General features: G+C 73.8%; 45 protein-coding genes, 1 tRNA gene and 1 pseudogene. 32 read left to right on the top strand and 15 right to left on the bottom strand.

The genetic code is table 11. The features are described 5' to 3' along the window. A pseudogene (locus ACIQTO_RS36360) lies at positions 1 to 883 on the top strand (hypothetical protein); the annotation flags it as partial. A 147-nt stretch (positions 884 to 1,030) separates the two neighbouring features. Continuing rightward, the gene (locus tag ACIQTO_RS36355) at positions 1,031 to 1,918 is read left to right on the top strand and encodes a hypothetical protein (RefSeq protein WP_402397554.1); all 888 of its coding nucleotides are present in this window, start codon (positions 1,031 to 1,033) and stop codon (positions 1,916 to 1,918) included. Positions 1,919 to 2,022: 104 nt separating this feature from the next. Here ACIQTO_RS36355 and ACIQTO_RS36350 read toward each other — a convergent pair whose 3' ends face one another. Continuing rightward, positions 2,023 to 3,393 (bottom strand): DUF1015 family protein, encoded by a 1,371-nt coding sequence (locus ACIQTO_RS36350; RefSeq protein ID WP_402397535.1) that lies wholly within the window; start codon positions 3,391 to 3,393, stop codon positions 2,023 to 2,025. 172 nt (positions 3,394 to 3,565) lie between these two features. Here ACIQTO_RS36350 and ACIQTO_RS36345 point away from each other — a divergent pair, with 172 nt between their 5' ends. Both ACIQTO_RS36345 and ACIQTO_RS36340 read left to right on the top strand, forming a co-directional pair. Then, positions 3,566 to 4,252, top strand: a complete 687-nt coding sequence (locus ACIQTO_RS36345) for a tetratricopeptide repeat protein (RefSeq protein WP_402397533.1) — start codon at positions 3,566 to 3,568, stop codon at positions 4,250 to 4,252. Positions 4,253 to 4,264: 12 nt separating this feature from the next. Then, on the top strand, positions 4,265 to 5,308 hold the full coding sequence (locus ACIQTO_RS36340; RefSeq protein ID WP_402397531.1) for an HAD-IIA family hydrolase: 1,044 nt from the start codon (positions 4,265 to 4,267) through the stop codon (positions 5,306 to 5,308). Between the two features lie 100 nt (positions 5,309 to 5,408). Here ACIQTO_RS36340 and ACIQTO_RS36335 read toward each other — a convergent pair whose 3' ends face one another. Continuing rightward, on the bottom strand, positions 5,409 to 5,756 hold the full coding sequence (locus tag ACIQTO_RS36335; protein WP_402397529.1) for a sterol-binding protein: 348 nt from the start codon (positions 5,754 to 5,756) through the stop codon (positions 5,409 to 5,411). A gap of 160 nt (positions 5,757 to 5,916) precedes the next feature. On the opposite strand from ACIQTO_RS36335, the gene ACIQTO_RS36330 reads away from it, so the two are divergent. From ACIQTO_RS36330 to ACIQTO_RS36315, 4 genes are all read left to right on the top strand, one after another. Further along, positions 5,917 to 6,813: a hypothetical protein gene (locus ACIQTO_RS36330; protein WP_402397527.1), complete on the top strand. Its 897-nt coding sequence runs from the start codon at positions 5,917 to 5,919 to the stop codon at positions 6,811 to 6,813. Beyond that, positions 6,806 to 7,075 (top strand): hypothetical protein, encoded by a 270-nt coding sequence (locus ACIQTO_RS36325; RefSeq protein WP_402397525.1) that lies wholly within the window; start codon positions 6,806 to 6,808, stop codon positions 7,073 to 7,075. The genes ACIQTO_RS36330 and ACIQTO_RS36325 overlap by 8 nt, the downstream gene beginning before the upstream one ends. A gap of 27 nt (positions 7,076 to 7,102) precedes the next feature. Beyond that, entirely contained in the window at positions 7,103 to 7,909 is an 807-nt protein-coding gene (locus tag ACIQTO_RS36320; RefSeq protein ID WP_402397522.1) for a TlyA family RNA methyltransferase, read from the top strand. Between the two features lie 233 nt (positions 7,910 to 8,142). Continuing rightward, positions 8,143 to 9,045, top strand: a complete 903-nt coding sequence (locus ACIQTO_RS36315) for an NAD kinase (protein ID WP_380581844.1) — start codon at positions 8,143 to 8,145, stop codon at positions 9,043 to 9,045. Positions 9,046 to 9,132: 87 nt separating this feature from the next. On the opposite strand, the gene ACIQTO_RS36310 is transcribed toward ACIQTO_RS36315, so the two are convergent. After that, positions 9,133 to 10,644, bottom strand: coding sequence for a PLP-dependent aminotransferase family protein (locus ACIQTO_RS36310; protein WP_402397520.1), 1,512 nt, complete (start codon positions 10,642 to 10,644; stop codon positions 9,133 to 9,135). Positions 10,645 to 10,780: 136 nt separating this feature from the next. On the opposite strand from ACIQTO_RS36310, the gene ACIQTO_RS36305 reads away from it, so the two are divergent. The 3 genes from ACIQTO_RS36305 (at position 10,781) to ACIQTO_RS36295 (ending at position 14,641) form a co-directional block, all read left to right on the top strand. Next, positions 10,781 to 11,476: a YitT family protein gene (locus ACIQTO_RS36305; RefSeq protein ID WP_402397517.1), complete on the top strand. Its 696-nt coding sequence runs from the start codon at positions 10,781 to 10,783 to the stop codon at positions 11,474 to 11,476. Between the two features lie 76 nt (positions 11,477 to 11,552). Then, positions 11,553 to 13,286 carry a DNA repair protein RecN gene (recN, locus tag ACIQTO_RS36300; RefSeq protein ID WP_402397551.1) on the top strand — a complete coding sequence of 578 codons (1,734 nt, stop codon included), beginning with the start codon at positions 11,553 to 11,555 and terminating at the stop codon, positions 13,284 to 13,286. Positions 13,287 to 13,459: 173 nt separating this feature from the next. Continuing rightward, on the top strand, positions 13,460 to 14,641 hold the full coding sequence (locus ACIQTO_RS36295; RefSeq protein WP_402397515.1) for a glycosyltransferase family 4 protein: 1,182 nt from the start codon (positions 13,460 to 13,462) through the stop codon (positions 14,639 to 14,641). An 82-nt stretch (positions 14,642 to 14,723) separates the two neighbouring features. On the opposite strand, the gene ACIQTO_RS36290 is transcribed toward ACIQTO_RS36295, so the two are convergent. After that, positions 14,724 to 16,718, bottom strand: coding sequence for a glycoside hydrolase family 15 protein (locus tag ACIQTO_RS36290; RefSeq protein ID WP_402397512.1), 1,995 nt, complete (start codon positions 16,716 to 16,718; stop codon positions 14,724 to 14,726). Positions 16,719 to 17,496: 778 nt separating this feature from the next. Between ACIQTO_RS36290 and ACIQTO_RS36285 the strand changes: the two genes are divergently transcribed. From ACIQTO_RS36285 to ACIQTO_RS36240, 10 genes are all read left to right on the top strand, one after another. Then, complete coding sequence (locus ACIQTO_RS36285; protein ID WP_402397510.1) at positions 17,497 to 19,131, top strand: CTP synthase; 1,635 nt, start codon at positions 17,497 to 17,499, stop codon at positions 19,129 to 19,131. Between the two features lie 109 nt (positions 19,132 to 19,240). Further along, positions 19,241 to 19,879, top strand: a complete 639-nt coding sequence (locus tag ACIQTO_RS36280; protein WP_402397507.1) for an NUDIX domain-containing protein — start codon at positions 19,241 to 19,243, stop codon at positions 19,877 to 19,879. 241 nt (positions 19,880 to 20,120) lie between these two features. After that, positions 20,121 to 22,487 (top strand): tetratricopeptide repeat protein, encoded by a 2,367-nt coding sequence (locus tag ACIQTO_RS36275; protein ID WP_402397505.1) that lies wholly within the window; start codon positions 20,121 to 20,123, stop codon positions 22,485 to 22,487. A gap of 264 nt (positions 22,488 to 22,751) precedes the next feature. Further along, positions 22,752 to 23,867, top strand: a complete 1,116-nt coding sequence (ald, locus tag ACIQTO_RS36270; RefSeq protein WP_402397502.1) for an alanine dehydrogenase — start codon at positions 22,752 to 22,754, stop codon at positions 23,865 to 23,867. 575 nt (positions 23,868 to 24,442) lie between these two features. Next, positions 24,443 to 25,510, top strand: a complete 1,068-nt coding sequence (locus ACIQTO_RS36265) for a ParA family protein (protein WP_380392235.1) — start codon at positions 24,443 to 24,445, stop codon at positions 25,508 to 25,510. Continuing rightward, positions 25,507 to 26,196 (top strand): hypothetical protein, encoded by a 690-nt coding sequence (locus ACIQTO_RS36260; protein ID WP_402397499.1) that lies wholly within the window; start codon positions 25,507 to 25,509, stop codon positions 26,194 to 26,196. Before ACIQTO_RS36265 ends, ACIQTO_RS36260 begins: the two co-directional genes overlap by 4 nt. Positions 26,197 to 26,424: 228 nt before the next feature. Beyond that, on the top strand, positions 26,425 to 27,393 hold the full coding sequence (locus ACIQTO_RS36255; RefSeq protein WP_402397496.1) for a segregation and condensation protein A: 969 nt from the start codon (positions 26,425 to 26,427) through the stop codon (positions 27,391 to 27,393). Positions 27,394 to 27,776: 383 nt separating this feature from the next. Next, positions 27,777 to 28,370, top strand: a complete 594-nt coding sequence (locus ACIQTO_RS36250) for an SMC-Scp complex subunit ScpB (RefSeq protein WP_402397548.1) — start codon at positions 27,777 to 27,779, stop codon at positions 28,368 to 28,370. Positions 28,371 to 28,432: 62 nt separating this feature from the next. Continuing rightward, positions 28,433 to 29,932, top strand: coding sequence for a pseudouridine synthase (locus ACIQTO_RS36245; RefSeq protein WP_402397494.1), 1,500 nt, complete (start codon positions 28,433 to 28,435; stop codon positions 29,930 to 29,932). Between the two features lie 385 nt (positions 29,933 to 30,317). Beyond that, complete coding sequence (locus ACIQTO_RS36240) at positions 30,318 to 31,301, top strand: helix-turn-helix domain-containing protein (protein ID WP_402397491.1); 984 nt, start codon at positions 30,318 to 30,320, stop codon at positions 31,299 to 31,301. A gap of 36 nt (positions 31,302 to 31,337) precedes the next feature. Here ACIQTO_RS36240 and ACIQTO_RS36235 read toward each other — a convergent pair whose 3' ends face one another. From ACIQTO_RS36235 to ACIQTO_RS36225, 3 genes are all read right to left on the bottom strand, one after another. Further along, positions 31,338 to 31,700: a DUF952 domain-containing protein gene (locus tag ACIQTO_RS36235; protein WP_402397489.1), complete on the bottom strand. Its 363-nt coding sequence runs from the start codon at positions 31,698 to 31,700 to the stop codon at positions 31,338 to 31,340. 64 nt (positions 31,701 to 31,764) lie between these two features. Further along, on the bottom strand, positions 31,765 to 33,393 hold the full coding sequence (locus ACIQTO_RS36230; protein WP_402397486.1) for a mucoidy inhibitor MuiA family protein: 1,629 nt from the start codon (positions 33,391 to 33,393) through the stop codon (positions 31,765 to 31,767). A gap of 3 nt (positions 33,394 to 33,396) precedes the next feature. Next, positions 33,397 to 35,628 (bottom strand): DUF4139 domain-containing protein, encoded by a 2,232-nt coding sequence (locus ACIQTO_RS36225; protein ID WP_402397483.1) that lies wholly within the window; start codon positions 35,626 to 35,628, stop codon positions 33,397 to 33,399. 366 nt (positions 35,629 to 35,994) lie between these two features. Here ACIQTO_RS36225 and ACIQTO_RS36220 point away from each other — a divergent pair, with 366 nt between their 5' ends. The 3 genes from ACIQTO_RS36220 (at position 35,995) to der (ending at position 39,825) form a co-directional block, all read left to right on the top strand. After that, positions 35,995 to 37,080 (top strand): prephenate dehydrogenase, encoded by a 1,086-nt coding sequence (locus ACIQTO_RS36220; RefSeq protein WP_402397480.1) that lies wholly within the window; start codon positions 35,995 to 35,997, stop codon positions 37,078 to 37,080. Between the two features lie 332 nt (positions 37,081 to 37,412). Next, positions 37,413 to 38,126, top strand: a complete 714-nt coding sequence (gene cmk, locus ACIQTO_RS36215; protein ID WP_402397477.1) for a (d)CMP kinase — start codon at positions 37,413 to 37,415, stop codon at positions 38,124 to 38,126. A gap of 247 nt (positions 38,127 to 38,373) precedes the next feature. Beyond that, positions 38,374 to 39,825 (top strand): ribosome biogenesis GTPase Der, encoded by a 1,452-nt coding sequence (der, locus tag ACIQTO_RS36210; protein WP_402397475.1) that lies wholly within the window; start codon positions 38,374 to 38,376, stop codon positions 39,823 to 39,825. Between the two features lie 184 nt (positions 39,826 to 40,009). Here the strand turns inward: der and ACIQTO_RS36205 are convergent, their stop codons facing one another. Further along, complete coding sequence (locus ACIQTO_RS36205) at positions 40,010 to 40,717, bottom strand: hypothetical protein (RefSeq protein WP_402397473.1); 708 nt, start codon at positions 40,715 to 40,717, stop codon at positions 40,010 to 40,012. 255 nt (positions 40,718 to 40,972) lie between these two features. Next, positions 40,973 to 41,815, bottom strand: coding sequence for a hypothetical protein (locus tag ACIQTO_RS36200; RefSeq protein ID WP_402397546.1), 843 nt, complete (start codon positions 41,813 to 41,815; stop codon positions 40,973 to 40,975). 711 nt (positions 41,816 to 42,526) lie between these two features. Between ACIQTO_RS36200 and ACIQTO_RS36195 the strand changes: the two genes are divergently transcribed. The 7 genes from ACIQTO_RS36195 (at position 42,527) to ACIQTO_RS36165 (ending at position 48,791) form a co-directional block, all read left to right on the top strand. Further along, entirely contained in the window at positions 42,527 to 43,354 is an 828-nt protein-coding gene (locus ACIQTO_RS36195; RefSeq protein ID WP_402397472.1) for a transglycosylase family protein, read from the top strand. A 240-nt stretch (positions 43,355 to 43,594) separates the two neighbouring features. Next, on the top strand, positions 43,595 to 43,984 hold the full coding sequence (locus tag ACIQTO_RS36190; RefSeq protein ID WP_402397470.1) for a transglycosylase family protein: 390 nt from the start codon (positions 43,595 to 43,597) through the stop codon (positions 43,982 to 43,984). A 121-nt stretch (positions 43,985 to 44,105) separates the two neighbouring features. After that, positions 44,106 to 44,807, top strand: coding sequence for an alpha-ketoglutarate-dependent dioxygenase AlkB family protein (locus ACIQTO_RS36185; RefSeq protein WP_402397543.1), 702 nt, complete (start codon positions 44,106 to 44,108; stop codon positions 44,805 to 44,807). 340 nt (positions 44,808 to 45,147) lie between these two features. Further along, on the top strand, positions 45,148 to 46,008 hold the full coding sequence (locus ACIQTO_RS36180) for an acyl-CoA thioesterase (RefSeq protein WP_402397468.1): 861 nt from the start codon (positions 45,148 to 45,150) through the stop codon (positions 46,006 to 46,008). 239 nt (positions 46,009 to 46,247) lie between these two features. Next, on the top strand, positions 46,248 to 47,036 hold the full coding sequence (locus ACIQTO_RS36175) for a DUF1684 domain-containing protein (RefSeq protein ID WP_402397465.1): 789 nt from the start codon (positions 46,248 to 46,250) through the stop codon (positions 47,034 to 47,036). Positions 47,037 to 47,326: 290 nt separating this feature from the next. Continuing rightward, positions 47,327 to 48,577 carry an MFS transporter gene (locus ACIQTO_RS36170; RefSeq protein WP_402397463.1) on the top strand — a complete coding sequence of 417 codons (1,251 nt, stop codon included), beginning with the start codon at positions 47,327 to 47,329 and terminating at the stop codon, positions 48,575 to 48,577. A 137-nt stretch (positions 48,578 to 48,714) separates the two neighbouring features. Then, a tRNA-Pro gene (locus tag ACIQTO_RS36165) sits at positions 48,715 to 48,791 on the top strand. Positions 48,792 to 49,162: 371 nt separating this feature from the next. Here ACIQTO_RS36165 and ACIQTO_RS36160 read toward each other — a convergent pair. After that, positions 49,163 to 49,741 (bottom strand): tyrosine-type recombinase/integrase, encoded by a 579-nt coding sequence (locus tag ACIQTO_RS36160; protein ID WP_402397540.1) that lies wholly within the window; start codon positions 49,739 to 49,741, stop codon positions 49,163 to 49,165. Between ACIQTO_RS36160 and ACIQTO_RS36155 the strand changes: the two genes are divergently transcribed. Further along, positions 49,643 to 49,930, top strand: coding sequence for a hypothetical protein (locus tag ACIQTO_RS36155; RefSeq protein WP_402397460.1), 288 nt, complete (start codon positions 49,643 to 49,645; stop codon positions 49,928 to 49,930). The genes ACIQTO_RS36160 and ACIQTO_RS36155 overlap by 99 nt on opposite strands. Positions 49,931 to 50,601: 671 nt before the next feature. On the opposite strand, the gene ACIQTO_RS36150 is transcribed toward ACIQTO_RS36155, so the two are convergent. The 5 genes from ACIQTO_RS36150 to ACIQTO_RS36130 form a co-directional block, all read right to left on the bottom strand. Next, entirely contained in the window at positions 50,602 to 51,399 is a 798-nt protein-coding gene (locus ACIQTO_RS36150; protein ID WP_402397458.1) for a hypothetical protein, read from the bottom strand. 847 nt (positions 51,400 to 52,246) lie between these two features. Then, positions 52,247 to 52,450, bottom strand: coding sequence for a cold-shock protein (locus tag ACIQTO_RS36145; RefSeq protein WP_030918248.1), 204 nt, complete (start codon positions 52,448 to 52,450; stop codon positions 52,247 to 52,249). 437 nt (positions 52,451 to 52,887) lie between these two features. After that, positions 52,888 to 53,250, bottom strand: coding sequence for a hypothetical protein (locus tag ACIQTO_RS36140; RefSeq protein WP_402397455.1), 363 nt, complete (start codon positions 53,248 to 53,250; stop codon positions 52,888 to 52,890). A gap of 93 nt (positions 53,251 to 53,343) precedes the next feature. Further along, complete coding sequence (locus ACIQTO_RS36135) at positions 53,344 to 53,748, bottom strand: hypothetical protein (RefSeq protein WP_402397452.1); 405 nt, start codon at positions 53,746 to 53,748, stop codon at positions 53,344 to 53,346. A gap of 230 nt (positions 53,749 to 53,978) precedes the next feature. After that, positions 53,979 to 54,206 carry a hypothetical protein gene (locus ACIQTO_RS36130; protein ID WP_328954395.1) on the bottom strand — a complete coding sequence of 76 codons (228 nt, stop codon included), beginning with the start codon at positions 54,204 to 54,206 and terminating at the stop codon, positions 53,979 to 53,981. Between the last annotated feature and the right edge of the window lie 390 nt (positions 54,207 to 54,596).

Genomic DNA, 54,596 nt, shown 5'->3' with positions numbered 1-54,596 from the left:
CCGTCCCTCCGGTGGCGGCTTCAACCGCGACCGCGACGACCGTGGCCCGCGTCGCGACGACCGCCCCTCCGGCGGTGGGTTCCGTCGTGACGACCGCCCCTCGGGCGGCGGTTTCAACCGCGACCGTCCGTCCGGCGGCGGTTTCAACCGTGACGACCGTGGCCCGCGCCGCGACGACCGCCCCTCCGGTGGCGGCTTCAACCGCGACCGCGACGACCGTGGCCCGCGCCGCGACGACCGCCCCTCCGGCGGTGGGTTCCGTCGTGACGACCGCCCCTCGGGCGGCGGTTTCAACCGCGACCGTCCGTCCGGTGGCGGTTTCAACCGTGACGACCGTGGCCCGCGTCGCGACGACCGCCCCTCCGGTGGCGGCTTCAACCGCGACCGCGACGACCGCGGCGGCTTCCGTCGTGACGACCGCCCCTCCGGCGGTGGCTTCAACCGTGACCGTGACGACCGTCCGCGCCGCGACGACCGGCCCTCGGGTGGCGGTTTCAACCGCGACCGTCCGTCCGGTGGTGGCTTCAACCGCGACCGCGATGACCGCGGCGGCTTCCGTCGTGACGACCGCCCCTCGGGTGGTGGCTTCAACCGTGACGACCGTGGCCCGCGCCGTGACGACCGCCCCTCCGGTGGCGGTTTCAACCGCGACCGCGACGACCGCGGCGGCTTCCGCCGTGACGACCGCCCCTCCGGTGGCGGCTTCCGTCGCGACGACCGCCCGTCCGGCTTCAACCGTGACCGTGACGACCGCCCCTCCGGTGGTGGCTTCAACCGCGACCGCGACGACCGCCCCTCCGGTGGCGGCTTCCGTCGCGACGACCGCCCGTCCGGCTTCAACCGTGACCGTGACGACCGTGGCCCGCGTCGTGACGACCGCCCCTCCGGTGGTGGCTTCAACCGCGACCGTGACGACCGTGGCCCGCGCCGTGACGACCGCCCGTCCGGTGGCGGCTACAACCGTGACCGCGATGACCGCGGTGGTCGGGACTACGACGACCGTCGGGGCAACTTCGAGCCCGTCAAGCGGCTGCCGATCCCGGAGGACGTCACCGGCTTCGAGCTGGACGGCGATGTCCGCCAGGAGCTCAAGAGCCTGCCCAAGACGCTCGCCGACGATGTCGCTCGTAACCTGGTGATGGTCGCCCGACTGCTCGACAGCGAGCCGGAGGAGGCCTACCAGTACTCGCGCGTCGCGCTGCGGCTGGCGTCCCGCGTGGCCGCCGTCCGTGAGGCGGCCGGTTTCGCCTCGTACATGACGCAGCGCTACTCCGAGGCGCTCACCGAGTTCCGCGCCGCCCGTCGGATGACCGGCCGGGTGGACCTGTGGCCGGTGATGGCGGACTGCGAGCGCGGTCTGGGCCGTCCGGAGCGGGCGCTGGCGATGGCCGGCGAGCCCGAGGTGAAGCAGCTGGACAAGGCCGGCCAGGTCGAGATGCGTCTGGTCTCCGCAGGTGCCCGCAGTGACATGGAGCAGTTCGAGGCGGCCGTGGTCACCCTGCAGAGCCCCGAGCTGGCCTCCAGCGCCGTTCACCCGTGGACGGCCCGTCTGCGGTACGCGTACGCCGAGGCGCTGATCGCCGCCGACCGTGGCGACGAGGCCCGTGACTGGTTCGCCAAGGCCGCCGAGGCCGACACCGACGGCGCGACCAACGCGTCGGAGCGGCTGGCCGAGATCGACGGTCTGGAGTTCGTCGACGCGCTCGACCCGGAGATCGAGGACGAGGCCGCCGAGGCCGAGGCCGAGGACGAGACCCCGGCGCCGGCCCCGGCGAAGTCGCGCGGCGGCGTGCCGGACGAGCGGGAGATCTTCGAGGACGAGGAAGACGTCGAGGAGTTCTACGACGAGGACGACCTGGAGATCGACGAGGATTTCGACGGCGTGGTGCCGGAGCGGTCCACCGACGCCAAGGCCTGACACGGCACGGCGAGCAGGCACAGCGAGTAGATGAGTGAGGCCCTGCCGCACCCCGGGAAGTCCCGGGGTGCGGCAGGGCCTCACTGCTTTTCCGGCTCCGGCGCTCAGCCCAGTTCGAGGCTGCGCAGGACCAGGCCGGTGGCCGGCTTCGGGCCGAAGGACGTGGACTTGCGGGGCATGGTGACGCCCTGCTCGGCGAGCCGGCGGACCACGCTCTCGCGCACCGGGTGGAGCAGCACCGCGGTGCCGCCGGTGCGGGCGGCCTCGCGCTCGGCGGACACGGCGGTGTGCAGGTAGCCGATGTCGTCCGGGCCGTCGGGGACGCGCCAGGTGCGGTCCAGCAGGGCCGCGTGCAGCACGGTGGCGTCCAGGTGGCGCCATTCCTCGGGCCGGTCGTGCGGCACGGTCGCGTCGAGGAGGGCCTCGTCGGGCTCGCCGATCAGCCAGTACACGCCGTCACCGCCGGTCAGGACGAAGCCGTTGCCGCCGTGCCGCTTCTGATCGGCGAGGGTCTGGAGGGCGGCGGCCAGGGGGCCGGGCACCTCCTTGACCTGCCAGTGGTCACCCAGCTTCTCCAGCGCCTCGGCGATCGGCAGCCGGTACAGCACCCGGTGGATCGCCCGGACCCGCAGCGGGTAGCGGGCGGTGTCGACCAGCAGGACCAGGCCCCGGTCCCAGGGGCTGCGCGGCAGGTGGCGGTGCTCGCGCTGGAGCCGCAGGTACATCTCCCAGCGGTGGTGGCCGTCGGCGATCAGCGCCCGGCAGGTGGCCAGGTCGCGGCTGATCTCGGCGAGCTCGGCGGGGTCGGTCACGGCCCACAGCCGGTGGTGGGTGCCGTCGGTGGTGGTCGTGGTGAGCAGCGGCTCGTCCTCGACGGCGCGTTCGACCGCGCCGGCCGCGCCGCCGTTGCCCCGGTAGGTGAGCAGCAGCGGTTCGAGATTGGCGCGGGTGGTGCGCATCAGGCCGACCCGGTCCGCCACCGGCCTGGGCATCACGTCCTCGTGGGGCAGGACGACGCCGGCCTCGCTGCCGCTGACGGCGAGGGCACCGATCAGGCCGCGCTGGAGGAGCTCCGGGGAGTCTCCGGTGGCCGGTACGCGCTGCTCGTAGACGTACAGGGCGGGCTCGGGGTCGGCGGCCAGGACGCCTTCGCGCAGCCAGTCGCGCAGCAGCCGGGCGGCGTGCCGGTAGCGGGTGTCGCGGTCGGGGCGGTCGCCGGCGTCCTCGGGTTCCGGGCGCGGCAGGATCAGCCGGACCACGTTGTGCGGGTCGGCCGTCTCCAGGTCGAGCCGGCGTCCGGGGTCGACCACGTCGTACGGCGGTGAGGTCACCGAGGCCAGTGCGCCGACCCGGTCGGGGACGTAGCGGAGGCCGCGGAAGGGGGACAGGGACAGACCTGCGGTGGCGACATGACCGGGATTGCCGGGGCCGCCCTGCGGAGACTCCGCTCCGCTTTCTGCACTGGGTGTGCTCATTCTGGGCATCGTAATCGGGTACGCGTTGTTCAGAGATCGGAACACCCGTGCTGGTCCGGAGCGGGCGGGTGTCGTGACCGAGGGCGAGGTACGACGTGAGAGAGCGCAGGGAGCGGGCGACGGAGCGGTGCGCGTCCCGCGAGGCGGTCGGCGTGGGACGCGAGGTGGGCGCATGAGCGGTGGGCAGGAGCGGGTGGGCGGCAGCGGCGGAGCCGAGGGCTTCGCGGGCGGCTTCGCGAACGGGGCGTCCGGCAGCGGGAGTTCGGGCGCGGGGTCCGGCCGGGGCGGCCCGGAGCAGGGCCGGGCCGGTGAGCCGGTGGGGGATGTCTACGAGTGGTTCCGCCGGGGCGGGAAGCTGTTGGCCCAGGGGAATCCGGCGGCCGCCGAGCAGTTGCTGGCCCGCGCGGCGGCGGAGGAGCCGCATTCGCGCAGCATCCGGGAGGCGCTGGCGCGGGCGCAGTTCGACGCGGGCTCGTACGCGGCGGCGCTGGAGAACTTCCGGGCGGTGGCCCTGGCCGATCCGTCCGACGACTACGCTCAGTTCGGGTGGGGTGTCTCGGCTGCCCGGCTGGGCGACTTCGAGACGTCCGCCGAGCACTTGGCCCTGGCCGTCGCGATGCGGCCGGACACCGACCACTACCGGGCCGCGCTGCGGCAGACCCGGGCGACCCTGGCGGCCCGCGCCGGGGCGTTCGGCCCCCTGCTGCCGGGGGCCTCGGGGTACGCGGAGCCCCTGCGGGGGCCGGGCCGGCTGCCCGCCGCCGACCGGGACGACGGGGGCGGCGGCGGGCACGGCGCCACCGGGCGTGAGGGCACGGGGCGGAACGAGACGGATGACGGGAATCGACGCAGTGAATGAGGTAGCGAAGGCATGACCGAGACGGCCACCACCGAGCGACGGACCGCCCCCGGCGGCAGTGAGCACCCGCTCACCGAGGCGTACGACACGGCACTGCTGGACCTCGACGGCGTGGTCTACGCCGGACCGAACGCGATCGACCACGCGGCGGCTTCGCTGGCGGTGGCGCGGACGGCGGGGATGCGGCTGGCGTACGTGACCAACAACGCCTCCCGCCCGCCCCGGGTGGTGGCCGCCCATCTGACCGAGCTGGGCGTGCCGGCCGAGCCGGCCGACGTCATCAACTCGGCGCAGGCGGCCGCCCGGGTGGTCGCCGAGAAGGTGCCGGCCGGGTCGAAGGTGCTGGTCGTCGGCGGCCTGGGCCTGGAGGAGGCACTGGCCGAACGCGGCCTGGTGGCCGTCCGCACGCTGGCCGAGGAGCCGCTCGCGGTGGTGCAGGGCTTTGACGCCTCGGTGGGCTGGACGCAGCTGGCGGAGGCCTCGTACGCGGTGCGCAGCGGGCTGCCGTGGGTGGCCTCCAACACCGATCTGACGGTGCCGACCGCGCGCGGGATCGCGCCGGGCAACGGCACCCTGGTCGCGGCCGTGCGCGCGGCGTCGGGCGTGGAGCCCGAGGTGGCGGGCAAGCCGCTGCCGCCGATGCACCGGGAGACGGTGCTGCGGACCGGGGCGAAGCGGCCGCTGGTGGTCGGGGACCGGCTGGACACCGACATCGAGGGCGCGTTCAACGGCGGTGTCGACAGTCTGCTGGTGTTCACCGGGGTCACCACGGCGGCGGACCTGCTCGCGGCGCCGGTGGAGCACCGTCCGACCTACCTGGCGGAGGACCTGCGCGGGCTCCTGGTGCCGCACCCGGCGGTCACGGAGCAGCCGGGCGGCGGGTTCGGCTGCGGCGGCTGGGTCGTCGTGGCGCGGGACGGCGTCCTGGGGCTGGACGGCACCGGGGCGGACCGCTGGGACGGTCTGCGGGCGCTCTGCGCGGCGGCCTGGACGGCACTGGACACGGACGGCGTTCCTGTGGACGGGCGCAAGGCGCTGGCCGAGCTGGGGTTCTGAGGCGCGGGGGCCGGTCGTGCGATCCGCGCGGCGGGCCCCGGGTGCCGGTCCAGGTGGGACGGGCCGCGCGGCCCGGCACGGACCCGGCCGGACGATCGGGTCAGAGCAGTTTGCGCAGCCGCAGCAGGTCGCGGAAGCCGGCCTCCAGCCGGACCCGGCCGCCGGCCCAGGCGGCGGCGAAGTTGAGCCGGCCGCCGACCAGGGCGACCAGGTCGTCGCTGCTCATGGTGAGCCGGATCGCGGCCTTCTCGGCGGGTGGGCCGGGGGCCTCGGTGACGTCCTCGATCCGGCCGTCGCGCAGTTGGCCGGAGAAGGTCAGGTCCAGATCGGTGATCCGGCAGGTGAGGGAGCGGTCGAGGGCGGCCGCCTCGTGGACGTCGCCGGTGGACTTCGCCAGGTTCCGGCTGAGCTGCTCCAGTGCCGTGCGGCACTCCTCGGCGTTGGCCATGACGGCTGGTCCACTCCCTGTCCGACGGCGGCGGCGGTCACTGCGGGGCCACGGTACCGCAGGCGGGTTTTGGCGGTAGCGTCGTCCGTGGGGTGCCCGGAACCGGTCCGGGTGCCGACGGCGACGGAGCGATGCGCGCAGGCGCTAAGGAGGCACCCGGATGCTGCCGAAGACGGTGCGGGGAGCGGTGGAGGTCGCCGCCGGGCTGGTGGAGGAGGTCGGCAAGCGGGTCGTCGGAACGGCGGCCGGTCTGCTGGAGAAGGGCGGGGTCGACATCTCGGAGGTGGAGCGGCGGCTGGGCGGGCCGTTCCCGCCGTCCGCGAAGTCGCTCCAGACACTGGCGGAGGAGGCGGTGACCGCCGGGCGGGCCGGGGTCGACCTGGCGGTCGGCGTGGCGCGCGGTGAGGTGGAGAAGGCCTTCGAGAAGGTCGGCGACCAGGTGACCAAGGTCGGCGTGGTGCTCGCCTACCTGGAGAGCAAGCTGCGCGAGGTCGAGGAGGACGGCGGGCCGGCCGCCTCGCCGCAGGCCGAGCCCGGGACGGACGCCCCCGCGCCCCGCGCCGACGGCCTGTTCGGGCGCGGCTGGGAACTGGACGACGAGCCGGTGACAGCCGCGGGGCGGGTGGGCGGCGAGCCGATAGTGGCCGAGCGGGTCGAGGTCGACGAGCCGGTGGAGATCGACCCCCCGGTGCCGGCGACGCCGCGACCGGCGCGGTCGGGACGGGCGGCCGCGGCGAAGGAGCCGGTGAACGGCGACGCCGCCGGGGTGGCGCCGGCGAAGCCGGTGGCCGCTCCGAAGGCCGCGGGCGGGAAGGCGGCCGGGAAGAAGGCGGCGGCCGGCACCCCGGGTGCGCGGCCCGCCACCGCGAAGCAGGCGGGCGCCAAGCCGGCGGCCGCGAAGAAGGCCGCCGTCAAGAAGACCGCGGCGGCGACCACGAAGCGGACCGCGGCGAACAAGACGGCGCGGGCCGCCGGCCAGGAACCGCCCGCGAAGCGGACCGCGACCAGGAAGACCACTGTCCGCAAGAGCAGCAGCACGAAGAAGCCCGATGCCTGACCCCGCCACCGCCCCCGGCCTCGCCCCCGGCCCGTTTCCGGCGGATCCGGCCCCGGGCACCGGTGAGCCGCTCCCGCTGGGCGTCGAGCTGACCCCCACCGGCCACCCCGCCGTCGACGCCGCCCTGGCCCGGCTGGAGGCACTGGACGGGGTGCCGACCGAGGCACACGTCGCGGTGTACGAAGATGTTCACCAGCGGCTGACCGACGCGTTGGCCGCCCTCGACCAGGATCGACCCGCTCGGATCGACCGCCCGGCATGACCTGTAGGAGCTGAAACACCAGTGGCAGTGGCACGACGCCGTCTCGACGCGGAGCTGGTCCGCCGCAAGCTGGCCCGGTCGCGCGAGCACGCGTCCGAGCTGATCGCGGCCGGCCGGGTGACCGTCGGTGGCACCACCGCGACCAAACCGGCCACCCAGGTGGAGACCGCGGCGGCGGTCGTGGTGGCCAAGGACGAGGACGACCCCGACTACGTCTCGCGCGGCGGGCACAAGCTCGCCGGGGCGTTCGCGGCCTTCGTCCCGCAGGGCCTGGTGGTCGAGGGCCGCCGGGCGCTCGACGCGGGCGCCTCCACCGGCGGCTTCACCGACGTGCTGCTGCGCGCCGGGGCGGCCGGTGTGCTGGCGGTGGACGTCGGCTACGGCCAGCTCGCGTGGTCGCTGCAGAGCGACGAGCGGGTGACGGTGATGGACCGCACCAATGTGCGTGAGCTGACCGTCGAGCTGATCGGCGGCTCGCCGGTCGACCTGGTCGTCGGCGACCTCTCGTTCATCTCGCTGGGCCTGGTGCTGCCCGCGCTGGCCGGCTGCGCCGCCGAGGACGCGGACCTGGTGCTGATGGTCAAGCCGCAGTTCGAGATCGGCAAGGAGCGGTTGGGCAGCGGCGGCGTGGTGCGCAGCCCGCAGTTGCGCGCCGAGATGATCCGCCAGGTGGCCGGGAAGGCGTGGGAGCAGGGGCTGGGCGTGCGGGCGGTCACCGCGAGCCCCCTGCCGGGGCCGTCGGGGAACGTCGAGTACTTCCTCTGGCTGCGCCGGGACGCCCCGCTGCTGGACCCGGCGGAGGCGGACCGGGCTGTCGCCGAAGGCCCCCGATAGGGTGCTCTGCGGACGTCCGGTCCGTCATGCTGATGACGCGGCCGCACCGGGCCGAGGGCGACCCGGCCGACGTAGGGAGAGGGCAGCGGGCATGAGCGAGCGAACCGTGGGGGTATCCCCGGCCGAGATCCGGGGGAGAGCCGTCGAGGGGTGCGCGTCACCCGTGCCGACGGCCGGGCGACGGGGCACCTCAGCGCTGTCGGGACTGTCGGGACTGGCGGAGAGGGGCGCGCATGAGTGAGGGACGTACGGTCTTCCTGATCGCGCACACCGGCCGGGAGGCCGCGCTGCGCAGCGTCGAGGGCCTGGTGCACGGCCTGCTGAAGGCGGGGATCCGGATCAGACTGCTCGCGGCCGAGGCGGTGGACCTGGATCTGCCCGACGGGGTCGAGCGGGTGGCCGGCGGGCCGGGCGCGGCGGACGGCTGCGAGCTGATCCTGGTCGCGGGCGGGGACGGGACGCTGCTGCGCGGTGCGGAGCTGGCGCGCGAGCACGGGCTGCCGATGCTCGGGATCAACCTGGGCCGGGTGGGCTTCCTCGCGGAGGCCGAGCGGGACGATCTCGCGGTGGTGGTCGAGCGGGTCGTCGACGCCGACTACGAGGTCGAGGAGCGGATGACGCTCGACGTGATCGTCCGGACCAACGGCGACGTGGTGCACCAGGACTGGGCGTTGAACGAGGCCTCGATCGAGAAGGCGGCCCGGGAGCGGATGCTGGAGGTGGTGACCGAGGTGGACGGCCGGCCGGTCTCCAACTTCGGTTGCGACGGGGTGGTCTGCGCGACGCCGACCGGTTCGACGGCGTACGCGTTCTCCGGCGGCGGTCCGGTGGTCTGGCCCGAGGTGGAGGCGCTGCTGATGGTGCCGATCAGCGCGCACGCGCTGTTCGCCCGGCCGTTGGTGACCTCGCCCGACTCGGTGCTGGCGGTCGAGGTGCAGCCGAAGACCCCGCACGGCGTGCTCTGGTGCGACGGCCGGCGTTCGGTGGAGCTGCCGGCCGGGGCCCGGGTGGAGGTCCGCCGGGGCCAGACCCCGGTGCGGCTGGCGCGGTTGCACCGGGCGCCGTTCACCGACCGCCTGGTGGCCAAGTTCGCGCTGCCGGTGACGGGTTGGCGCGGCCGGTCGCAGACACCCTGACGGGTCGGCACGGCCGGTCGCGGACGCCCTGAACGCTCGACGCGGCGTGGCAGGGCGCGGCCCGTGCCGTGCCGCGCCGGCGGAGCGTCAGACCGCGAGCGGCTGGCTGTCGTCGGCGGCGCTCCAACGGCCGCCGACGGCCGCCCGGGCGGCGACGTCCGCGAGGCGCTCGGCGGCGGCGGGCACCGCCGCGGCGGGCACGGTGAGCGGGATCCGGATGTGGTGCTCGAAGGCGCCGTCCGAGCCGAAGCGGTTGCCCGCCGCGATCCGTACGCCGCCGTGCTCGCCGGCCAGGGCCAGCGCCGCGCCGGACAGGCCCCCGGTGGAGACCCAGAGCGACAGCCCACCGGGCGGGGAGGCGTAGCGCCACGTCGGCAGGTGCTCGCGCAGCGCGCCGGCGAAGGCCTCGGCGGTGGCCCGCAGCCGGTCCAGCTGATGGGCGCGGACGGCCGCCAGCGGCTCGCCCAGCAGCTCGGCGGCGATCAGCTGGTCCAGCACCGGGGCGCCGACATCGCTGTAGACCCGGGCGGTGGCCAGCCGGCGCACCAGGGCGGGGGCCGCCCGGACCCAGCCGATCCGCAGGCCGCCCCAGAGCAGCTTGCCCGCCGATCCGACGGTGACCACCTGGGCGGACCGGTCGAGCGCGGCCATCGGCCGGGGGAGTTCGGCGCCCGGCGCGAGGCCCCAGCCGAGTTCGGCGGTGGTCTCGTCGGCCAGCACGACCGTGCCGGCGGCCCGGGCGGCGGCCAGCAGCTCGCGGCGCTGCTCCTCGGGGACGAGGGCGCCGGTCGGGTTGTGGAAGTCGGGGATCACGTAGGCGGCCTTGGGCGTGGCGCCGCGCAGCACCCGGCGCCACTCGGCGAGGTCCCAGACCGGCTGCCGGGACGGCCCGCCCGGCCAGGCGTACGGGACGGGCACCAGGCGGGCGTCGCCCAGTCGCAGCGCCTGCAGGGTGTGCGCGTAGCTGGGCGCCTCGACGGCGACCCGGTCGCCGCGGCCGATCAGCGCCTGCCGCACCAGGTGCAGGCCGCCCATCGCGCCGATCGTGATCAGGATCTGGTCGGGGGTGGTCGGCAGGCCGCGTTCGGTGTAGCGGCGCGCCACCGCCTCCCGCAGCACCGGTACCCCGGTGGGGTAGTTGCCGTGCCCGGCGGCGTACGCGGGCAGCTGCTCGACCGCCCGGGCGGCCGCCGCGCCGAGGAAGGGCTGCGGGGCGGGCAGCGCGGCGACCCCGAGGTCCAGGGTGCTGCTCTGCTCGTCCGGCGGGACCGGGTGCAGCGCGTCGCTGGGCGGCGGGGCGCCCTCGGGCAGGGCGGTCCAGCTGCCGGAGCCGCGTCGGCTGCGCAGGTAGCCCTCGGCGCGCAGGGTCTCGTACGCGGTGGCCACGGTGGTGCGGCTGAGCCGCAGGGCGAGGGCCAGTTCGCGTTCGGCGGGGAGCCGGGCCCCGACCGGCAGCCGGCCCTCGGAGACCAGCAGCCGCACCTGCCCGGCCAGCGTCCGGTAGGCGGGGCGGCGGACGGTGGCCGGTTCGGGCAGCCGGGCGGCTTCGAGCAGCCGGGCGAGTGCGGCGGCGGTGACGGTGGTGTGCCAGTCGGCCATGCAGATCAGTCCACTTGCTCGGAATTGGCCCTGGAAGGGGTCGCTTTGGCCTGTCCATCATGGCAGGGCGGCCGTCGAGTCCGCCAGCGTCGCGGGCCCCGCCCGCACGGTGCAGCACCACCTGCGGGAGACCCCGATGGCCACCACGACCACCCGACCGACCACCCCCGCGCCCGCCACCGCGGCGGAGCGCCCCTCGCTCGCCGCCCGCCTGCTCGGCGACACCCACGCGCTGGGCCGCCGGCTCCCGCAGCTCCTGGTCGGGCTCACCCTCTACGGGACGAGCATGGGACTGATGCTGCGTTCCGGGCTCGGCCTCGACCCGTGGGACGTCTTCCACCAGGGCCTGCAACGCACCGCCGGCCTCTCGGTGGGCGCCTGGGTCACCATCTGCGGCGCCCTCGTCCTGCTGCTCTGGATCCCGCTGCGCCAGCGCCCGGGGCTCGGGACCGTCGCCAACGTGCTGATGATCGGCGCGGCGATGGACCTCACCCTGCGGGTGGTCGGCACGCCCGGACCGCTGCCGGCCCGGATCGCCCTGATGGTGGGGGCGATCGTGCTCAACGGCGTGGCCACCGGCCTCTACATCGGCGCCCGCTTCGGGCCGGGCCCGCGCGACGGCCTGATGACCGGCCTGCACCGGCGCACCGGCCGGTCGCTGCGGCTGATCCGGACCGGAATCGAACTGACCGTACTGGCCGCCGGCGTCCTGCTCGGTGGCACCGCGGGGGTCGGCACCGTCGCATACGCGCTGGCCATCGGCCCGCTCGCGCAGTTCTTCCTGCCCTGGTGCACCGTGCCCACCGCCGCTGAAACGTCCCGGAAGGGATGAACTTGGGGGGCGCGGAGTTGCCGCTCGTCGCGCGGCGGGGCCGGAACCTCGTAAGGTCGTCACCGTGTTGGACGAGATGCGGATACGGGATCTTGGGGTCATCGACGACGCGGTGGTCGAACTGGCTCCCGGCTTCACCGCCGTGACCGGTGAGACCGGTGCCGGAAAGACCATGGTGGTGACCAGCCTGGGCCTGCTGCTCGGCGGCCGCGCCGACCCGGGCCTGGTGCGCAACGGCGCCGGACGCGCGGTCGTCGAGGGCCGCCTCGAACTGCCCGCCGGCTCCCCGGCGGCCGCCCGCGCCCTGGAGGCCGGCGCCGAACTCGACGACGGCGCGCTGCTGATCAGCCGGACGGTCTCGGCCGAGGGCCGCTCCCGGGCGTTCGTCGGCGGCCGGTCCGTCCCGGTCGGGCTGCTCGCCGAACTCGGCGAGGACCTGATCGCGGTGCACGGCCAGACCGACCAGCAGCGGCTGCTCCGCCCGGCCCGCCAGCGCGGCGCCCTGGACCGGTACGCGGGCGAGGCGGTGGCCGAGCCGCTGGCCCGCTACCGCGAGGTCTACCGCCGGCTGCGGGAGGTCTCCAGCACCCTGGAGGAGCTGACCACCCGGGCCCGCGAGCGGGCCCAGGAGGCCGACCTGCTGCGCTTCGGCCTGGACGAGGTGGCCGCCGCCGAGCCCGTCGCCGACGAGGACGTCGAGCTGGGCGCCGAGGCCGAGCGGCTCGGCCACGCCGACGCGCTCTCCTCCGCCGCGACCCTGGCCCACGCCGCCCTGGCCGGCGACCCCACCGACCCGGAGGCGCTGGACGCCGGCACCCTGCTGGCCCAGTCCCGCCGCGCCCTGGACGCCGTCCGCCACCACGACGAGCGCCTCGCCGCCCTCGCCGACCGGCTGAACGAGGTCGGCTACCTGCTGGCCGACGTCGCCGGCGATCTGGCCGGCTACGCCGACGACCTGGACGCCGACCCCGTCCGGCTGGCCGCCGTCGAGGACCGCCGGGCCGTCCTGGCCCAGCTGCTGCGCAAGTACGGCGGCCCGGAGAACTCCCTCGCCGAGGTGCTCGCCTGGGCCGACTCCGGCGCCGTCCGGCTCTCCGAACTCGACGGCGACGACGAGCGGATCGACGAACTCGGCGCCCGGGAGACCGCGCTGCGCACCGAGTTGGCCGAGCTCGCGGCCGAGGTGTCGGCCGCCCGGCAGGCCGCCGCCGGCCGCTTCGCCGAGGCCGTCTCCGCCGAACTCGCCGAACTCGCCATGCCGCACGCCCGGGTGACCTTCGCGATCGGCCAGGTCGACGACCTGTCCGGCATCGAGGTCGACGGCCGCACCGTCGCCTACGGCCAGCACGGCGTGGACGAGGTCGAGGTGCTGCTCGCCCCGCACCCCGGGGCCCAGCCCCGCCCGATCGCCAAGGGCGCCTCCGGCGGTGAGCTCTCCCGGGTGATGCTCGCCGTCGAGGTGGTCTTCGCCGGCGCCGACCCCGTCCCCACCTACCTGTTCGACGAGGTGGACGCGGGTGTCGGCGGCAAGGCCGCGGTCGAGATCGGCCGCCGCCTGGCCAAGTTGGCCGAGTCCGCCCAGGTCGTGGTGGTCACCCACCTGCCGCAGGTCGCCGCGTTCGCCGACCGTCACCTGGTGGTGGTGAAGACCAACGACGGCACCGTGACCCGCAGCGGCGTCAAGGTGCTGAACGACGAGGAGCGGGTGCGCGAACTCTCCCGGATGCTGGCCGGTCTGGAGGACTCGGAGTTGGGCCGTGCCCACGCCGAGGAACTGCTGGCCGCCGCCCGGGCTCCGCGCCACCGGTAGCCGCCGTCGCCCGCCCGGCGGCCCTCGGACGGACCGCGACGCGCCCCCCGTGGCGCCGACTGTCCAAGAGGGCCGCCGACCTGGCATGGTGGCGGCTGGACACTGGCTTTCCAGTCCCGAGCGCCGTCGGCGGGCAATCCTCGCGACACGGCGCGCGAACCTGATCGAGTCGGATGCGAGACGACGTGGACCATTCCGCCGCCCGGGCCACCGCGGCCGCCCCTGAACCGGGTCAGCTGCACGTGGTGCTCGTCCTGGCCGCCAGTACCGGCGGCATCGGTGCGCACGTGCGCTCCCTGGCACAGGGCCTGGTCGCGCACGGAGTGACCGTCACGGTCTGCGCGCCCGCCGGTACGGACGCGTTGTTCGGCTTCTCCCGCAGCGGAGCCAGGTTCCACCTGGTCGACATCACCCCCACGGCGGGTGCCCGCAGCGATGCCACCGCCATCGGCGAGTTGCGCCGCGCCTTCACCGGCGCCGACGTGGTGCACGCCCACGGCCTGCGGGCCGGGCTCCTCGCCGACCTGGCGCTGCGTACCGCCGGCCGCTTCCCGGGCCTGCGCCCGGAGACCCCGCTGGTGGTCACCTCGCACCACGCGCTGCTGGCCACCGGGATGGAGCGGCGGCTCCAGCGGCTGATGGAGCGCCGGGTGGCCCGCGCCGCCGACCTGGTGCTCGGCGCCTCCTCCGACCTGGTGGCCCGGGCCCGCGAGCTGGGCGCCTCCGACGCCCGGCTCGGCCCGGTCGCCGCTCCGCCGATGCCCGAGGGCCGGCTGGAGCGGGCCGCGGCCCGGGCGGCACTGCTCGGCGACGGTCCGGACCGTCCGCTGGTACTGGCGGTCGGCCGGCTCGTCCCCCAGAAGGCCTTCGGGCTGCTGCTGGACGCCGCCCGCGAGCTGACCACGCTGGACCCGGAACCGCTGCTGCTGATCGCCGGCGACGGCCCCGAGGCCGCCGGGCTGCGCGAGCGGGTGGCCGCCGAGAAGGCGGCGGTCCGGCTGCTCGGCTACCGCACCGATGTGCCGGACCTGCTGGCCGCCGCCGATGTGCTGGTGGTCTCCAGCCGCTGGGAGGCCCGCTCGCTGGTGGTCCAGGAGGCGATGCGGGCCGGCGTGCCGGTGGTGGCCACCGCGGTGGGCGGCATCCCCGAGCTGGTCGGCGACGCCGCCGTGCTGGTCCCGTCCGGTGACGCGACCGCGCTCGGCCGGGCGGTGCGCGAGCTGCTGGCCGACCCGGACGGCCGGCGGCGGCTGGTGGCCGCGGGCCGTCAGCAGGCCGCGACCTGGCCGGACGAGGCCGCCACCGTGGCCCAGGTGCTCAGCACCTACGACGAGCTGGTGCAGCACACCCCGTAGCCCCCGCGCGCCCGCGCCACACCCCGCCCCGCCGGTCCTCGGTGACCGGCCCTGCCCGAGCCGTGGCCCGGGCAGGGACCCCTCAGACCGTGGCCTGCTCGGCCCGGTCGACGGCCGCGGCGTCCGGCTGGGCGGACAGGTAGGCCCCGCCGCAGGCAGTCAGCCGCAGCGCGGTGTCGATCAGCGGGACGTGGCTGAAGGCCTGCGGGAAGTTGCCGACCTGGCGCTTCTCCCGCGGGTCCCACTCCTCGGCGAGCAGACCGACGTCGTTGCGCAGCGACAGCAGCTTGTCGAACAGCTCCCGCGCCTCCTGCACCCGGCCGATCATGGCGAGGTCGTCGGCCAGCCAGAACGAGCAGGCCAGGAAGGCGCCCTCGTGGCCGGAGAGGCCGTCCACGTTGTTGCCGCCCTCGTCGTGTGTGGGGTAGCGCAGCACGAAGCCGTCCTCGGTGGACAGCTCGCGCTGGATCGCCTCGATGGTGCCGATCACCCGCTTGTCGTCCGGCGGGAGGAAGCCGACCTGGGGGATCAGCAGCAGCGAGGCGTCCAGCTCCTTGCCGCCGTAGTACTGGGTGAAGGTGTTGCGCTCCGGGTCGTAGCCCTTCTCGCAGACGTCGCGGTGGATGGTCGCCCGCAGCTCGTGCCAGCGCTCCAGTTGGCCGTCGGAGGGGGCGTCCTCCGGGTTCTGTTCCAGCAGCTTGATGGTGCGGTCGACCGCCACCCAGGCCATCACCTTGGAGTGGACGAAGTGCCGGCGCGGGCCGCGCACCTCCCAGATGCCCTCGTCCGGCTCCTGCCAGTGCTCCTCCAGGTACTCGATGAGCCGCAGCTGGAGGTGGTGGGCGTGGTCGTTGCGGACCAGGCCGGTCATGTGGGCCAGGTGCAGGGCCTCGACGACCTCGCCGTAGACGTCCAGCTGCAGCTGGCCGGCCGCGCCGTTGCCGACCCGCACCGGCAGCGAGCCCTCGTAGCCGGGCAGCCAGTCCAGCGAGGACTCGGTGAGCTCGCGCTCGCCGGCGATGCCGTACATGATCTGCAGGTTCTCCGGGTCCCCGGCGACGGCGCGCAGCAGCCACTCGCGCCAGGCGCGGGCCTCGTCGCGGTAGCCGGTGCGCAGCAGCGAGGAGAGGGTGATCGCCGCGTCGCGCAGCCAGGTGTAGCGGTAGTCCCAGTTCCGCTCACCGCCGATGTCCTCGGGCAGGGAGGTGGTCGGGGCGGCGACGATGCCGCCGGTCGGGGCGTAGGTGAGGCCCTTGAGGGTGATCAGGGAGCGGATCACCGCCTCCCGGTAGGGGCCCTGGTAGGTGCACTGGTCGGCCCACTCGTGCCAGAAGTCCGCGGTGGCGTCGAGCATCTCCTCGGGGTCCGGGGCCTTGGGCGCGTCCAGGTGGGAGGCCTGCCAGGTGAGCGCGAAGGCGATCCGCTCACCGGCCGTGACGGTGAAGTCCGCGTAGGTGGTGAGGTCGCGCCCGTAGGTGTCGGCCTCGCCGTCCAGCCAGACCGAGTCGGGGCCGGCCACGGCCACGGTCCGGTGGCCGCCGTCGGCCTGCTCGACCCGGTGCACCCAGGGGACGATCCGGCCGTAGCTGAAGCGCATCCGCACCGCGGAGCGCATCCGGACCGTGCCGGACAGGCCCTCGACGATCCGGATCATCTGCGGGACGGCGTCCCGGCCGGCCAGCGGGCGCGGCGGCATGAAGTCGATCACCCGGACGCTGCCGCCCCCGCAGTCCCACTCCTGCTCCAGGATCAGCGAGTCGCCCCGGTAGCGGCGCCGGTCGGCGGGGACGGCCGGCGCGGCCGCCGTGGGCGGGGGGACCCGCAGGTCGCCGGTGTCGGTGAGGCGGACCCGCGGGGTGTCCGGGGCCGGGGCGGGCACGGCCGGCAGCTCGGCGGCCATCACCTCGGCCGGGCCGATCCGCCAGAAGCCGTGTTCATCGGTGCCCAGCAGGCCGGCGAACACGGCCGGCGAGTCGAAGCGGGGCAGGCACAGCCAGTCGACCGCCCCGTCCCTGCTGACCAGGGCAGCGGTCTGCATGTCCCCGATGAGTGCGTAGTCCTCGATACGGCCGGCCACGTGGATCTCCAGTTCGCAATGTGGTCAGGACGCATCGGCGATCCGAGGAGAGCCAGCGGGTCTGCGGGGCCGGGGCCACCCCGGGACGTCCGGCCTGCCTGGGGGTGGTGGCAGGCCTTGCTGGAGTGTCCGCGCGAGGCTCGGTCGAGCCCCAGGGTGGGTGGGGAGGAGCTGGATAACGGGGAGGTCCGGTCGCGCATCGGGGACCGAGAGGTGTCCTGACCCTCCCACGCCCTCCGCGTGCTCATGCTGTCGGCGATGCGTCCGTGCAGCTTACGACGGACGAAAGGGGCGAAGCACGCGGACGCAGCCCCGTGGGGCGACACAATTCGGCGGAAATGCCGTGCATCGTGGGGGAGCCGTGCAGGATGGCTCGGAAGGATCACCTCCGGATGGTCCGTCGGGAGGGGCTGTGATGACCCGCCCGAGCGCCGTGGAGTGGCCCGCTCGGGCGGGTGGTGCGACCGGTGTGACGCGTGCGCCGTATGGTGCGCCGGTGGTGAGCCGGGAGTGCGCCGGGAGTGTGGTTCCCGGGCGTCACGAGCGGGCCGGAACGCGCCCCGGCCGGGGCACTGATACCCTGGTATCCCGTGGACCGGTGGGATCAAACGCCCCGGACCAGCCGAACCGACGACCCACCGAGTGCCGTGCACCGCACCGCACTCCCGTCGCGCAAGGCGAGCCGAGAGCTTCCCGCCCACGTCACCTTCGACACGCGACCCACGGGAGCCCCCTCTTGGCACAGCCCCATTCCGGCAAGGCATCGAACGGCCGCGCCGTGACGACCAAGCACCTCTTCGTCACCGGGGGTGTCGCCTCTTCTCTCGGCAAGGGCCTCACCGCCTCCAGCCTTGGCGCCCTGCTCAAGGCCCGCGGACTCCGCGTGACGATGCAGAAGCTCGACCCCTACCTCAACGTGGACCCGGGCACCATGAACCCGTTCCAGCACGGTGAGGTCTTCGTCACCGACGACGGCGCGGAGACCGACCTCGACGTCGGTCACTACGAGCGGTTCCTCGACACCAACCTGCACGGCTCGGCGAACGTCACCACCGGTCAGGTGTACTCGACGGTCATCGCCAAGGAGCGCCGCGGCGAGTACCTGGGCGACACCGTCCAGGTGATCCCGCACATCACCAACGAGATCAAGGCCCGGATCCGCCGGATGGCGACCGAGGACGTCGACGTGGTGATCACCGAGGTCGGCGGCACCGTCGGCGACATCGAGTCGCTGCCCTTCCTGGAGGCCGTCCGCCAGGTCCGCCACGAGGTCGGCCGGGACAACGTGTTCTTCGTGCACGTCTCCCTGCTGCCGTACATCGGCCCCTCGGGCGAGCTGAAGACCAAGCCCACCCAGCACTCGGTGGCCGCGCTGCGCAACATCGGCATCCAGCCGGACGCCATCGTGCTGCGCGCCGACCGCGAGGTCCCGCAGGCCATCAAGCGCAAGATCTCGCTGATGTGCGACGTGGACGAGGAGGCCGTGGTCGCGGCCATCGACGCCAAGTCGATCTACGACATCCCCAAGGTCCTGCACAGCGAGGGCCTGGACGCGTACGTGGTGCGCCGTCTGGACCTCCCGTTCCGTGACGTGGACTGGACCACCTGGGACGACCTGCTGCGCCGCGTCCACGAGCCGCAGCACATCGTCAAGGTCGCGCTGGTCGGCAAGTACATCGACCTGCCGGACGCCTACCTGTCGGTGACCGAGGCGCTGCGCGCCGGCGGCTTCGCCAACAACGCCCGGGTCGAGATCAAGTGGGTCACCTCGGACGACTGCGAGACGCCCGAGGGCGCGCAGGAGCACCTCGGCGACGTGGACGCGATCTGCGTCCCCGGCGGCTTCGGCGACCGCGGTGTGGACGGCAAGGTCGCCGCGATCACCTACGCCCGGGAGAACAAGGTCCCGCTGCTGGGCCTGTGCCTGGGCCTGCAGTGCGTGGTCATCGAGGCGGCCCGCAACCTGGCCGGCCTGCCCGAGGCGAACTCCACCGAGTTCGACGCGGCCGCCAAGTACCCGGTCATCTCGACCATGGCCGAGCAGCTGGCCATCGTCGACGGCAAGGGCGACCTGGGCGGCACCATGCGGCTCGGCCTCTACCCGGCCAAGCTCGCCGAGGGCTCCATCGTCCGTGAGGTCTACGGCGGCGAGCAGTACGTCGAGGAGCGCCACCGCCACCGCTACGAGGTCAACAACGCGTACCGCGCCGACCTGGAGAAGACCGGTCTGCAGTTCTCCGGCCTCTCCCCGAAGGGCGACCTCGTCGAGTACGTCGAGTACCCGCGCGAGGTGCACCCCTACCTGGTGGCCACCCAGGCCCACCCGGAGCTGAAGTCCCGCCCGACCCGCCCGCACCCGCTCTTCGCGGGCCTCGTCAAGGCGGCCATCGAGATCAAGACGGCCGGCCAGTAGTCAGGACCGACCAGTAGTCGTCGACATGTCACCGGACGGCGGCCCCGCGATTCCCGCGGGGCCGCCGTCCGGCGTTAGATTGTGTCGTACTGACGAAAAGGGGAGAGCGATGGACGACCAGAGCATCTTTGACGTGCCCGAGGAGTGGGAGACCCGGGGGACCGGGACACCGTTCCAGGGCAAGGTCACCGGGGTGTGCTCGGAAGAGGTCCGGATGCCCGACGGCAGCTGGGCCCGCCGCGACTACCAGACCCACCCCGGCTCGGTCTCCGTCCTGGCGCTGGACGACCGGCAGCGGGTGCTGGTCCTGCGCCAGTACCGCCACCCCGTCCGCCAGCGGCTCTGGGAGCTGCCGGCCGGCCTGCTCGACGTCCCCGGCGAGAACCCGCTGCACGCCGCCCAGCGCGAGCTGTACGAGGAGGCGCACTGCAAGGCCGGCACCTGGCGGGTGCTGGTCGACTTCTACACCTCGCCCGGCGGCACCGACGAGGCGCTGCGGCTCTTCCTCGCCACCGACCTCACCGAGGCCGACGGCGAGCGGTACGAGGCGCACGGCGAGGAACTGGAGATCGAGACCGCCCGGATGCCCGTCACCGAGCTGATCCGGCTGATCCACGCGGGCGAACTGCACAACCCCACCCTGATCACCGGCACGCTGGCCGCGCACGCCGCCCTCACCGGCCCCGGCGGCCTGGACGCGCTGCGCCCGGCCGACTCGCCGTGGCCGGCCCGGCCGTTCTCGGCCTGAGCCCGGGTGGCCTCCCCGGCGTGAGCTTCGTGGCGTGACCTTCGTGGCGTTGTCGTGGTGGGCCACGTGAGGTGACACCGGGTGGGTCGGCCTCTCGCGGTTGGTCCGCGGGGGTGACTTACCGGTTCGTACGACCGGATGTCACCTCGGCGGAGCCGGACGGTCGAACTACGCTTCGCAGACAGGGCGCCCGTCCCGGGCCGCCTCCGCTGAGCGCTGGGTGACGTCGGGAGTGGCACGGGTGGCGAGGAAGACGGTGACGATGGACGCGGGGCCCGGCGCGTCCGTCGAGGGTGTGCCCGGACTGGACCGGCTGCCCGCCGGTCCCGCGCTGCTCGTCGGCCGGCGGGCCGAGCTCGCCGCCCTGCGGGCCGCCGCCGCCCGGCCCGCCGAGGGCCGCAGCCGTGTCCTGGTGCTGGCCGGCCGGCCCGGCTCCGGACGGACCACGCTGGCCGTCCGCTTCGCCCTGACCGTCGCCGCCGACTATCCCGACGGCGTGCTGTTCGCCCGGCTCTCCGCCCCCGACGGCGGCCGGGTGCCCCCCGCCCGGGCCGCCCGGCGGCTGCTGGAGCAGCTCGGCGCGGACACCGCGGGCGTCCCGCTGCCCGGCGCCGTCGAGGACGGCCGGGACGAACCGGCCTGCGTCGCGCTGCGCGAAGCACTGACCGGGCGGAAGGTCCTGCTGGTGCTGGACGACGTACGGGACGCCGGGCAGCTCTGGCCGCTGCTCGCGGACGAGCCCGGCTGCCTCGTGCTGGCCACCACCGCCGGGCCGCTCACCGGCATCGAGGACATCGACCCGGTCATCCTCGGCGGGCTCGACCGGCTGGCCTCGGGCGAGCTGCTCGGGGACCTGGTCGGCGGGACGCGGATCAGCTGCGACCCGGTCGGCGGGGCGGACCTCGCCGAGGCCTGCGCCTCCCGGCCGGCCGCGCTGCGGCTGATGGCCGGATGGCTGCGGGGCAACCCGGAACTGGCGGTCACGGACGCCGCGAAGGAGCTGGCCCGGGCGGTCCGGGAGGCCGACGCGAAGCCGGCGGGCGGCGTGCGGGCGGCCGGGGACGCGGCCGGGGCGAAGGAGGTCCCGCCGGGTGGGGCCGGCGGGCCCGCGGGGCCGGGCGGGGCGGCTCCGGGTGGGGCCAAGGGCGCGCTCAACGGGGGGACGGCCGGAGCGGCCGGGCAGGCTTCGGGCGGGCAGGCTGCCAACGGGCAGGTTTCGGGTGGGGCCAAGGACGTTCCGGGGGGAGCGAAGGGCGACAAGCGTCCGGCGGGGGCCGCCCGGGGCGGGGCGAAGCGGGGAGAGCGGCGCGGCGGGCCGAGGAACGGGCAGCCGGCTCCCGAGCAGGGCGTCGAGGGCGTGGAGCAGCCCGGGCGGCGGGTGGTGGCGGGAGTCGCGCCGGGGGGCGGGCCGGGCCCGGCCGCGGGGCCGCTGTCGCCGCCCCCGGCCGCTACCGCGGCGGTCCTGTCGTCCGCCGCCGTGCCGGTGACCGACCCCGCCGCCTGGGTGAAGCCCGCGCCCGAGCCCGCCGAGCCCGTCCCGGTGCCCGACAACGATCCCCTGATCGGTGCGTTCACCCTGCTGTACGGCACGCTGTCGGCCGCCCAGGCGCGGATGCTGCGGGCCCTCACGCTCGCCCCGGGGCAGCTGGCCGACCTGCGGACCGCCTCGGCCCTGGTGGGCTGCCCGGCGCCGGAGGCCGCCACCACGCTGGCCACGCTCGCCGAGCGGGACCTGCTCGGCGAGGAGCCGCCCGCCGCCGACGGCACCCTCCGCTACCGGGTGCCCGGCCGGCTCTACCCCCGGCTGGTCCGGCTGCGCGAGCGGGAGGACCGGCCCGCCGAGGTCGAACTGGCCCGGGCCCGGCTGCTGGAGCGGCTGGTCCGGCTCACCGACTCCGCCCGCGCGTTGCTCGACCCGGCCGGCGGCCCCGGCCCGGACCCGCTGCCCGGCCCGCTGCGGCTGCGCTCCGGCGCCGAGGCCCGGCAGTGGCTGCTCGGCGAACGCGACGTCCTGCTCGGCGCGGTCGCCGACGCGATCGGCCAGGGCGATCTGGACGGTTCGGCCGGCCGGCTGGTCACCGCCCTGCTCCGGGCGCTGCCGCTGACCGGTGCCGCCGCCCCCGCCGACCTCTATCAGTTGCACGAGCAGGTGCTGACCGTGGCCGAACGGCACGGCAAGCCCCGCCGGGCCGCCGCCGCGCTGCTCAACCTGGGCGACCTCCAGGCCGCCGCCGGCCGCTGGGAGCAGGCCGCCACGCACTACCGGGCGGCCCTGGAGCACGCCCGGTCCGCCGACGACGAGGCGCTCTGCGCCCGGGCCCTGGAGGGCGCGGCCGGCTGCTACCGGGCGCTCGGCGAGGCGGTCCGCGCCGCCGACTGGTACGGGCGGGCGCTGGCCCTGCGGCAGTCGATGGGCGACCACGCCGCCGAGGCCCGGCTGCTCGCCCGGGTGGCCGAGGCGCACACCGCGCAGCGCCGGTTCGAAGAGGCCGAGCGGGAGTACCGGGCGTCGCTGTCGGTGCTGCGGCGCCTGGGCGACGAGCGGGGGCTGCAGGCGGTCGGCGTGGCCCTCGCGGAGCTGCGGGAACGTTCCGACGGCGGGTGGTAGGGGGCGGTTTCGGAGTATTGTCGGAGATGCCTGGTTGGCATTGCTTTGGCGGGAAGATCGCTGGGGAAGCCTACGAACCTGCCAATGTCTCCGGCAGATTTATTCACTTTGGAAGGCTGACACGCCGCCTGGGCTTCATTACACTCGAACTCAGTCGCGCAGCGATCCATGCCCCGGTGCCTTCCGGAGGCTTCCCCACGTGCGCGTCGCCCGCCGGTCTTCTCCGGTAGGGACCCCCATGGCACAAGAGGACGTGTTTAGCCCGTGAAGGTCGGCATCCCCCGCGAGGTCAAGAACCACGAGTACCGCGTGGCCATCACGCCCGCCGGCGTGCATGAGCTCGTCCGCAACGGACACGAGGTCTACATCGAGGACAACGCCGGTCTCGGCTCCTCGATCCCCAACGAGGAGTACGTGGCCGCCGGCGCCACCATCCTCCCCACCGCCGACGAGGTGTGGGCCACCGCCGACCTGCTGCTGAAGGTCAAGGAGCCCATCGCCCAGGAGTACCACCGTCTGCGCAAGGGCCAGACCCTCTTCACGTACCTGCACCTGGCGGCCGACCGCGCCGGCACCGACGCGCTGGTCGCGTCCGGCACCACCGCGATCGCGTACGAGACCGTGCAGCTCGCCAACGGTGCCCTGCCGCTGCTCGCGCCGATGTCCGAGGTCGCGGGCCGGCTGGCCCCGCAGGTCGGCTCGTACCACCTGATGCGCCCGGCCGGCGGCCGCGGCGTGCTGCCCGGTGGCGTGCCCGGCACCCACCCGGCCAAGGCCGTCGTCATCGGCGGTGGCGTCTCCGGCTGGCACGCGGCCACCATCGCCATCGGCATGGGCTACGAGGTGACCCTGCTCGACCGCGACATCAACAAGCTGCGCGAGGCCGACAAGGTCTTCGGCACCAAGATCAAGGCCATCGCCTCCAACGCCTTCGAGCTGGAGAAGGCCGTCCTGGAGGCCGACCTGGTGATCGGCGCCGTGCTGATCCCGGGCGCCAAGGCCCCGAAGCTCGTCACCAACGAGCTGGTCTCCCGCATGAAGCCGGGCTCCGTGCTCGTCGACATCGCCATCGACCAGGGCGGCTGCTTCGAGGACTCGCACGCGACCACGCACGCCGAGCCGACCTTCGAGGTCCACAACTCGGTCTTCTACTGCGTCGCCAACATGCCGGGCGCCGTCCCGAACACCTCCACCTACGCGCTGACCAACGCCACGCTGCCCTACATCGTGGAGCTGGCCAACCGTGGCTGGAAGGACGCGCTGCGTCGCGACCCGGCGCTGGCCAAGGGCCTGAACGTGCACGAGGGCCAGATCACCTTCGGCGCCGTCGCCGAGGCCTTCGGCCTGGAGTCCGTCTCCCTGGAGAGCGTGCTCGCCTGACCGGTCCCTGACGGAGCCCCGACCGGCGCCCACCCGGCGCCGTTCGGTGCCCTTTCCGGTGTCTTTCCGGTGTCTTTTCGGTCCGGGACGGTCCGCGCCAGGCCGGCGCGGACCCTCCCGGACCCGGCCGCTCCCCGCGGGGCGGCCCGCAGGCCCCCGATCCTCCCTCCCTTCCGCCCAGCGGTGGCGGGAAGGAGGATCGGGGGCTTCGGCATGCCTGTGAACGGGCGGTGACATGGGCGGGTCGCTCTGTCGTCAATTTCTGTGGGTCGCGTCACCCGACCGCAGAAACGTTAGGGTCAAGGGCCCGCGCATCCCTTGACAGAGGGTTGCCCGATAGTCGACACATCCTGCCCACTACCGTGGATTGTGTTGCTGCGAACGCCTTGAACGGCCTAGAGTCGCAAACCGTCGGCATGCTGCCACGCTGACGAATCGACATAGAGTCCTGGATGCCCAAGGAGGTAAGACGACTTGTGAATGAGTCGACATTTGCTCCCGGGGGTGGTCAGCCAGGACTGGCGGAGCACACCGCCGTCCAGCCGAGTGAGGAGTCCGGGGCCCGGCAGGCCACCGTGGGCTCGGCCGAGGTCGGCTCGGTCGCACTCCGTACGTTCGAAGCACGCCAGAACACAGCACAGGTGACCACGGTGACCGACTACGACGTCGACCTGCCGGCCCACGGCCTGGCTTACGGCGAGTTCGCCTACGGCGCCTACGACGACCCGGACGCCGAGTACGAGCCGGACCCGGAGTACGCCGCCACGCTGGCCCCCGACGCCGCGCGCCAGCGCCGCGAGCGGGTCGGCCCGACCGGCCGTCCGCTGCCGTACTTCCCGATCCCCGCGCCGGTGGCCGAGCACGGTCCCGCGCAGATCATCGCGATGTGCAACCAGAAGGGCGGCGTCGGCAAGACCACGTCGACCATCAACCTGGGTGCGGCGCTGGCCGAGTACGGCCGCCGTGTGCTGCTGGTGGACTTCGACCCGCAGGGCGCGCTCTCGGTGGGTCTCGGCGTCAATCCGATGGAACTCGACGTCACCGTCTACAACCTGCTCATGGAGCGGGGCCTGACGGCCGATGAGGTGCTGCTGAAGACCGCGGTGCCGGGCATGGACCTGCTGCCCTCCAACATCGACCTCTCCGCCGCCGAGGTGCAGCTGGTCAGCGAGGTGGCCCGGGAGTCCGCGCTGGCGCGCGCCCTGAAGCCGCTGCTGCCCGACTACGACTTCGTCATCATCGACTGCCAGCCCTCGCTGGGCCTGCTGACGGTCAATGCCCTGACCGCGGCTCACAGCGTCATCGTCCCGCTGGAGTGCGAGTTCTTCGCACTGCGCGGCGTCGCGCTGCTCACCGAGACGATCGAGAAGGTCTGCGAGCGGCTCAACCCCGAGCTGCGCCTGGACGGCATCCTGGCCACCATGTACGACTCGCGCACCGTGCACAGCCGCGAGGTGCTGGCCCGGGTCGTCGAGGCGTTCGGCGAGCACGTCTTCCACACCGTCATCGGGCGGACCGTGCGTTTCCCGGAGACCACCGTCGCCGGCGAGCCGATCACGACGTACGCGACCAATTCGGTCGGGGCCGCCGCCTACCGTCAGCTGGCCAGGGAGGTGCTCGACCGGTGCCGCCCCGCCGAGTGAGTCTCCCGGGTGCCGACGAGCTGTTCCGGACCACCGGCGGGATGGCGCTGTCGCCGTCCCTCGCGCCGCGTCCGGCCGCCGAGGCGCCCAGACCGGAGACCGCGCGGACGGTCAACGGCGCCGGCCCCGGAGCGGACGGCGCCGAGGGCGTCGACGACGGAGCCGGGAGCGCCGCGGGCGGTACGACCGGAAGTGCCGGGACCGCCGGTGAGGCCGGCCGGTCGCGCGAGCACCAGTCGTCGGCCGGCGGGTCGGTGCCGGGCCCGGCACAGCCGGGCGGGGCCCAGGGCATCGGGCAGACCGGTGCCGCGGGCAATGCCGCTGCCGGTGTGGCGGGTGCCATGCAGGCCGGGAAGACCGTGCAGGGCGGCCGGAGCGCCGCGCCGGCGCCGCGCCAGCACGCGGGTGCCACCGAGGAGCAGGCGGGCGCCACAGGGCGCCCCAGGGCGCGCGGACGGGCTCCGCGCCGCCCCAGCGGGCGGGAGCGGCACGACGAGAAGATCACCGTGTACGTGTCCGCCGAGGAGCTGATGGACCTCGAACACACCCGGCTGGTGCTCCGCGGCGAGCACGGGCTGGCCGTGGACCGCGGCCGGATCGTCCGGGAGGCCATCGCGGTCGTGCTGGCCGATCTGGAGCAGCGCGGCGAGGCGAGCATCCTGGTGCGGCGGCTGCGCGGGCGCTGAGGCCTGGCGGTGGCTGCCGGGTGCTTCGGTGCCCTGGGTGCGCGGGCCGGTGCCCTGGGTGCGCGGGCCGGTGCCAGTGGGTCGGTGTTCGGTGGGCGCCGGTGCGGCGTGAGTCCGGGCGGTGTCCGGTGGTCTGCGGGCCGCGATGCCGGGCGGCGCGCGACGCGTACGGCGTGTCGGCGGCCCCGGCACGGGGTGGGCGGCGGCGCCGAGTGAAGATGGACTGTCATGCCGAGCACCTCCGAACCGCCCACTGCCGAGACCGTCGAGGTCGTCGAGACCACGGGAACCGGTGTGACCGGGGTGACCGGGGTGACCGGTGCGGCCGCCGGGAGCGGTGGGGCCGTAGCGGCTGCTGAGGCGGTCGAGGCCGTCGAGGCCGTCGATCAGCCGCGCGGCGGTTTCCGGGTGCGGCTGGAGAACTTCGAAGGCCCCTTCGACCTGCTGCTCAGCCTGATCGCCAAGCACAAGCTGGATGTCACCGAGGTGGCGCTGGCCACGGTCACCGACGACTTCATGGCCCACATTCGCGCCGCCGGCCCGGACTGGGACCTGGACGCCGCGACCGAGTTCCTGGTGGTCGCCGCGACACTCCTCGACCTCAAGGCCGCCCGGCTGCTGCCGGCCGCCGAGGTCGAGGACGAGGAGGACCTCGCACTGCTGGAGGCGCGCGACCTGCTCTTCGCCCGGCTGCTGCAGTACCGGGCCTACAAGCGGGCGGCGGCCCTGTTCGGCGACCGCTGGGCCGCCGAGCTGCTCCGGCACCCCCGCAGCGTCGGGCTGGAGCCGCGGCACGCGCGGCTGCTCCCCGAGGTCGTCATCAGCATCGGCACGGAGCGGTTCGCGCAGCTCGCGGCGAAGGCGATGACGCCCAGGCCGAAGCCCGTCGTCTACGTCGACCACATCCACGCCCCGCCGGTCAGCGTGCGGGAGCAGGCCGGACTGGTGGTCGGGCTGCTCGCCGAGCTGGGCGAGGCCTCCTTCCAGCAACTGGTCGCCGACGCGCCGGACACCCTGGTCGTGGTCGCCCGCTTCCTGGCCCTGCTGGAGCTGTACCGGGAGCGGGTGCTCGCCTTCGAGCAGTCCGAGGCGCTGGGCGAGCTGCTGGTGCGCTGGGTGGCCGAGGAGGACCGCCGCGCGGTCGAGGTGACGGACGAGTTCGACCGGCCGGCGGGTGAGCGGAAGGAGGAGCGATGACGTCTGGCGCGAACGCCGGTGAGCGGCCGGTGCGGCGTCCGCTCGGTGTGCCGGGGCAGCCGAGGGCGGAGGAGTGGCTGGAGCCGGCACCCGGGGTGGTGGCGGCGGAGCCGGTGCTCGACGCGGCCGCCGAGGCGGTGGTGGCTGAGACCGTGACCGCCGAGGCGGTGGTGGCTGAGGTGGTGGCCGGTGAGGTGGCGGGTGCTGAGGCCCTGGCTGGTGGGGCGGTGGTGGCCGAACCCGTCCCGGAGGTGTCCGAGGTGCTGGTGGTGCACCAGAAGTCGGCTCTGTCGACTTCTGGCGGGGCAGGAGCCGAGCGGGCACCGGTCGAGGCGGCGCCGGCGGGCGGACCCGGGCTGAAGGCCGAGCTGGAGGCGATCCTGATGGTTGTCGACGAGCCCGCCGGGGAGGCCCGGCTGGCGTCCGTCCTGGAGCGACCGCGGGAGCAGGTGGCGTCGGCGCTGCGTGAGCTGTCCGCCGAGTACACCGCCCAGGGGCGGGGTTTCGACCTGCGGTTGGTGGCCGGCGGGTGGCGGTTCTACAGCCGGGCCGAGTGCGCTGCGGCCGTCGACCGCTTCGTTCTGGACGGCCAGCAGGCCCGGCTGACCCAGGCCGCGCTGGAGACTCTGGCGGTCGTCGCCTACCGGCAGCCGGTGTCCAGATCGCGGGTCTCGGCCGTCCGTGGTGTGAACTGTGACGGCGTGATGCGTACCCTGGTACAGCGAGGACTGGTGGAAGAGGCCGGATCCGAGCCCGAAACAGGTGCGATCCTGTATCGGACGACGAACTACTTCCTGGAACGGATGGGGCTCCGCGGCCTGGACGAGCTGCCGGAACTCGCTCCCTTCCTGCCCGAGGTCGACGACGTGGAAGCGGAGTCCCTGGAGGGCACGATGATCGCGGAGGCGGTCGCCGCCGCTGCCGCGCAGGTTGCGAACGGCAGTGGCGAGGCCGGTCGGGCTTCGCTCGATCGGTAGGGGGCGGTGAGGTCGGCCGAAACGACCGCACATCCCAGACGGAACGACGTACGGACACTTTGATGCGTAGCAGTGGCAACGGCAGGAACAGCAGCGGCGGCGGCGGTCGCGGCGGACAGGGCGGGGGCCGGGGCGGCGGCTCCTACGGGGGCGGCTCGGGTCGCAGCGGCGGCCCCGGCGCGGGCGCTTCGCGCGGGGGTTCGTCCGGCGGCGGCTCCTACGGCGGCGGCTCCGGTGCCTCGAGGGGTGGGTCGTCGGGTGGCGGCTCGTACGGGTCCGGTTCGGGCTCGCGGGGTGGGTCGTCGGGTGGCGGCTCGTACGGCGGCGGCTCGGGCTCGCGCGGCGGGTCGTCGGGTGGCGGCTCGTACGGCGGCGGCTCGGGCTCGCGCGGCGGGTCGTCGGGTGGTGGCTCGTACGGCGGCGGCTCGGGCTCCTCGCGTGGGGGCTCGTACGGCGGCTCCGGTTCGCGGGGCGGGTCCTACGGCGGCGGCTCCGGTGCCTCGCGGGGCGGCTCCGGCTCCTACGGGCGCGACGACCGGCGCGACGACCGCCGGGACGACCGGCGCGACGACCGCCGGTTCCCGGACCGCCCGCTGCGGCCCGAGGAGCGGCGCTACGACCGGCCCGAGTTCGGCGGCGGCCCCAACGCCACTCCCGCGCGCGGTGGCTTCACCGGCCGCCGTCCCGGCCCGGCCCCGCGGCCGCGCCGTGAGGGCCAGGGCGCCCCGGGCGACCCGCGGCGCCAGCCGCAGCGCTCGCGCGAGCTGCAGGCCAAGATCGAGGACGCCGTTCTCGCCCGGCACGACAAGCCGGCCGTGAAGGTGTCGAAGACCGGCAGCGAGGAGGGCGAGCGCCTGCAGAAGGTGCTGGCCCGGGCCGGCATCGGCAGCCGTCGGGCCTGCGAGGAGCTGATCGAGCAGGGCCGGGTCGAGGTCAACGGCAAGCGCGTGACCGAGCAGGGCAAGCGGGTCGACCCGGAGAAGGACGAGATCAAGGTGGACGGCCTGACCGTCGCCACCCAGTCCTACCTGTTCTTCGCGCTGAACAAGCCGGCCGGCGTGGTCTCCACGATGGAGGACCCGGACGGCCGCCAGTGCCTCGGCGACTACGTGACCAACCGGGAGACCAGGCTCTTCCACGTCGGTCGCCTGGACACCGAGACCGAGGGCATCATCCTGCTCACCAACCACGGCGAGCTGGCCCACCGCCTGACCCACCCCCGGTACGGCGTGACCAAGACCTACCTGGCCGCGATCCAGGGCCCGATCCCGCGGGACCTGGGCAAGCAGCTGGCCAAGGGCATCGAGCTGGAGGACGGCTTCGCCCGGGCCGACAGCTTCAAGGTGATCTCCAACGTCGGCAAGAACTACCTGGTCGAGGTGACCCTGCACGAGGGTCGCAAGCACATCGTCCGCCGGATGCTGTCCGAGGCCGGCTTCCCGGTCGAGAAGCTGGTCCGCACGCACTTCGGTCCGATCGCGCTGGGTGACCAGAAGTCCGGCTGGCTGCGCCGCCTGACCAACCCCGAGGTCGGTCAGCTGATGCATGAGGTCGGCCTGTAGGAAGGCAGAAGGTCGGCAGGAATCCGTGGGCCGGTGGGTGGAGGAACCACTCTCTAGACCGGTCGACATATTCTGGCCGGCTCTGTAGACCGGTCTGTATATTCCGCCTCGGTTCTGTGGACCGGTCTACATATTTCGCGCGACGGCCCGACCTCTCTGTAGACCGGTCTGCATATTCGAGCGTTCAGGAGGGCCTCCCCGTCACTTGGCGGGGAGGCCCTCCTGCTGTTCGGCGGGTTCTGCTGTGAGCCGGGACGCATCGCCTGGTCATCGCCTTGTCAGCGTCATGATCCGTGGCCGAAGATTGCCACCTGACCACGACTCGCCGGGTGGCGGGACTGCGCCACCCGGGGCGCGGGCGGGAGTCGAGACGGGGAGCGGCGTCGTGTCCGATGCACCACTCAGCACACTGGGACTGGCCGCGCCGGACGGACAGGTCTACGCGGCGTTGGTGGCCAACCCACAGTCCACGGCCGAGGACCTCGCGCTCTGCTGCGGTCTGACGCTCCAGCAGAGCGTCCGCGCACTGGACCGGTTGGCGCAGCAGGGCATGGCGACCCGGGCACCGGTGGACCGGCACCGCTTCCTTCCGGTGGCCCCCGATGTGGCGATAGGCACGCTGATCGGCCATCGCGAGTCCGAGCTGCGGCACGCCAGGGCCGAGATGCACCGCCTGATGGACGCCTTCCGGGAGGCCTCGCGCTACACCGACCCGGCGCACTCGGTCGAGGTGCTGACCGGTGGCGAGGCGATCGCCCAGCGGCTGGAGCACATCACCGAGACCAGCCAGTACCAGGTCCGCGGCTTCGACCGCCCCCCGTACATCCAGGACCCGGTGGCCAACATCCCGCTGCAGCGCGAGCGGATGCGGGAGGGGCTGCGGTTCCGGACCATCTACGACCGGGAGGCGGTCGCCTGGCCGGGCCGGCTGGAGAAGAACATCCTGGCCGGCGTCGCGGACGGTGAGGAGGCGCGGGTCCGGCCGGTGCTGCCGATGAAGATGATCATGTCGGACGACCGGATGGCGATCATCCCGATCAGTGTGGGTGACAGCGTCCTCGACGCGGCCTACGTGATCCACCCGTCGGCGCTGCTCCAGGCGCTGGACACCCTGTTCGAGGCGGAGTGGGAGCGGGCGGTCCAGCTCCAGTCCGCGATCGGCGCCGCCGAGGGCGCGCTGGAGCCGGAGGCCGACCACCGCAAGCTGCTGGGCCTGCTGGCGGCCGGCCTCACCGACGAGTCGATCGCCCGCTCGCTCGGCTGGAGCGCCCGGACCACCCAGCGCCGGCTGCAGAGCCTGATGCGGGAGCTGGGCGCCACCACCCGCTTCCAGGCCGGTATGGCGGCCCGGGAGCGGGGCTGGCTGTAGCGGGGGAGGCGCGGCCCGGGCGAGGACCGGGTCGGCTCAGCTCCAGGGGGTGAGGTGCGCCCAGCGGCCGTCCGGCCCGCGCTCGACCTTCTCCAGGCCGACCACGGCGGACCGGTTCAGCCGCCCGTAGATGTGCGGGAACAGCACACCGGGGGTGGCGCCGGGCGGCGGTGTGCCGTTCGGGACCTCCCACTTCACCATCGGTTCCACCAGCGACTCCTCGATCAGCAGCACCATCAGCGGACCGGGGGTGTCGGCGAAGAAGGCGTTGGCCACCGCGAGCGCCGTCCGCTCGTCCGCCGAGCAGTGGATGAACCCGTCGGTGAGCAGCGAGGCGGTGGCGTACGGCCGGCCGGGGTCGGCCAGCCAGTCGTCCAGAGGGGCGAGGTGCAGGATCATGTTCCTGTTGTACCCGACCGGTCGTCAGGGCGAGGGTGCGGCCGACCGGGCGCGGGTGGTGGTGTCACAGGCCGGCCACCTTCGCGGAGGCGGAGATCTCGTACACCAGCGTCACCGTCCGACGCGCGCCCGGGCCGAGCGGGAGGTCCCAGCGGACGATGCCCTCGGTGTCGAAGGCGTCCGGTGCCGGGGAGCACTCCTCCTTGCGCAGCCGCACCTCCACCGCCGACACCTCGGAGACCGGCACCCGCTCGCGCACCGTGACCAACTGTTCGTCCCGCTCCTCCGGGCCCGAGAAGCGGGAGATGTGCAGCCGCACCGTGCGGGTGGTCACCGAGCGCTGGGTGAGTCCGGCGGTGCCCTGCCGTTCGTCGGTCTCACGGACCACCCGGTAGCCGTCCGAGCTGCCGAACGCCAGCTCGGCCTCGGCGCCCGCCGCGGTGAAGGGCAGCTCGCCCCGGCCGGTGAAGCCGCTGCCGCGGATCAGTTCCACCGGGCCGGCGAGCAGCGCGTGCCCGGCCGCGTTGCGGAACCGGACCACCTGGGTCACCAGCGGCGACAGCTCGGGGGCGCACCCGAACTCGCCGGTGGCGGACGCGGTGAACGAGCCCAGCGGCACCCGGTGCGCCCGGCCGTCGGAGGGCACGGTGGCCGGGGCGGGGGCCCGTAGCACCCGGACCTCGCCGCCGTCGTCCACCCCCGGCACCGCCGCGGCCGGGCCGAGCGTGCTGATCGTCTCCTCGCGCAGTTCCACCTCGACCGTGCGGCGCTCCTCGGCGCTGCGGTCGCGCAGCGCCAGCACGTCCTCGGTGATCGCGGGTGGTGCGGTGGCCAGCGCGGACCGGGCGGTGGAGAGGGTGAGGCGGGCGCCCGTCCAGTCCTCGCCGGTGCGCTGCCAGACCACCGCCTCGGACTCCAGGCGCAGCGTTCCGTCCGCGAGGGTGGCCCGGTAGGACGGCCGCCAGACGGCGCACGGCACCAGATGGCTGACGGTCAGCCGGGCGGGGCCGGCGGCCGCCGCCTCGACGGTGAGGTCGAGGTGGGCGACCAGTTCGGCCGGCTCCTCCTCGGCCTCGTCGAGGGCGGTCCGGGCCTGCGAGCGCTCGACCTCCAGCTCCCGCAGCCGGGAGTGAACGGCCCGCAGCTCCTCGCCGTACCGCTCGCGCTCGGCGTCCACCCGGTCCAGCTCGCGCGTCCAGCGGGCCCGCTCGACCTCGCCGACGCCGGCCCCCTCGCCGACCTCGCGGAGCAGGTCGGCGCAGAGCTGGGCGAGCAGCGCCAGCCGGGCCTCCAGGCGGTGGCGCCGTTGGTCCTCAAGGCGGGCCCGGGCGTCGAGCTCGTGGACGCGGTGGCGCAGTGCGGAGTCGTCCGGACCGGGCGGAAGGGGCGCGCGCGGGGTCCAGGCCCGGACGATCCGGGCGTCCAGGACGCGGACGCCGCCGGGTACGGCCGTGGTCGCTCCGGGGGCGCCGGCGGCCTGGGTGGCCCCGGGGGCTCCGGCAGGCCGGGTGCTCCCGGCCGGGACGACGGCTTCGGCGCGCAGGGTCCGGTCGACGGCGAGCGCGGTGATCGGGCCGAGGCGCAGCCGCTGGACGCCGGCGGCGAGGTCGACGGTGACGGTGCGCTCGATCTGGCTGCGGTCCTCCAGGCAGGTGACGGCGGTGACCGGGAGGGGAATGGTCTCGCTGCTCATCGTTCAGTTCCTCCGGTTTCCGCCGACGATGGCCTTTCCGGCCGGGATTCTGATCTGGTACCCGCCGTCGAGCTCGGCGCGCCCGCCGGGCGGCAGTTCGATCCGCCAGAGCCGGGTGCTCGGCGGGCACTCCGGCGAGGGGACGGCGGGCGCGTGCCAGTCGGCCCGCTCCTCGATCCGGACCTCGCTGTCCGAGCTGACCGGTACGCGCTCGCGGACCTCCACGGTCACGGCGTGCCCGAGCCGGTTCGCCAACTCCACGTGCACCCGGTGGTCGAGCACGGTGCTGGTGTTCAGCATGCCCGTGGTGGACTCGTGCAGCTCGGTGCGGCGCGCCACCTCGACGCTCTCGGTGACACCGATGCCGAGCCGGCGCGTCCCGCCCGGGGCGAGGGTGGGCAGGGCGGCGGTGAGCAGGAACTCGTCGTCGACCGTGACCTCGACCGGGCCGGCCAGGACCGCCTGGGCCGTTCGGTTGGCGAGCACCAGCGTGCCGTACACCTTCTCCTCGACAGCGGGGACGGTGACGTACTCGGGCTGGACGGTCACCGGGATCTCGCCGATCGTGACGGTGTGCCAGCTGCCGTCGGACGGGACGTCGGCGGGGGCGGCGGCGTCGAACCGGTGGTCGAAGGAGCCGGCCGAGGCGCGCGGCGGCACGGCGTGGAGGGGGAGCTGGAGACCGGTCAGGGGGGAGCCGGCGGGTGCCGGGCGGGTCGCGGTCGGCGGGTGGAGCGTGCCGCGGAGTGCGGTGGGCTCGTCCGGTCCGGCCAGGACGAGCGAGGGGTAGTCGAGGAGCGTGGCGTCCGGGGTGGCGGGAGCCGGGGGTGCGAGCGGGGCCGCGGCGCCCCCGAACTCGTCGGCGAACGCGGACCCGGCCGCCTCGGTGGCGCCGCGCGCGGAGCGGGCCCGGCGGGCGAGCGGAGCCGGGGCCGGGGCCGCCGCCGGCGGGGGCAGCGGGCCGCCGGGCTGCGGGGGCGGCCCGCCGTAGCCGGCGAAGCCGAGGGACGGGAGCGGCGGCTCGTCGGCGGACCGGGTACCGCCGGGGTGGGGGCCACCGGGATGGGGGCCACTGGGGCGGGCGCCGCCCGCGTAGGGCGCGCCCGGTGCGGTGGGGGCGACGGGCGCGGCGAAGCGCGGGGGCGCGGCGGCGGTGACGGCCGCGACGGGGACCGGGCCGCGCCGGCGGGGCTCGGGGCGGGGGCCCACCGCGTCGAAGCCGGTGAAGAGGTCGCCCAGGCCGGCGGGGGGTTCGCGCCAGCCGGAGGGCGGTGGGGCGGGCTGGCTGCGGCCGATCCGCAGCGAGCGCAGCTTGGGCAGGTCGGTGCGCCGGTCCAGGTCGGCGGTGGAGAGCGCGAGGCGCACGCCGGTCCAGTCCTCGCCGGTCCGCTGGGCGACGGAGGCGCGCAGGACCAGCCGGCCGGTGTCGGAGCCCTGCTGGTAGGACAGCCGGTAGGCGGGTACCCAGCGGGCGGCCGGGACGCCGTACTCGAGCTCGATGTCGATCTCGGTGCCGGTGCCGGGCTCGGTGGCGGGGGCTGCGTTCTGGTCTTGGGCCTGGTCCTGGGCCTGTGCGGGGCCGGGGCCGGCGACGGGCCTCGTGAGGGTGAGCAGGACGGTCGCCGAGGTCTCCACCGGCCGGGTCGGCCCGGCGGTGGACGAACGTTCCACCCGGTCGGTCAGCGTCTCGGTCGCGTGCTCGGCCCGTTCGAGTTCCTCGGTCAGCTCCTCGGCGCGGAGTTGGAGTCGGGCGAGCCGCTCGTCGACGAACTCGGCCAGCTCCAGCCAGGCATCGGCGGGCGTACGGCGGAGCGGTTCGTCCTTCCGGCGGGCCGGCGGGACGGCGCGCAGCGCGGACGTCTCGGCGATGGCGTCGAGGGTCCGCCGGTGTCGCTCGCGGACGGCCGACTCGTGCTCCCTGGCGTCCTTCAACTGACGCCGGAGTGAGGGGAGTTCGTCGGGAGAGCGGAGCTCGGCGACGGGCTCCAGACGGGCCTCGGTGACGGCCGTGCCGGGCGGGCCGGAGAGCACCCGGGCCCGCAGCGACCGCCCGTCGAGCACCTGCGGCAGCCCGGTGAGCCGCAGTCGTCCGCCGGGCGGCAGGGCCACCCGGGCCCGGCGGCGGCAGACCGCGCCGGCGGCGTAGACCACGACCGAGTCGAGCACCGACGGGTGGGCCGGTACCGCCGCTTCGTCGGACCGCTTTCCGTTGTCTGTCCTGTGCTGATCGTCCACCCGGCCTACCCCTTCGTTCGCGCCGCTCGCGCCGATCGCGCGTTGCCGCCCCCTGGGCGGTCAGTCTGCCCCGCATCGGGGCGGACGTCCTCGGATTTCGCCCGTGCGCGGCGTGTGCGGCGTGCGTGTGTGTGTCGGTGTGTGTCTGGGTCCGCGTCCGTGTGCGTCCGCGTCTGTCCGTGCGGAGGTCCGTGCGTGCTGCTGGTGCGCGTGGTGTCGCGTGAGAGGGGACGGAGCCGGCGGTCGGGCGGTTGCGGTCGGAGTGGTCGCGGTCGGTCGGGGTGGGCCGTGGCCGCAGGGGTGGTGGGGATGCGAGAGGATGGGCGGGCACGTCAAGGTCAGCCCCGTGAGGAGAGCCACCCCGCCATGCGCACTGCCGCCGTCGTTGGTACCGGACTCATCGGCACCTCCGCCGCCCTCGCCCTGACCGCACGCGGGCTGACCGTTCATCTGGAGGACACCGACCCGGACGCGGCCCGCACCGCCGCGTCGCTCGGCGCCGGTACGACGGAGTCCGCCGACGGCCCGGTGGACCTGGCGATCATCGCGGTGCCGCCCGCGCTGGTCGGCAAGGTGCTCGCCGACTGCCAGCGGCGCGGACTGGCGCGCTGGTACACCGACGTGGCCAGCGTCAAGGACGGGCCGCGTGCCGAGGTGGCGGCGCTGGGCTGCGACACCGTCCACTACATCGGCAGCCACCCGATGGCCGGTCGCGAGCGTTCGGGCCCGCTGGCCGCGCGCGCCGACCTGTTCGAGGGGCGCCCCTGGGTGCTCACCCCCACCGCCGACACCGACACCGAGACGCTCAACGCCGTCCTGGAGCTGGTCGCCCTCTGCGGGGCGATGCCGATCGTGATGGACGCCGCCGCGCACGACCGCGCCGTCGCGCTGGTCTCGCATGCCCCTCAGCTGGTCTCCTCGCTGGTGGCGGCCCGGTTGGAGAAGGCCGACGAGACGGCCATAAGGCTCGCCGGCCAGGGGGTTCGGGACGTCACGCGGATCGCGGCGTCCAACCCGGGCATGTGGGTGGACATCCTCTCCGCCAACGCCGGCGCGGTCGCCGACATCCTGGAGGAGGTGGCCGTCGACCTCGGCGAGACCGTCACCGCCCTGCGCGCGATGCAGGCCGCCGAGGAAGGGGAGCGCCGGGCGGGCGCGGCCGGGATCGAGACGGTGATGCGCCGGGGCAACGCCGGCCAGTCGCGGATCCCGGGCAAGCACGGCGCGCCGCCCACCCGCTACGAGACGGTGGCGGTCGTGCTCGGCGACCAGCCGGGCGAGCTGGGCCGGCTCTTCGGCGAGGTCGGCGCCGCCGGGGTCAACATCGAGGACGTCGACATCGAGCACTCGACCGGGCAGCAGGTCGGCTTCGTCCAGCTCTCGGTCGCGCCGGCCGCCGTGATGCCGCTGACGGTGGCACTGCGGGCGAGCGGGTGGAGCGTCCGGGACTGAGCCCCGTGCCGAGTGCCGAGTCCGGTCACCGGCGCCGGCCGCCCGGTACGCGGCCGGCGCCGCTGGAGGACGAGCGGCTGATCGCGGCGGCGACCGGTGCGCCGGCGGCGATCCGGGGCGGCCGAGGGGGCGGCCGAGGGGCCGCCGCAGGGTGGGGACCGGCGAGGGGCGGGCGGGTGCCGACCACGGCCGGGCGGTCCCGCCGGGGAGCGGACCGGGCTCTGGCGCCGGTCCATTAACCTTGAGGGAGACATCCCCCGGTTTCACGCCGAACGGCACACGCCGTACTGGGTTCAGGTTTCGGGTCTCAGGCCCAGAGAGAGGTTCGCCCCGTGGACACTGCCGACCGAGCGCACGCCCCGGTCGTCGTCGCCATCGACGGACCCTCCGGCTCCGGCAAGTCGACCGTCTCCCGGGCGGTCGCCGCCCGGCTGGGCCTGAGCTTCTTGGACACCGGTGCGATGTACCGGGCGCTGACCTGGTGGATGCTGGCCAACGACGTGGACGTCGACGACCCGGAGGCCGTGACCGTCGCCTGCGGCAAGCCGGTGATCGTCTCCGGTACCGACGCGGCCGGTCCGACCATCACGGTGGACGGGCAGGACGTGTCCGGTCCGATCCGGGGCCCCGAGGTGACCGCGCGGGTCAGCGCCGTCGCGGCGGTGCCGGCCGTGCGGACGCGCCTGGTGGAGCTGCAGCGCGGCTGCGCCGAGGTCGCCGAGCGCGGCATCGTCGCCGAGGGCCGGGACATGGGCAGCGTGGTGTTCCCGGAGGCCACCGTCAAGATCTTCCTGACCGCCTCGGAGACGGCCCGGGCCGGGCGGCGGGCGGCCGAGCTGCGCGCCAAGGGCGTCGACGAGGCCACCATCGCCGAGATGGCCGCCGACCTGGCCCGCCGGGACAAGGCCGACTCCTCGCGCGAGACCGCCCCGCTGACCCAGGCCGTCGACGCCGTCCTGGTGGACACCAGCGAACTCACCCTGGACCAGGTGATCGGCACGATCATCGCGCTGGTGGAGGAGCGGGCCGGGCTGTCGGCGGTGTGAGCCGCTACGCGTCGTCCGGGGCCCGGGCCCCGGGACCGGTCGGTTCGCCGGCCGGGTTCCTCGTTCCGGGCTCATCGTTCCGGGCTCGCTGTCCGGGGCTCATCGTCCGCGACCTTCACCGGTCGCGGCTTGTTGTTCGGGAGCGCCCGCAGGGCGCCTCTCTGAAGTGATCGCGCTGCCCCGACCGGGGCAGGTACGCACGGCACGCCCCTGGGAAGGGCCGGGCCGGGAAACGGAAAACACGAACATGACCGCAGAGCACTCCGCCACCGGCCACGGTGAGCTGGACGCCGCCGAGTACGACGAATTCATGGCGCTCGCCGCCGAGGAGGGGTTCGACCCCGAGGACATCGACGGGCTCGGGGGCGCCGACCACGTGCCGCTGCCCGTGCTGGCCGTCGTCGGCCGCCCGAATGTCGGCAAGTCGACCCTGGTGAACCGCATCATCGGCCGCCGCGAGGCCGTCGTCGAGGACAAGCCGGGCGTCACCCGCGACCGGGTCAGCTACGAGGCGACCTGGAACGGCCGCCGCTTCAAGGTCGTCGACACCGGTGGCTGGGAGATCGACGTCCTCGGCATCGACGCCATGGTGGCGGCGCAGGCCGAGCTGGGCATCGAGACCGCCGACGCGGTGCTGTTCGTGGTCGACGCCACGGTCGGCGCCACCGACACGGACGAAGCCCTGATCAAGATCATTCGCCGGGCCGGCAAGCCGACCGTGCTCTGCGCGAACAAGGTCGACGGCCAGTCCACCGAGGCGGAGGCCGCGTACCTGTGGTCGCTCGGCCTCGGCGAGCCCTTCCCCGTCTCCGCGCTGCACGGCCGCGGCTCCGGTGACCTGCTCGACGCCGTCATGGCCGCCATGCCCGAGGCCCCGCCGCAGACCTTCGGCGTCGCCACCGGCGGTCCGCGTCGGGTCGCGCTGATCGGCCGGCCGAACGTCGGCAAGTCCAGCCTGCTCAACAAGGTCGCCGGCGAGGAGCGGGTGGTCGTCAACGAGCTGGCCGGCACCACCCGTGACCCGGTCGACGAGATGATCGAGCTCGGCGGCAAGACCTGGAAGTTCGTCGACACCGCCGGTATCCGCCGCCGGGTCCACATGACCGCCGGCGCGGACTTCTACGCCTCGCTGCGCACCTCCGCCGCGCTGGAGAAGGCCGAGGTCGCGGTTGTCCTGGTCGACGCCAGCGAGACCCTGACCGAGCAGGACACCCGGATCATCTCGATGGCCGTCGAGGCCGGGCGCGCCGTCGTCATCGCCTACAACAAGTGGGACCAGCTCGACGAGGAGCGCCGCTTCTACCTGGAGCGCGAGATCGAGCGCGATCTCGTCCAGGTGCAGTGGGCACCCCGGGTCAACGTCTCGGCGAAGACCGGCCGGCACATGGAGAAGCTCGTCCCGGCGATCGAGACCGCCCTGGACGGGTGGGAGACGCGCATCTCGACCGCGCGCCTGAACGCCTTCCTCGGCGAGCTGGTCGCGGCCCACCCGCACCCGATCCGCGGTGGCAAGCAGCCGCGCATCCTGTTCGGCACCCAGGCGGGCACCCGCCCGCCGCGCTTCGTGCTGTTCGCCTCGGGCTTCCTGGAGGCCGGGTACCGCCGGTTCGTCGAGCGCCGGCTGCGTGAGGAGTTCGGCTTCGTCGGCACGCCGATCTCGATCTCGGTGCGCGTGCGGGAGAAGCGCAAGCGCAAGTAGGGCCTCGGCGTGGGCGGCCGTCGTTCGGTGGCGGTCGCCCGGTCCAGGAGCCCGGTCACCCGGCGGCAGAGACGGCTTGACGGCAGAGACGGCTTGACGGCAGGGCCCCGCCACTTCGGTGGCGGGGCCCTGCCGCGTGTGTGCCGGGGTGTGCGCGGTGGTGGCGGTGGCTCTGCGGGTGCGGTCAGTGCTGCTCGCTGCTGCGGCCCGGGGGGAGCGAGAGCAGGTTGCGGTGGCGGCCGCCGGTGGCCGGGCCGGCACCCATCGCCGGGGCCGGGGCGGGCATCGGGTGCGGGACGGGGCCCAGGTAGCCGGCCGCGACCCAGCCCTGCCCGTTGGTGAACTGGGCTGCGGGCTGGGCGGGCTGGGCGGACTGGGCGGCCGGTCCGGCGTGGCCGAGGCCGTCACTGGTGGCGTCGGCGGGGGTGTGGTGGGCGGGGGTGTGGTGGGCGCTGTGGGTGCCCGTGCTGTGGGTGCCGGCGCTGTGGGTGCCGGCGCTGTGGGTGTCCGAGAGGTGCGTACCGGTGGGGTGCGTGGCGGTGGGGTGAGTACCGGTGGGGTGAGTACCGGTGGGGTGCGCGCCCGTGGTGTGGCCGGACTGGTTGGTGTGGTGGCCGGTGTGCCCGGGCCCGGTCTGCTGGCTCGGCATGAACTGCGGGATGCCGACGCCCTGGCCCGCGTACGTCTGGAACGCCTGGTGCTGCGGCGGGTACGGGCGCGGCTCGGCGAGCACCGGATAGCCGTCCCGGACGGCGAAGCCGGCGAACTTCAGGTTCTCCTCGCCCGAGCGGTCGCCGGGCAGTGCGCGGAACAGCCGCCGGTACTCCGAGTACAGCTCGTCGTAGATCGGTGTGGCCGAGTGCGGGTGCTCAGCGTCGTACGACGGGCGCATGCCCGGGATCACGCGGGGGGCGGTGGTGGACCGGTGGTGGGATGCGGAGACGTCGTAGCTGTACACATAGGGGCCAACGAGCGAGCCCGCCAGGGGATGCGGGGCGCGTCGGCCCGGCCGGAAGGTTGGCCTATGCCGATCGGGGGAGCGGATCGGCCGGTGGCGGGCCTTCCGACCGGGCCGGGTGGGGGCCGGCCGGGACGGCCGGTATCGGCTCCGCGGCCTGCCGGTGCGGGGTCGGGTGCGCCCGGGGGCTCAGGTGCCCGCGAGCGGAAGGGAGGCGCCGACCACCTGGCCCAGGGCGACGGCACGCTCCAGCGCCTGGCGGAGCAGGTCCTCGCGCGGCTGCCGGCCGACCATGCCGGCCGGGACCGCGTACATGGTGACCTCCGTGAGCTGGTTGGCGGCGAACCGCCAGGCATCGGTGACCTGGAGCGGCTGGTGCGCCTGCCACCATCCGGTGCTGCCCCCGGCCGCCGCCGGCTGCAGGATCGCGTGCAGCTTGCCCATCGCCACCAGGACGGACCAGCCGGACAGTTGGTCCGGCGTCTTGTCGAGGTCGGTGACGGGCTGGAAGCCGGCGTCCTGGAGAAGGTCAAGGAACTCGTCCGTGCCGCTGGTGTTGCCCGGACGGCCGACCGGTCCGGTGGGTTCGACGACGATCGAAGCGTGGCCGGTGCCGCCGTGCAGCACGAGACCGCAGGTGATGCCGAGGATGGCGGCCTGTCCCGGCGCCGTGGGCTGGGTGGCGGACGGGGCGGGGCTCGGGGCGGCCTGCCCCGGGATGGCGGGGGCGGTCACCGGCGCGGCCGGCGCCGGCCCGTCGGCCTGTGCCTGGCTGATGCTGCGCACCGCGCCCACCAGCTGCTCCTCGGACACCGGTACCACCTGGGAGGGGATGCAGCGGGCGTGGGCGAAGGCGAGTACCGCGGTCTCCTCGCCGACGAACAGCACCGTGCTGGTGGGCTCCTGGAGTGAGTCGCCGGGGGTCCGGCAGGAAGTGCACTCGTAGCTGTCGGGTGCGTGGGCGCCGCCGAGCAGGCGGTCGGCCTCGTCGTCGCCGATCTCGGATCGGACCTCGTCGCTGACGGCGAGCATGCGCGGCACTGGTACTCCTCGGGTTGTCGGGTCCGCCGGCTGTCAGGGATTGACGCGGGCGGGGAGCGGGGCGCTCCGGTCGGGCGGTGGGGGCGGGTGACGCGGGTCGGGCGGTGGGTCGGGTGATGCGGGTCGGGCGGTGGGACCGGCCGGCGGGGCGAGGGGCGTTTCCGGCCGCCTTTACCAACGGACCCCTGTGGCAGGGGTCACGGGTGGGTGTCGAGGCTGACGGGAATTGCCCCTGATCCGACCGCGCCACGTGGCCGACTGCTCACAATCTGTCGATGTCGGCGACGGGACTGCCGGAATGAAACCGTGAGGTGAGTCACGGCTGGGCGATGTTTGATCTAGGAAATGATGGCCATAACGGACAATTCGGGCACGCTTGCAAGGTCATTACCGCTGGTAACGCCTTGCTGAGCTGGGCAGACCGCCGGTTGTTTGGTTCCCCGGCGGCCGCCTCGTAGCTTCATTGGCGGTGCAACGAGCACCACCCGGGTTCACCCCCGACGCACAGCCCGCCGGTTCGACCCGGCGCAGGCAGTGCCCGCCGATGCGACCGCTCGATCTGGTCGCCGGTGCGTGGCGGGTGGCCGGGGCGGCGCGGCACGTCCGACACGTGCCCGGCCGCCCGATGGACGCGGCGAGCGATTCGGCTCCTTTCGAGGGTCTGGTTCCGCATGCCCGCCCGGGGCTGTCGAGAGGAACCTCATGACCTTCCGTAACGAGACCGCCGCTGCCACCACCTCCACCGTCACCAAGCGCAACCGCGTTCGGATGGCTGTCGTGGCGGGCGCCGCTGTCGCGGCCCTGCCGGTGGCCGGCCTCGTCACGGCCACCTCGGCCTCCGCCGCCTCCGTCTCGACCTGGGACGCTGTCGCCCAGTGCGAGAGCGGTGGCAACTGGGCCATCAACACCGGCAACGGTTTCTACGGCGGTCTGCAGTTCACCTCCAGCACCTGGGCCGCCTTCGGTGGCACCGCCTACGCCTCGCAGGCCAACGTGGCCACCAAGGCGCAGCAGATCGCCGTCGCCGAGAAGGTCCTCGCCTCGCAGGGCCCGGGCGCCTGGCCCGTCTGCTCCGTCAAGGCCGGCCTGACCAAGGGCGGCGCCCCGGCTGCCGTCGACACCTCCGCGGGCTCGACCACCGCCGCGAAGCCGGCCGCCCCGGCCGCCACCGCCGCGCCGAAGCCCGCGCAGGCCCCGAAGCCCGCGCAGGCCCCGAAGCCCGCCGAGGCCCCGAAGGCCGCCGCGCCCAAGGCCGTCGAGGCCCCGAAGGCCGCCGCCGCGCCGAAGTCCGCCGACGCCGCCGCCTCGTGGAAGTCCGACAAGGCCGCGAAGTCCGCCAAGTCCGCCGCCCCGGCGTCGAACGACGCCAAGCAGGTCACCGGTGGCAACTACACCGTCAAGGCCGGCGACACCCTCAGCACCATCGCCGCCGCCCAGGGCGTCGACTGGCACGCCCTGTACAACGACAACGCCAAGGTCATCGGCGGCAACCCCGACCTGATCTTCCCGGGCCAGACGCTGACCGTCTGATCTGTCTGATCCTTCGGGTCCTTCGGGGCCTCCCGGTTCGGCCGGGCCGCCTGGTCCAGGTGGCCGCCGTACCCCGGACGCGTCGTTCGACCGGCCGCTTCTCCGCTGTGCGGGGGAGCGGCTGTCGGCGTCTCCGGCGTGTCGGGGCGGGTGGGCGAGACGCGTGCCTAGGGTCGGCTGCTGTGCCTTCCCAGCGTTCGTAGGATCAGCCGCGAATCCTTCCTACCGACCGGAGCCCCGGTGCGGGCCGCGGCGGCCGCCGCCCCTCTGCTCGCTCTCGTCCTCACGCTCGCCCTCCTGGCTCTACCGGCCGCCGTGCTGCTCCCGGGCGGACGTGCCCGGGCCGCCTCGACGGTGGCGGACATGATCTGGGACGAACTCGCCGAATGCGAGAGCGGCGGCGACTGGCGGGCCGCCACCGGCAACGGCTACTTCGGCGGCCTGCAGATCTGGCCGCCGACGTGGGAGGAGGCGGGCGGTCTGCGGTTCGCCGACCGCCCCGACCGTGCGAGCCGGCGCCAGCAGACCACCGTGGCCGAGGAGATCCTCCGCATGCAGGGGTGGGAGGCGTGGCCGGCCTGTGCCCGGGAGATCGGGATGATCGGTGAGGGGCCGCCCGACCACGGGTGAGTGGGCAGGGCGTCGCTTCGGTGCCGCCTGCCCTGTTTGCGGGCCGCCGGCTCCGTGTTGCCGTTGTCCTCCGTCCTCCGGCTGCCTGCCTGTCAGCCCGGTGCGGGAGGATGGTGGCGTGATGCAGGGCGAGCTGTTCGGTGCCGGTGACGGCGACGTCGCCGGTTCCGGTGGGGCCCCGGCGCGCGGGCGGTCCGAGCCGGCACCGGGCGCGGTGCTCGTCCCCGGCTGGCTCGACGCCGACGCCCAGCTCCGCCTGGTCGCCGCCTGCCGGGACTGGGCCCGTCCGCCCGCCGGGATGCGTACTGTGCGGATGCCGAACGGTGCCATGATGTCGGTCCGCACGGTCGGCCTGGGGTGGGACTGGTACCCCTACGGCTACCGCCGCGTCGCGGCCGACGGCGCACCGGTCAAGGCCTTCCCGCCGGAGCTCGCCCGGCTCGCCCGCAGCGCGGTCGCCGAGGCGTACGCCGGGACCGTCGACGACATCGCGGGAGCCGCCGGGTACGAGCCGGACGTCGCGATCGTCAACCACTACCCGCACGGCGCGAAGATGGGCCTGCACCAGGACCGCGACGAGCGGGCGGACGCACCGGTCGTGTCGCTCTCCCTCGGTGACACCTGTCTCTTCCGGCTCGGTAACACCGAGACCCGCACCCGGCCGTGGACCGACCTGGAGCTGCGCAGCGGCGACCTGCTGGTGTTCGGCGGCCCGACGCGTTTCGCGTACCACGGCGTCGTGCGCACGCTGCCCGGCACGGCGGATCCGGCGCTCGGGCTGACCGGTCGGCTCAACATCACGGTCCGCCAGTCCGGTCTCTGAGAGTTCTCTGACAGGCTCTGGCGGGGTGCTCCGTTGCTCGTCCCGGCCCTCGTCGTCCGCGCTGCCGCTCGCCGCTCGCCGCTCGCCGCTTCTCCACGGCCCTACGGGGTACCCCCGACCGGTTGGCGACGGTGCGGGAATGGCGCGGGGATGTCGTCTCGACGCGGCGTTCGGGACGATGGGTCCTCGTTCGAGTGAATCGGTGGGGAGGTGCGGGCACGGGCGGAATGCCCTGGCTCGCTGAAGGATTCGACTGGGCGGGAGAATTCGATAGAACGGGCGTCGGCAGCCGGGCGGGAAACCTCCGTCCGGGTCGGCCGCCCGGAGAGGAAGCGCACGCATGGGTACCCCTGTCGACGAACTCGTCGAGCTGCTGGACCTTGAGCAGATCGAACTGAACATCTTCCGCGGGCGCAGCCCCGAGGAGGCGCTCCAGCGGACGTTCGGCGGCCAGGTCGCGGGCCAGGCGCTGGTGGCGGCAGGGCGCACGGTGGACAGCGACCGGCCCGTCCACTCGCTGCACGCCTATTTCCTGCGTCCCGGTGTGCCCGGCGTGCCGATCGTCTACCAGGTGGACCGGATCCGGGACGGCCGCTCCTTCACCACTCGCCGGGTGCTCGCGATCCAGGGCGGCCGTTCGATCTTCGCGCTCACCGCAGACTTCCACCTCCCGGAGGAGGGCAGCATCGAGCACCAGTACCCGATGCCCGCCGTCGCCGCCCCCGAGGACCTGCCGAGCGCGTTGGACGAGGTCGGTTCCCGGCTGGGCGAGCTGCCTCCGTTCATCAGCCGCCGGCAGCCCTTCGACATCCGCTACGTCGACCGGCTGCGCTGGACCAAGGAGGAGCTGGCCGGCGTCGAGGCCCGCAGCGGTGTCTGGCTGCGCACCAACGGCGCGCTGCCCGACAACCCGCTGATCCACGTCTGCGCGCTCACCTACGCGAGCGACATGACGCTGCTGGACGCCGTCCGTGCCCCCGTCGAGCCGCTCTGGGGCACGCGCCACTTCGACATGGCCTCGCTCGACCACGCGATGTGGTTCCACCGGCCGTTCCGGACCGACGACTGGCTGCTGTACCAGCAGGAGTCCCCGATAGCCCATGGGGCCCGCGGTCTCGCGCGCGGGCAGATCTTCGACCGCCACGGGCAACTGGTGGTGTCCGTGGTGCAGGAGGGGCTGTTCCGGCCGCTGAAGGACTGATCCGCCCCCGTTGTCCGGGCGGGGCCGCGCCCGCCTCGCCATCGGCGGCGCGCGTGCGTGCCCTTGGTCGGTGGCTGCCGGTGTCGGTGCGCGCCCTCGGTCGGTGGCCGGACCGCGCCGGGAATGATCCACCCCGGTGGTCGGCGTTGAGCGGATGACGGACAACGCACGGCCGGACGGCGGTCGGCCGTGCGCCGAGAACGGCCCGGTGGGCCACGACGGAGCAGGAAGGCATACCGATGACGGCGACAGCCGCAGAGGACTGGAAGCACTGGAGCGACGGACGCGCCGCGGCGGTGAGCGCGCTGCACGGCCAGCTGGCGCTCACCGGCACGCACTGGCTGGAGCCCGAGCCCACCGGGATACCCGGCCTGCCCGGTCGCTGGTGGGCCGACGCGGAGGGCGTCCGGGCCCGGGCGACGGCCGCCGACGGCATCACCCTCGCCGGCGCGCCCGGTCCGGTCGACGGCGAGGTGCTGCTCCGCCCGGACACCGACCCGGCCGCCGACACCGCCTCCGTCGGGGACTTGCTGCTCGTCCCGATCGAGCGCGAGGGCGAACTCGCCCTGCGGGTCTTCGACCCGGACTCGCCCCGCCGGCAGTCCTTCGCCGGGATCTCCGCGTACCCCTACTCGCCGGAGTGGGCCGTCCCGGCGGTCTTCACCCCCTTCGAGGGGGACGCCCAGCCTGTCCTCGTCCCCAACGCGGACGGCAAGGACCGCCCGCTGGCCGTCACCGGCCGGATCGCGTTCACCGTGGCGGGCGAGCACCGCACGCTGACGGTCAGCAGCGCCGGCCGCAGGCTCAGCGGCGTCATCGCGGACGCGACCAGCGGGGCGGACACCTACCGCTTCCGCTTCATCACCCTCCCCGCGCCCGACGCGGACGGCCGTACGCTGCTGGACTTCAACCGCGCCTATCTGCCGCCGTGCGCGTTCGCCGACCACTTCATCTGCCCGTTCCCGCCGCCCGGCAACCGGCTGGACTTCGCCGTCGAGGCGGGGGAGAAGCAGGTCCTGACCAAGTAGCGGTCGCCGTCGCCGCCGCTCACCGGGGGTAGGTGTCGTGGGTGGGGCCGCCCGTGTCGGCGATGGGGCCGCCCTTGTCGTCCATGGCGGCCGCCCAGCCCAACGGGCCTGTGGCCGCTCGGGCGACACCCCGGTGAGCGGGGCGCGCGGACGCGGGTCGAATATGGGTGGCTGTGTCGACCAATCATCCTGCCAATTCTGGCGCCGCGCCGTCCGGTGCCGCCCCGTCCCCCGCCGAAGCCCCGTCGCTCTCCGCCGGGGCCGTGCCTTCCGTTCCCCCGGTGCCTTCGGTGCCTTCCGCGCCGGCGCCCTGGTACCGGAAGGCCTTCGCGGACCTCAGTCCCCTGCGCGACAACGTCGACTACCGGCGGGTCTGGTTCGGCCAGGCGGTCTCCTCGATAGGCCAGCAGATGACGGCCGTCGCGGTCTCCGTTCAGGTCTACGATCTGACCGGCTCCAGCTTCGCCACCGGTCTGGTCGGGCTCTTCTCGCTCTTCCCGCTGATCGCCTTCGGCCTCTACGGCGGCGCGATCGCCGACACCGTGGACCGGCGCCGCCTCGGCCTGATCGGCTCGGCCGGCCTCGCGGCCGTCTCCGCCGTCCTCGCCGCCCAGGCCTTCGCCGGGCTCGGCCTGGTCGCCGTCCTCTACGCCGCGGTCGCCGTCCAGGCCGGCTTCTTCGCGCTCAGCTCACCGGCCCGGTCGGCGATGATCCCGCGGCTCGTCCCGAGCCACCAACTCCCCGCCGCCAACGCCCTGAACACCGTCAGCATGAACCTCGGCCTCACCGTCGGCCCCATGCTCGGCGGCGTCCTCATCGGCGCCTACGGCACCCAGGCCGCCTACCTGGTCGACACCGTCGCCTTCGCCGCCACCCTGTACGCGATGTGGCGCCTGCCCGCCATGCGCCCGCTCGGCGACCGCCGCGGCCGCGCCTCCGTCCTCGACGGCCTGCGCTTCCTGCGCGAGCAGCCGAACCTGCGCACCAGCTTCCTCGCCGACCTGGCCGCGATGATCTTCGGCATGCCGCGTGCCCTCTTCCCCGCCATCGCGGTCACCTTCTACGCCGGCGACGCCCGCACCGTCGGCCTGCTGGTCGCCGCCCCGGCGGTGGGCGCCCTGACCGGAGCCCTGTTCTCCGGCTGGGTCAGCAGGGTCAACCGCCAGGGCATGGCCGTCCTCGCCGCCGTCGCCGCCTGGGGCCTCGCCATCGCCGCCTTCGGACTGATCCACAACCTCTGGCTCGGCCTCCTCCTGCTCGCCGTGGCAGGCTGCGCCGACACCGTCAGCATGATCTTCCGCAACACGATGATGCAGGTCGCGGCCCCCGACGAGATGCGCGGCCGCCTCCAGGGCATCTTCATCGTGGTCGTCGCCGGCGGCCCCCGCCTCGGCGACTTCGAGTCCGGCACCGTCGCCTCCCTCACCAACCCCGCCACCTCCGTCATCAGCGGCGGCCTCGCCTGCGTCGTCGCCATCGCCCTCCTCGCCGCCCGCCGCCCCGCCTTCCTCCGCTACGACGCCCGCCACCCCACCCCCTGACCCCACCACCCCGCGATACCTGGCAGCGAGCACCCCCCGACGTGCTGTATTGTTTTCCACGTCACCGGGACACCGGAGACAAGGTCGAGAAGCCCTACCGCAGAGCCCCCCAGGCTCCGCCGAAGGCGCCGAGACCACGGGACGTGGCGCAGCTTGGTAGCGCACTTGACTGGGGGTCAAGGGGTCGCAGGTTCAAATCCTGTCGTCCCGACCAGCGTTTTCGCAGGTCGGAGGCCGCCCTCACCAAATGGTGAGGGCGGCCTTTTTGTTGTGGTGGTCGCAGTGTGGTCATGAACGCTCGTTCACGTCGCCTTGGGGAGTGTTTTCGGCGCATCCCTGAATTCCCGCACGCCCGTTGTGTGCCTGTTGTTCGCCCCGATTGCAGTGACTGAGCGTGTTCGTCGGGCGATTGAGGCCTCGTTCGTTGTTGAAGCGGGCGTGGTTCCGAATTGGGCATGGCTGTGGGGCCCGTGGCACCAGTTGTGGTGACGGGCCGTGCGCCTGGGCGTGTATCAGTTACGGATCGTGACGCCGGGCGGTTTGAGTGGCGTCGGTGGGCCTTGGGTGGTTGCGGTCGTGCAGGTGTCAGGCTGCTTGGCTGAACAGCGGGTTCGGCGCGGGGCTGTTCCGGGCGATGGCGTCGGTGCCGGCTCGGGAGCGGGCTTCGATGGTGTGGACGGCGGCCATGGCGACGTCCCAGGTCAGGTGGCTGTAGATGTTCGCGGTGGTGGAGAGTGTGGAGTGCCGCAGGGTCTTGGAGATGACGGCCATGGAGACGTTGCCCTCCAGGGCGAGGGTGGCGGCGAGGTGGCGCAGGTCGTGGATGGTGACGTGGGGCAGTCCGGCCTGCTTGCGCAGTTCGTGGAAGCGCCGGCGGACGGCGGCCGGGTGGAGGGGCTTGCCGTCGGCGCCCTGGAAGACGTGGTCGTTGTCGGCGGAGGTGTTCCTGGCGATGGCGCGTTGGAGTGCTGCGGCGACGCGCTCGGACAGGGGTACCCAGTTGTGGCTCTTCTTCGTTTTCGGCGCGGTCAGGACGAGTTCGTGGTTGTCGATCGCGGAGAGCGTGTGACGGATGAACATGACGCGGTCGTCGATCCGGACGCACGCGCGCTGGAGACCGAGCGCCTCGCCCTTGCGCAGGCCGGTGCCGATGATCACCTCGATGACATCGGCGAAGGCGGGGTCTTCCTCGCGGCAGTGGGCGAGGAACTCGACGGCCTGCTCCGCACTTCAGGGGACGCGTTCGCCGCGCGGGGTCGGCGCATCGGCATGGGCTGGGCGGCGTTGAACGGGAGCCGGTGGATGCGCACTGCTGAGCCCAGGGTGCTGGAGAGGGTGGCGAGGCAGTGGTAGACGGCCTGGCGCCCGCGGCCGGCTTTGAGCTGGTCTCGGCTTCCACCTCGGCGTTCTTGGCGAGCTTCGGAAGGTAGGAGGACGGTGCCGCCCCGCCGATGATCCGGTTGGTGCGTCCGGTCAGCGGGTTCTTGTTGACGATCGAGTTGAAGCTGCCACTGGGGATGTTCTCCCGCTCGCACCAGGCTTGCGGGAAGATGTGGTGGATGTCCACGGCCGCGGCGAAGTACTCGGTGATCTCGGCCTTCTCGCATCGTCTATGGCAGCACCGCTGAACGCCTGACCGGGACGGCTGTTGCTGCATCACCACAGCGCAGCTGGGCGTCAGTCTTCGCGGGCGGCGCGTCGCAGGTCAGGCAGAGTCCGCTCCAGCGTGGTGGGGTACCAAGGCTGCCCCGCCCGCGCCGGCCACCATGGCCGGCGGTCTCCGGCGCACAGCGGTCACCGGCCCGGGGTGACGGGTCACCGGGAACGTCCGGCCCAGGACCTGAGGTGGGCCCGGCGTACCGCCAAGGCGGCGACCGGGTCGTCGCCCACCCTGCGGGACGCGTGTGTCCAGCGGCTCGACGAGTGCCGGCAGCACCACGATGCCCATGAGCCAACCGTGCGCGCTTGGAACAGTACCCGCGCCCTCGCGCGCCCCGCCGATCTCGCGGGCTGCGGCGACCGAGTCAGGGAGTGGTCCCGGCGACCTTCTCCGTCGCGTACGCCGGTTCGGACGGGCGGCAAAGGACGATGGCCGCGGTGTCGTGCGCCCTGCCCCTGAATGCCCCGGTCGCCGTGCACGCCTCGGCCTCGCGTGTCGCGCCGATGACCTGGCCGGGCCCGGATTCGGACAGCTCGACCATGAAGCGCGGCCAGCTCCAGCCGTACCGCTCGGGCAGGCGGGAAGCACCTGCGGACAGGACGGCGACCTGCTGGATCTGCGACAGCGGGATGCTTGCCGTCAGGGCATGGTCAGCGGCCTCGGGCTTCGCACCGGCCACCCAGAAACCACCGGTGCTGTTGTTGCGGTAGCCGCGTACGGCGTCCTCTGTGTACGAGCCCAGATATGCCACCCGGTCGTCGACGATGACCTCGACCGCTCCGTTGGTCCGGTGCAGCGCGACGGGTGAGTGGCCGAGCACGAGGACGTCCAGGCTGCCGTCCCGCTCACGAACCACCGCGACGGTCGACGAGGGACTGTCCGCGTTTGTCATGTCGCAGGTCTGGCCGTGCCCGTCGACCAGCACAGTCAGGGCAGTGCGCAGGATCTCCCGGAGACCGGCCGAGCTGTCCGTGAGCAACTGCGCGCAGAGATGACCCGCCAACTGCTCCACGTACCAGGTGACATCGTGGGTGCAGCCCGTCGTGGCTCCCGTGGCGGTGGCGCCGTCCAGGACGAAGGCGAACCCTGGTCCGGTGACGACGGCAGCCTCGCTGACGCCGCCCGGCGTCGGGACGGTCGCGTGCGTGATCTCGAACGGCATCAGGAAATCCCCTGCTCAGGTGGGTCGGACTCGGAGGCTGACGTGCGCTGCCGCAGGTGTCTGGCCGGGCGCGCTGGGCGGTTCGGGCCGCCGGGGCACGAGCGGCGCCGGCCTGTTCAAAACGGCCAGGGACCGTCCGTACCCGCGTGTCGGGCAGGGAGGAGAAACGCCGGCCCGATACGTCAGAGCGGCAGGAGCGTGATGGCCGGTTTCGGCGACCACTCGGTGATGCTCCCGTGGCTTCGTGCCTGGGCCTGACGGTCGGTCGACATGCCGCCCACCATCAGGGCGAGCCGGAGCCGGACCGCGTAGGCGCAGCGGGTGAGCGCTTGCGTCGTGTGCGCCGCGAACCTGCGCCGTGCAGAAGGAATGTGACGTGGCATCGCATGCGTGAAGGGAGGGATGCGTGCGGAGTGGGACCGGTCGGGGGTGTTCGCGGGGAGCAGTGCCCCTGAGTCGGCGGGTCGGTGCGAGCAGTGGTCGGGAGTGGGAATGCGAAGAACCCTTCTCGGGCGGCACGTCACGAGGAAGCTCCGCGGTGCCGGGCAGCGGGAGGTCGCAAGGGACGGGCCGGTGGGTGTGCGGCGCGGGCCGCGGACGGGACTGCGCGCGGCGCGTGATCGGCAGACGGCGCTCGATGTGGGCGGAGCGGCTCAGAACCGGGGCACCAGCCCTGTCGGGCAGGTGCGGACGGGGTGCTCCGCGTCGTGCACACGTGCCCACCAGGCTGGAGTCAGAAGCCTGAGCGGCCGGGGAGTGCGCGTGGCGCAATGCCGAGGGGCCCGCACCGGGCATCGTGTACGCGGTGCGGGCCCCTCGCTACCAGGCGGGTGCCGTGGCAGAAAAACTACAGCGGACGAATGTTCTCGGCCTGCGGGCCCTTCTGGCCCTGCGTGACGTCGAACTCGACCTTCTGGCCCTCGAGCAGCTCACGGAAGCCGTTGGCGTTGATGTTCGAGTAGTGGGCGAAGACGTCGGGGCCGCCACCCTCCTGCTCGATGAAGCCGAAGCCCTTTTCCGCGTTGAACCACTTCACAGTGCCATTAGCCATAAAGAAATCTCCTTCAAAGGGGACTTTCCGAAACCCGCACAGCGCGCGCTCCGAGTCACCGCGATGAGCACCCACCCGGGGAAGAGCCGGGAAACAAAAAGGCGCCTGCGATACATCAGCAGGCGCACACAAAGTTCATGGGACCACAACTGCAACTCGGAAGAGTGTAGCAGGCTCGGTGCCCCGACGGTGGGCGGCCATCAGTACGTGTCGCGGGGTCCTTCGCGCGGCCCGTAGGACCCAGGCCGTGAGATCTACGGGTTGCGGATGGTCTGCCAGGCTTTGGAGCGCGCGCGGCCGCCGACGCCGCCCCGCGGACTCGGCCCGGATCGTGCCGGCCGCACCGTTGCCCGGAAACGGCCCGGCCGGCCCGGCGGGCACGAGGCACCTGAGACGTGGGAGGCGAAGCCGGGTGGCGGTTCGGCCGGCAGTGGCTGTCAGCCGTGGGAGTAGCCGAGTTCGCCGATGGTCCAGCTACTGACGTCCTCGATGGCGATGCGGTACATACCGCCGGTGTGGGGCAGTGCGAAGTCGCCCTGAAGGATCTTCGCCCGGTGGAGATGCAGATGGGTGGGCCGGGCGGGCGGGCCGCCCGGGGGCGGGGCGAAGAGGGCGGCGAACGGCTTCAGGTGCTCCGAGGTCTGGAGGACCTCCGCCACCCGCTCCCACCACAGGGTCACCGGCGCGAGCCGGCCGGTGATCACCGCGCCGGGGACCACCACGGTCAGGGACATCTGGTTGCTGTGCTCGGACTCGACCATCGCGGCGATGTCGACGAGCAGCCCGTCAGGGTTCGACATGACCCCCAGAATAGGACACGGCTTCCCGGGCCTCACGCGCCCGGGGCGGCGGCCATGGCGGCAACGGGCCTGTCGTCGTCCGTACGCCGGACGCTACGCGGCGACGACCTGACGTGCCGGCCGGCTGCGCCGGGGTGCGGGACAGGTGGGAGCGGCCGTGGGGGATGAGACGGTGCCCGGATCGTGTGGGTCGGCGGTGACGAGCAGGTTGTCGCCGAGGGCGGTGACGGTGAACCCCGCATCGCCGAGGACCTCCGACAGGGCCAGCATGAGCGCGGTGCGGATGCCGCGGAACTCGGTGCGCCCGGCGGCGTCGGCGGGATGCGGGCAGGCGTGGAGGGTGGGTCCGATCAGGTCCTCGCCCGGCCGCCATCCCAGTACGAGGCCGGTCCTCGGGCGCAGTCGGACGGAGAGTCCGGCTGCCTGCGGGGGTGCCGGCTCGAACCCTCGGCGGGAGAGCACTGCGCAGACGGACTCAAACAGATGTTTGTCATCCACGTCCGGAGTTTATCGCCTGCCCACCCCGCAGTCGGCCATCGGTGACGAGGTGTCACGTACTGTTCAAGTTTGTCGCCGGTGCGGCCCGGGGGCGGGATCGGGGGTGCCTGTTCGACCTGGTTGGGCGCGCGCTCCTGGACGGCGGACCGGTGCGATGGTCCAGGGGCGCGCGGCAGGGTCCGCGCCATGCGCGGTGCGTCGCGCTCGGCTGGGAACGCGTGTGTCCTGGGTCAGAGTTTGAACATCGCGGCGTAGGGCTGGGTGATGCGTTCCTGGCGCGATCCGAAGTCGACGAGTACCGCGATGTCGCTGTCGCCTTCGACGCCGATGGCCCGGCCGAGGCCGTAGGTGTCGTGGGTGACGCGGTCGCCGACGGCGAAGTGCTTGCGAGGTGCTTCGATCCGGGCCTTGAAGGGGCTGGTGGGCAGGACGCGGCGGACTGCTGCAGATTTCGTCATTTCCTGCAGTATGCGCCGGAAATCGCGGGAGCGGGTCCTTCCGGGGCGCTCAATTTCGGAGTTGCGGCAGGAATTTCGCGTAATCCGGCCGGTGTGTCCCCGGACGGCGCCGGTGGGCGTGGTGTGTCGCTTTTCGTGGGTCTGTCGCCGTCGGGGCAGGCGCTCGGCGCCCGCGCGACTCGCCCTTCCGGGAAGGGCCAGTGGTCGGCGCCGAAGGGGCGGGGTGCGTTCCCAATCTGGCTGCCGTGCAAGCATGTTGACTGTCTTGGCGCCTCGCGGCCGGCGGCCCGGGGAAGGGCCTCGTGGAACCGGGGGTGAAATATCCGCCCGTGGCGGGCCGGGGCCTGCTAGAGTCGTCTCAGTTGCAGTAGTGGTTCCCATGAACTTTGT

Source organism: Kitasatospora sp. NPDC091207 (genome assembly GCF_044768625.1).
Classification (GTDB): domain Bacteria; phylum Actinomycetota; class Actinomycetes; order Streptomycetales; family Streptomycetaceae; genus Kitasatospora.
Note: the sequence above shows the minus strand (reverse complement) of the source record. Positions and strands in the feature narration are given on the sequence as shown.

Coding starts and splice junctions, on each gene's coding strand:
- ACIQTO_RS36340 (WP_402397531.1), top strand. CDS start 4,265: ATGACCGAGACGGCCACCACCGAGCGACGGACCGCCCCCGGCGGCAGT.
- ACIQTO_RS36335 (WP_402397529.1), bottom strand. CDS start 5,756: ATGGCCAACGCCGAGGAGTGCCGCACGGCACTGGAGCAGCTCAGCCGG.
- ACIQTO_RS36230 (WP_402397486.1), bottom strand. CDS start 33,393: ATGAGCAGCGAGACCATTCCCCTCCCGGTCACCGCCGTCACCTGCCTG.
- ACIQTO_RS36180 (WP_402397468.1), top strand. CDS start 45,148: ATGGGTACCCCTGTCGACGAACTCGTCGAGCTGCTGGACCTTGAGCAG.
- ACIQTO_RS36220 (WP_402397480.1), top strand. CDS start 35,995: ATGCGCACTGCCGCCGTCGTTGGTACCGGACTCATCGGCACCTCCGCC.
- ACIQTO_RS36255 (WP_402397496.1), top strand. CDS start 26,425: ATGCCGAGCACCTCCGAACCGCCCACTGCCGAGACCGTCGAGGTCGTC.
- ACIQTO_RS36185 (WP_402397543.1), top strand. CDS start 44,106: ATGCAGGGCGAGCTGTTCGGTGCCGGTGACGGCGACGTCGCCGGTTCC.
- ACIQTO_RS36330 (WP_402397527.1), top strand. CDS start 5,917: ATGCTGCCGAAGACGGTGCGGGGAGCGGTGGAGGTCGCCGCCGGGCTG.
- ACIQTO_RS36140 (WP_402397455.1), bottom strand. CDS start 53,250: ATGTCGAACCCTGACGGGCTGCTCGTCGACATCGCCGCGATGGTCGAG.
- ACIQTO_RS36315 (WP_380581844.1), top strand. CDS start 8,143: ATGAGTGAGGGACGTACGGTCTTCCTGATCGCGCACACCGGCCGGGAG.
- ACIQTO_RS36245 (WP_402397494.1), top strand. CDS start 28,433: ATGCGTAGCAGTGGCAACGGCAGGAACAGCAGCGGCGGCGGCGGTCGC.
- ACIQTO_RS36195 (WP_402397472.1), top strand. CDS start 42,527: ATGACCTTCCGTAACGAGACCGCCGCTGCCACCACCTCCACCGTCACC.
- ACIQTO_RS36145 (WP_030918248.1), bottom strand. CDS start 52,450: ATGGCTAATGGCACTGTGAAGTGGTTCAACGCGGAAAAGGGCTTCGGC.
- ACIQTO_RS36175 (WP_402397465.1), top strand. CDS start 46,248: ATGACGGCGACAGCCGCAGAGGACTGGAAGCACTGGAGCGACGGACGC.
- ACIQTO_RS36345 (WP_402397533.1), top strand. CDS start 3,566: ATGAGCGGTGGGCAGGAGCGGGTGGGCGGCAGCGGCGGAGCCGAGGGC.
- ACIQTO_RS36280 (WP_402397507.1), top strand. CDS start 19,241: ATGGACGACCAGAGCATCTTTGACGTGCCCGAGGAGTGGGAGACCCGG.
- ACIQTO_RS36205 (WP_402397473.1), bottom strand. CDS start 40,717: ATGCGCCCGTCGTACGACGCTGAGCACCCGCACTCGGCCACACCGATC.
- ACIQTO_RS36305 (WP_402397517.1), top strand. CDS start 10,781: ATGGCCACCACGACCACCCGACCGACCACCCCCGCGCCCGCCACCGCG.
- ACIQTO_RS36130 (WP_328954395.1), bottom strand. CDS start 54,206: ATGACGAAATCTGCAGCAGTCCGCCGCGTCCTGCCCACCAGCCCCTTC.
- ACIQTO_RS36310 (WP_402397520.1), bottom strand. CDS start 10,644: ATGGCCGACTGGCACACCACCGTCACCGCCGCCGCACTCGCCCGGCTG.
- der (WP_402397475.1), top strand. CDS start 38,374: ATGACCGCAGAGCACTCCGCCACCGGCCACGGTGAGCTGGACGCCGCC.
- ACIQTO_RS36235 (WP_402397489.1), bottom strand. CDS start 31,700: ATGATCCTGCACCTCGCCCCTCTGGACGACTGGCTGGCCGACCCCGGC.
- ACIQTO_RS36325 (WP_402397525.1), top strand. CDS start 6,806: ATGCCTGACCCCGCCACCGCCCCCGGCCTCGCCCCCGGCCCGTTTCCG.
- ACIQTO_RS36295 (WP_402397515.1), top strand. CDS start 13,460: ATGCGAGACGACGTGGACCATTCCGCCGCCCGGGCCACCGCGGCCGCC.
- recN (WP_402397551.1), top strand. CDS start 11,553: ATGCGGATACGGGATCTTGGGGTCATCGACGACGCGGTGGTCGAACTG.
- ACIQTO_RS36350 (WP_402397535.1), bottom strand. CDS start 3,393: ATGAGCACACCCAGTGCAGAAAGCGGAGCGGAGTCTCCGCAGGGCGGC.
- ACIQTO_RS36250 (WP_402397548.1), top strand. CDS start 27,777: ATGGTTGTCGACGAGCCCGCCGGGGAGGCCCGGCTGGCGTCCGTCCTG.
- ACIQTO_RS36150 (WP_402397458.1), bottom strand. CDS start 51,399: ATGCCGTTCGAGATCACGCACGCGACCGTCCCGACGCCGGGCGGCGTC.
- ACIQTO_RS36200 (WP_402397546.1), bottom strand. CDS start 41,815: ATGCTCGCCGTCAGCGACGAGGTCCGATCCGAGATCGGCGACGACGAG.